Origin of the sequence: Curtobacterium sp. YC1, assembly GCF_016267665.1 — a bacterium.
Lineage (GTDB): Bacteria > Actinomycetota > Actinomycetes > Actinomycetales > Microbacteriaceae > Curtobacterium.
Map to the genome: position 1 here is coordinate 1,658,011 of NZ_CP066341.1, position 57,671 is coordinate 1,715,681.

Sequence of the window (57,671 nt, forward strand, 5' to 3'; positions counted from 1 at the left end):
CTTCCCCCCTGGGTGTCCGTGCCCTCGATCGTAGGCGACACCCGGTCGGCCACGGCGATCACCGGGTCGCGGCGAGCAGCGCGGCGGCGGTGATCCGGGCCTCCCGAGCCGGTAGACTGGAGCGGATTTTCGGCGAGACGCAAGGAGAACCGTGTCCGGGCATTCCAAATGGGCAACGACCAAGCACAAGAAGGCGGTCATCGACCAGCGCCGTGCCAAGTCGTTCGCCAAGCTCATCAAGAACATCGAGGTCGCCGCGAAGATGGGCGGCGCCGACCTGTCCGGCAACCCGACCCTGGTCGACGCCGTCCAGAAGGCCAAGAAGACCTCGGTCCCGAACGACAACATCGACCGCGCCATCAAGCGCGGCGCCGGTCTCACGGGCGAGACCATCGAGTACACGACGATCATGTACGAGGGCTACGGCCCGAACGGCGTCGCCATGCTCATCGAGTGCCTCACGGACAACAAGAACCGCGCCGCGGCCGAGGTCCGGACCGCGATGTCGCGCAACGGCGGCACCATGGCCGACCCGGGCAGTGTCGCCTACAACTTCTCGCGCAAGGGCGTCATCTCGGTCACGAAGACCGACGGTCTCGACGAGGACACCGTCATGACCGCCGTGCTCGACGCCGGCGTCGAGGACGTCGTCGACCAGGGCGGTGGCTTCGAGGTCATCACCGAGGCGTCCGACCTCGTCGCGGCCCGCACCGCGCTGCAGGAGGCCGGCATCGACTACGACTCGGCCGACGCCGAGTTCGTCCCCGGCCTCAAGGTTCCGGTCGACGCCGAGACCGCCCGCAAGGTGTTCCGCCTGATCGACGCGCTCGAGGACTCCGACGACGTGCAGAACGTCTACTCGAACTTCGACATCCCCGCGGACGTCCAGGCCGAGCTCGACGAGGACGAGGGCGAGTAGCCGTGCTCCGTGTGCTCGGGGTGGACCCCGGGCTCACCCGGTGCGGTGTCGGCGTCGTCGAGGTCGCACCGAACCGGCGCGCACGGCTCGTCCACGTGACAGTCGTGCGCACCCCGCCGGACATGCCGCTCGAGCAGCGGCTGCTCCGGATCGCCGACGGCATCGCCGCCGAGATCGACGAGCACCGCCCCCAGGCCGTGGCCGTCGAGCGGGTCTTCGCCCAGGCGAACGTCCGCACCGTGATGGGCACGGCGCAGGCCGCCGGCCTGGCGCTGCACGCCGCGGCGGCCCGCGGCCTGCCCGTCGGGCTGCACACGCCCTCCGAGGTCAAGGCCGCCGTGACCGGCTACGGCAACGCCGACAAGCGCCAGGTGCAGACCATGATCGCGCGCGTGCTCGGCCTCGACGAGGCCCCGAAGCCCGCCGACGCCGCCGACGCGCTCGCGTTGGCCGTGTGCCATGCCTGGAGGCTCGGATCACCCGACGCCGCCGGCGCACGTGCCACGAACCTCACCCCGGCACAGCGTGCCTGGCGGGACGCGCAGGGGGGCACCGTCGACTCGCCGCTCGCGCGGGCCGCCGCCGCGGCGGCGCGTCCGCAGCGTGGCAGGTCGGCGTCGTCGGCGGCCGGCCCTAGGCTCGGAGCATGATCGCGAGTCTCCGGGGCACCTGCATCGACATCGCCGGCTCGGCCGTGGTGATCGAGGTCGGGGGAGTGGGCTACGCCGTCACGGTCACGCCCGCCCACGCCCTGACGATGCGCCACGGGGCCGAGGTCTTCGTGCGCACCGCGATGATCGTGCGCGAGGACGAGCACCTGCTGTTCGGCTTCGAGTCCACCGACGCCCTGCAGGTGTTCGACCTGCTCCGAGGTGTGTCCGGGGTCGGGCCGAAGTCGGCGCTCGGGGTCCTGGCGCACATGGACCCGTCCCAGATCGCCAACGCCGTCGCGCACGAGGACGACGCCGCCTTCCGCAAGGTGTCCGGCATCGGCCCGAAGACCGCGAAGCTCATCATCGTCGCCCTGTCCGGCAAGCTCGTCGCCTTCGAGCAAGCTGCCGTGGTCGCCGCCGCCCGGGGGACCGCGCAGCACCCCGCCGCCGTCGACGTCGTCTCCGCGCTGGTCGGCCTCGGCTGGCGCGAGGACGCCGCGCAGACCGCCGTCGACGAGACCATCGCGAACGAGCCCGGGGCCGCGGCGATGGGCACGCAGGCCCTGCTCCGCGCGGCGCTCGGCGCCCTCCGACCCGCGGCTGCCGGCCGGTGAGCGGCATCACGGCGGCCGGTGCCGAGTCGCAGGAAGAGCTCGCCTTCGAGGGTGCGCTCCGCCCCAGGTCACTCGACGAGTTCGTCGGCCAGCGCAAGGTCCGGGGTCAGCTCGACCTGCTCCTCAAGGCCGCCGGGCTGCAGGAGCGCACGCCCGACCACATCCTCATGGCCGGACCGCCCGGCCTGGGCAAGACGACGCTCGCGATGATCGTCGCCCACGAGACCGGCCGACCCCTGCGCATGTCCAGCGGTCCGGCCATCCAGCACGCCGGCGACCTCGCCGCCGTGCTGTCGTCGCTCGTGCCGGGCGAGGTCCTGTTCATCGACGAGATCCACCGCATGGCGCGCTCGGCAGAAGAGATGCTCTACCTGGCGATGGAGGACTTCCGCATCGACGTCATGGTGGGCAAGGGGGCCGGTGCGACGAGCATCCCGCTCGACCTCGCGCCGTTCACCCTGGTCGGTGCCACCACCCGGGCCGGCCTGCTGCCGAACCCGCTCCGCGACCGTTTCGGCTTCACCGCGCACCTGGAGTTCTACGAGCGCGACGAACTCGAGCAGGTCCTCATCCGAGCGGCGCACCTGCTCGAGCTCGACATCGACCGGACGGCCCTGCGCGAGATCGCGGGCCGGTCCCGGGGCACCCCCCGCATCGCGAACCGCCTGCTCCGACGTGTGCGCGACTTTGCACTCGTGCACGGCACGACCGACGGCATGGCCGCGGTCCAGGGTGCCCTCGACCTGTACGACGTCGACGAGCTCGGACTCGACCGGCTGGACCGCGCGGTGGTCGAGACCATGCTGACCCGCTTCGACGGCGGCCCGGTCGGGCTCAACACGCTCGCGGTGTCGGTGGGCGAGGAGTCCGAGACCATCGAGTCGGTCGTCGAACCGTTCCTGGTCCGGGTCGGCCTGGTCACCCGGACCCCGCGGGGGCGCATCGCGACACCGACCGCCTGGCGGCACCTCGGCCTCACGCCCGGACAGGGCGCCGGCGGGCAACCCGGGCTCTTCGACGACCAGGACACCACCGCCTGACACCGTTCAGTCGAGTGACATGCCACGGACGGTGGCGTGCCCTAGACTGCTACGGCCCGAAACCGAGCAACCAGAGAAGGCATCGCCACCATGGACCAGTCAATCTTCCTCATCGTCATCATCGTGGCGTTCGCGGCCTTCATGTTCTACAGCAGCCGCAAGCGCAAGAAGCAGCAGGCCGAGATCGCCGACAAGATGGTGCCGGGCGCCCGCGTCATGCTGTCCTTCGGTCTGTACGGCACGCTGCTGTCGGTCAACGACGAGAAGGTCACGGCGGACGTCGAGATCGCTCCGGGGACCGTCGTCACCGTGCACCGTCAGACCCTGTCCCGCGTCGTCGACGACAACGAGTCCGACGTCGAGACCACCACGACCACCGAGGCCGAGGCGACGCCCGTCGCCGAACTCAACGGGGAGCCGGTCTACGGCGAGCGGGTCGACACCGACCGCGTGGACGAGACCGACGCCACGAAGCGCAAGTCCGACGACTGACGCCCCAGCCGCCGGGTCGACTGACCCGGCGGCTCCCTTCTGCCGTCGCACGGTGTGCCGACGGTCCTGAACAGAAAGACGAGACGACCGGTGGCACGATCGACACCCGTCAAGAAGGCGCTGCGCTCGCTCACCTGGTTGGTGATCCTGATCGCGATCCTCGCCGGTGTGAACACCACCGCGTCGATCCTGGCCGGCTCTTCGAAGGACGACACCGACGAGTGGTACCAGGGCGCGAGCTGGGTCCCGGAACTCGCACTGGACCTGCAGGGCGGCACGCAGCTGACCCTCGCCGCGCAGAACACCGAGGGCGGCTCGGTCACGCGTGAGCAGTTGAACCAGGCCGTCGAGATCATCCGTCAGCGCATCAACGCGACGGGTGTCTCGGAGTCGCAGATCAACACCCAGGGCACGAACAACATCGTCGTCTCGATCCCGGGCAAGCCGGACCAGGCCACGATCGACCGCATCGAGGCGGCCGCCAAGCTGACCTTCCGCCCGGTGCTCTTCACCGAGGCCGCCACGAACACCTCCGTCGGCGACGACGGGAAGGGCACCGCGTCGCCGACGCCGTACTCGCCGCCGGCCTCGCTCGAGGCCAGCCCGAGCGCGAAGCCGTCGAACGCGAGCGACCTGAACTGGGTGACGCCCAAGCTCCAGGACCTCTACACCAACTACAACTGCGCGGCTCCGGACGACACCACGACCGCGCCGGACGACGAGCCCCTGGTCACCTGCGACCAGAGCGGCACGGCCAAGTACATCCTCGGCCCCGTCGAGGTGCTGGGTGACGACATCAGCAACGCCACCTCAGGACTCGCCACCGACTCGCAGGGCACGTCGACGGGCCAGTGGGCCGTCAACCTGACCTTCAACGACGCGGGCTCGAAGGACTTCCGCTCCGTCACGAACCGACTCGTCTCGCTGCAGCAGCCGCAGAACCAGTTCGCCATCGTGCTCGACGGCACGGTCATCGAGGCCCCGCGGACGAACACGGCGATCACGAACGGCAAGGCGCAGATCAGCGGCAGCTTCACGGCGGAGTCGGCGAAGACCCTCGCCGACCAGCTGAAGTACGGCGCCCTGCCGATCAACTTCCAGGTGCAGTCGAACGAGAACATCTCCGCGACGCTCGGCACCGCCCAGCTCGTCGGCGGTCTCGTCGCGGGCCTGATCGGGCTCATCCTGGTGATCATCTACTCGGTCATCCAGTACCGGGCGCTCGCCTTCGTCACGGTGCTGTCCCTCGGGGTCGCCGCGATCCTGACCTACCTGGTGATCGCGATCATGTCGTGGCGCGTCGACTACCGCCTGTCGTTGGCGGGTGTCGCCGGCCTCATCGTGGCGATCGGCATCACCGCGGACTCGTTCATCGTGTACTTCGAACGCATCCGTGACGAGCTCCGGGACGGCCGTGGCCTGGAGAGCGCCGTCGAGTCCGGCTGGAAGCGTGCACTGCGCACCATCCTCGCCTCGGACTCGATCAACTTCCTCGCCGCGATCGTCCTCTACGTCCTCGCGGTGAGCGACGTGAAGGGCTTCGCGTTCACGCTGTTGCTCACGACCCTGATCGACGTCGTGGTCGTCGTGATGTTCACGCACCCGATGATGCAGCTCATCGCCCGCAGCCGGTTCTTCGGCGAGGGCCACCGGTTCAGCGGGCTCGACCCGGCAGCACTCGGTGCCGTGTACCGGGGACGCGCGCAGTTCCGTGCCCCCGTCGTCGACGGCAAGCGGCAGCGGAGCGCCGGCGAGGCGCAGCGCCGCCAGACGATCGCGGAGCGGAAGGCCCAGCAGGGCACCGCCGAGAACGGCACCACGCCGGACGGGAAGGACGACTGATGGCCAGCTTCAGCCAGTTCGGCAGCGACCTGTACACGGGCAAGCGCTCGTACGACATCGTCGGCCGCCGCAAGACCTGGTACCTCATCGCACTGATCGCCATCGTGGTCTCGCTCGCGGTGCCGTGGCTGCGCGGCGGGTACCAGCTCGGCATCGAGTTCACGGGTGGGTCCGAGTTCACGGTCTCGAACGCGAAGGACCTCGACCAGTCGCTGGCGACCCGGACCGTCGAGTCGATCGTCCCCGAGGGCATCCCGCGGGTGTCCCAGGTCGGCCAGAACGGCATCCGCGTGCAGACGGAGCAGCTGACCGACCGCGAGACCACCGAGGTGCAGGACGCCCTGGCCGAGGCGTACGACGTGACGCCGGACCAGGTGGCCTCCACCTACATCGGTGCGACCTGGGGCGCCGACGTGCTCGCCCAGGCGATCCGGGGTCTGCTGATCTTCCTGGCCCTGGCCGCGGTCGTCATGGCGCTGTACTTCCGCACCTGGAAGATGTCCGTCTCGGCGATGGCCGCGCTGCTGCACGACCTGCTCATCACCGCCGGTGTGTACGGCATCGTCGGGCTCGAGGTCACGCCGGCAGCCGTCATCGGCTTCCTGACGATCCTCGGCTACTCGCTCTACGACACCGTCGTGGTGTTCGACAAGGTGCGCGAGAACACGACGCAGGAGTCGCATCGCACCTTCGTGCAGTCGGTCAACCTCGCGGTGAACCAGACGCTCGTCCGGTCCATCAACACCTCGGTCGTGGCGCTGCTGCCGGTCGCGGCGATCCTGTTCATCGGGTCGTACGTGCTCGGTGCGGGGACGCTCCGCGACATCTCGCTCGCGCTGTTCATCGGCATCATCGTCGGCACGTACTCGACGATCTTCATCGCGTCGCCCATGTACGCCCACCTGCGCGAGAACGAGCCGAAGATCAAGGACGCCGACGCGAAGAAGACGCAGGCGGCCGAGAAGCGCCGGCACGAGGTCGACACCGCGGCGGCGGGCGCCTGATGCCGATCGAGATCCAGCACATCGACGTCGTCGAGGCGCAGCGTCGCCTGGCGTCCGGCGCCCGACTGTTCGACGTGCGGGAGCAGGGGGAGTGGGACGAGGTCCACGCTCCCCAGGCCACGCTCGTGCCGATGTCGGCCTTCGCGGACCGCTGGCAGGAGATCGACGGTGGCGACCAGCCGGCGATCGTCGTGTGCCACTCGGGCGCCCGCTCGGCGCGCATCGTCGCGGCCCTCGAGCAGTCCGGTGTACCGGCCGTCAACCTCACGGGCGGCATGGTCGCCTGGGAACAGTCGGGGGCTCCGGTACTTCGTGAACCAGGCGCTCCACCTCAGCTCCACGGCTGACAGAAACCGGTATCGAAGCGCGCCTCGGCGTGCACGAACGACGAGGCGGCACCCCTGGTTGGGGTGCCGCCTCGTCGTGTCTCTCTCAGACTCCGCTGGCCGAGAACGATCCACCACAGAGCGTCGACGTTGCGCACTTCGCGCGGAACTTCGCCTGTGCCGCGACGTTTCCCCACGGGACACTGGTTGAACCCGGCGTCCGGGAGTCAGCGACACCGAGGTTGTACCACTTCGACCACGTGCCGAACTCACTGCCGCTGTACCCGCGGTAGTACCCGAGGCCCTGACCCGCGTTGGTCTGGGCGGTCGACGACGCGACCGTGAATCGGTACTTGACCTTCACCCCGGCGTCGGCGCCGATGATGTTCGGTCCTGCGAACGCTCTCGACCAACTCGAGGCGCTCGAGGCGACGTAGGAGTAGTTCGAGGCAGCAGCAGCGCTCACACGCGCCGGGGCCGCCGATTCACGCTGCGCTGATTCCGGCAACGCTCGACGCTCTCCGTAGAGACTCGTGAGTTTCGCATCGGACAATCCGTTCGGAAGCGATCCATCCGGCTTGGAAATGACGACAACCGTGTTCGCGCTGATCTTCCCCGTTGGGAAGAACACCCCCTCGGCGGTCACCTGAGCGGCATCCGGATCGACGATCACGTAGCCGCCGTCCTTCGTGTCGTCAACGGTCGTCGCGTTCGCTGGCGCTGCCCCCATCGCAAGAAGGGCCGCCGCGACGGGCACCGAGAATATTGCAAGGGCTTTCTTCGTGTTCATTTTTTTCTCCCCAGAAAGGGCGTCATCATCGACGCCTCGAATTGGACGAACCCCTTTTCGTCCTGATTCGGAAGATATTGTCGCGGCTCAGCGAGTGTCAACATCGACTGATCGATTTCCACGACAGGCTGTGGGAGCCTTCAGAACATCAGGCGATCCGGAAGCGCCCTGTGCTGAGCGGACCCGCGCTCACCGCGAACGCTGGCGCGGAGCGGCCAACGACACGCGTAGGCTTGGCTGATCGACTTGGCCAGCCAGAGGAGGCGCAGCATGACGGACACCCGCGAAGACCCGTCCGCGCCGAGCCGCCCCGGGTCGGCCTCGCAGCCGACCAGTCCGATCGGTCCGAACACCACCGGCAACCTCGGCTCCCTCCGCTCCCTGCTGCCGCGTCTGTTCTCGCGCGCGCAGCCCGCCGGCGCGGTCGACACGCTCATCCGCACGCTGCGCTCGCACCACCCGAAGGCCGATATCACCCTGGTTGAGCGCGCCTACTCGGTGGCGGAGCGCGCGCACGACGGGCAGAAGCGGAAGTCCGGCGAGCCCTACATCACCCACCCGGTCGCGGTCGCACAGATCCTCGCCGACCTCGGCATCGGCACCATCACGATCGCGGCGGCGCTGCTGCACGACACCGTCGAGGACACCGACTACCAGCTCGACCAGCTGCGGGCCGACTTCGGCGACGAGATCGCCATGCTCGTCGACGGCGTCACGAAGCTCGACAAGGTCAAGTACGGCGACAGCGCGCAGGCCGAGACCGTCCGCAAGATGGTCATCGCGATGTCGAAGGACATCCGCGTCCTGGTCATCAAGCTCGCCGACCGTCTGCACAACGCGCGCACGTGGGGCTTCGTCGAGTCCGCCTCGGCCACGCGCAAGGCCAAGGAGACGCTCGAGATCTACGCGCCCCTGGCGCACCGGCTCGGCATCCAGATGATCAAGCTCGAGCTCGAGGACCTGTCGTTCGCGGTCCTGCACCCGAAGCTCTACGTCGAGATCGACAGCCTGGTCAAGGAGCGGCAGCCGAAGCGCGAGCAGTTCGTGCAGAACGTCATCGGCACGCTCAAGAAGGACCTGAAGTCCGCCAAGGTGCGCGGCGACGTCATGGGCCGCCCGAAGCAGTACTACTCGATCTACCAGAAGATGATCGTGCGCGGGCGCGAGTTCGACGAGATCTACGACCTGGTCGGCATCCGCGTGCTCGTCCCGACCGTGCGCGACTGCTACGCGATGCTCGGCTCGGTGCACGCGCGGTGGACGCCGCTGCCCGGGCGGTTCAAGGACTACATCGCCACCCCGAAGTTCAACCTGTACCAGTCGCTGCACACGACCGTGCTCGGTCCGCAGGGCCGCCCCGTCGAGATCCAGATCCGCACGCACGAGATGCACCAGCGGGCGGAGTTCGGCGTCGCCGCGCACTGGAAGTACAAGCAGCGTGCGGCGGGGCGCGACGTCGGCACCTCGTCGACCACGGACGACCAGGACATGGCCTGGCTCGCGCACATCACCGACTGGCAGGCCGAGACGAGCGACCCGGGGGAGTTCCTCGACTCGCTGCGCTACGAGATCGGCGCGAAGGAGACCTACGTCTTCACGCCGCAGGGCAAGGTCATCGGGCTGCCCGCCGGTGCGACCCCCGTCGACTTCGCGTACGCGGTGCACACCGAGATCGGCCACCGCACCATGGGCGCGAAGGTGAACGGTCGGCTCGTCCCGCTCGAGAGCCAGCTGTCCAGCGGCGACGTCGTCGAGATCTTCACGTCGAAGAACCCGGACTCCGGTCCGTCACAGGACTGGCTGCAGTTCGTGCGCAGCCCCCGGGCCCGCAACAAGATCAAGCAGTGGTTCACCAAGGAGCGCCGCGAAGAGGCGATCGAGCAGGGCCGCGACGCCATCGCCCGCGCGATGCGCAAGCAGAACCTGCCGCTCCAGCGGATCATGAGCCAGGACAGCATCGCCGAGGTGGCCTCGGCCATGCGCTACGAGGACGTCTCCGCCCTGTACGCCGCGGTCGGTGAGGGCCACGTCTCGACGCAGTCCGTCATCGAGAAGGTGCTCGCCGGCGTCCAGACCGAGACCGAGACGGACGAGCCCGAGCTCGCCTTCCCGCGCCAGGTGACCAGCCGACAGCTGCGCACGAGCGACAGCGGCGTGCTCGTCCGCGGGGCCCCGGACATCCTCGTGAAGCTCGCGAAGTGCTGCACCCCGGTGCCCGGCGACCAGATCGTCGGGTTCATCACCCGCGGGCAGGGCGTGTCGGTGCACCAGTCGTCGTGCACGAACGTGAAGTCCCTGATGAACGAGCCCGACCGGATGATCGAGGTCGAGTGGGCGCCGTCGTCCAAGTCGGTGTTCCTCGTGCAGATCCAGATCGAGGCGCTCGACCGGTCCGGACTGCTCAGCGACGTCACCCGCGTGCTCACCGACCACCACGTCAACATCCTGTCCGCGACCGTGTCGACCTCGTCCGACCGCCTGGCCCTCAGCCGGTTCGTGTTCGAGATGGGCGACACGATCCACCTGGACCGGGTGCTCAACGCCGTGCGTCGGATCGACGCCGTCTACGACGTCTACCGCGTCAGCGCGGGCTGACCCCGGGGACGGCTCCGGCCTGCACCGCGCGGAGCCGCCGCTCGGCCTGCCGAGCCATCGGCACCGTGCCGAGTGCGGCCAGGCGGTCCAGCACCTCGGTGACGGATGCCGCCCCGGTCGCGAGCAGTCCGTGCACGGCGGTGGCCTCGACCCCACCGAAGCCGCCCGCGACGGTGGCCGGGGTGCGGAGCAGGTCGACCACCGTGCGGCCTGGGGACGAGACACGGAGATCCGCCACACGGATCACGTCGACGTCCTCGATCCGCACCTCGCGCAGGCGCACCTCCGCACGCACCCGCACGCGGAGGCCGGCAGGCGTGCAGACCTCGAGCGGCTCCGGCGGGCGTGACACGGCGCCCCACACCCACGCCGCGGTCGCCGTGCACGCGATGAGCCGCGGGTCGCGCAGTGCCCAGGCGACCGCCGCCGCACGCAGGGCCACGGTCTGCGGCTCGGACGGCGACGCCCAGCACGGCCCGACGGCGACGAGCTCGCCGGCGAGCACCGCCGCGCGCAGCTCGGCCTCCGGCCAGTCGTCACCGGTGAGCAGTCGCGAGCGGGGCACCCGCACATCCTGCCGGATGCACAGCCCCGGACCGTACCCCTGTGGACAGCCCACGGGCGGACGGGAGGCGCGGGTCCGGCCCGACCCGCGCCTCCCGTCCGCCGCGCGGAGCGTCAGCGCCGCGCGGACCGTCAGCGCGAGACGGACCGTCAGCGCAGGACGGAACGTCAGCGCAGGACGTCGGCCCGGTGCACGAGTGCGGCGGCGCCGATGAGCGGACCGTCCTGCGAGAGCCCGGTCGGCACGATCCGCACCTTGGTGACGAAGCCGAACTCGACCCTCTCCGCCACGGCCTGGCGGGCGTACTCGAAGAGGTCCGGCGTGACGTGCGAGAAGCCTCCGCCGATCGCCACGACCTCCAGGTCGACGAGGCTCGTCGCGGCGGCGATGGCCTGCCCGAGCGCGCGCCCGCTGCGGCGGACGGCGGCGACGGCGATCTCGTCACCCGCGGCGTAGGCGGCGGAGAGCTCCTCGCCGGTCGTGCCCGCGAAGCCCTGCGCGCGCGCCCAGGCCACGGTCTTCGGGCCGCTCGCGATCGCCTCGAGGCACCCGGTGCCCCCGCAGGCGCAGGGGTCGTCGTACCCGCCACACTCGACGTGGCCGATGTGCCCGGCGTTGCCGGTCGGTCCGCTGACGGTGCGGCCGTGCAGGATGAGGCCACCGCCGACACCGGTCGAGACGATCATGCCCATCACGTGGTCGGATCCCTGCGCGGCGCCGACCCAGTGCTCGGCGAGCGTGATGGCCAGGCCGTCCATCCGCAGCGTCGCCCGCACGCCCTCGGGGAGCAGCGCCTGCACCCGGTCGCGCAGCGGGTGCCCACGCCACACCGGCATGTTGAGCGGCGACACCAGGCCGTGCTCCTCGTCGACCGGTCCGGCCGAGCCGATCCCCGCGCCGACCAGGACCGCGTCGGCGGGCAGGGCGCCCAGCGCGGCCGTCACGACCTCGTCGACCGCCGCCTGCAGCTCGTCCGAGGTGCGCTGCGGCCCGGTGGGGCTGCGGAAGCGCGAGGCGGGCAGGACGACGCCCTGGTCGGTCACCAGGGCCGCCTCGACCTTGGTGCCGCCCAGGTCGACTGCCAGGGCGAGGACGGGGGACTGGGGTGCGTTGCTGGACATGCGCGCTCCGATGCGGCGGTCTGGAGGCGCGGCGCCGGTCACGGACGCGTCGTCGCGTCCGGTGGGCGTCGGCCTGGTCGAGGTGGCGGGGGTGGGACTCAGTAGGACGAGGTGTCGTCGCCGAGCGACGCGGCGGAGCCGGTCTCGGCGCGGTGCGCGACGTCGTCGAGGATGCGGGCGGACGCACTCGTCCCGATGCGGTCGGCGCCGGCGTGGACCATCGCGAGCAGGGTGTCGAGGCCGCGGACGCCGCCGGACGCCTTCACGCCGCTGTCCGGGCCGACGGTGCGGCGCATCAGGGCGATGTGCTCCACGGTGGCGCCCCCGCCGGCGAACCCGGTCGACGTCTTCACGAACGCCGCACCGGCACGCTGTGCGGCGCTCGAGGCCGCGACGACCTCGTCGTCGGTCAGGAAGGCGGTCTCGAGGATGACCTTGACGACCGTCGACCCGGCGGCGTCGACGACGGCGCGGACGTCACGCTCGACCCGCTCCCAGTCGCCGGACTTCGCGGCGCCGATGTTCTGCACCATGTCGAGCTCGAAGGCGCCGTCGGCCAGGGCCTGCAGCGACTCGGCGACCTTGGCCTCGGTCGAGGTGGTGCCGTGCGGGAAGCCGATCACGGTGCCGACGCCGACGCCCGTGCCCTGCAGGCGTCCGACCGCGTGCGCGACGTCGCTCGGGCGGACGCACACGCTGAACACGCGGTAGGCGGCGGCCTCGTCGAGCTGGGCGTCGACGTCCGCACGGGTGAGTTCCGGCTTCAGGATCGCGTGGTCGATGAGGCCGCGGACGGCATCGGCGGTGACGGGGAAGGCTGCGTTGTCCACCGGGCAAGCCTACCCGTCAGGCGCGCCGCGTAGCGTTCGACGCATGCAGGTCCTCGTCACCGGCGCCACCGGCTACATCGGCGGTCGTCTCGTCCCTCGTCTCCTCGAAGCCGGCCACTCCGTCCGGGTCTTCGTGCGCAACCCCCGGAAGCTCCAGGACGTCCCGTGGAGCGGTGACGTCGACGTCGCCGAGGGCGACCTCCAGGACGCCGAGGCGGTGCGCACCGCGGTCGACGGCGTCGAGGCGGTCTACTACCTCGCCCACGCGATGGGCGCCGACGGCGACTTCGAGGCCGCCGAGCGCCAGGCCGCCGAGACCATGGCGCACGAAGCGAAGGCCGCCGGTGTGCGCCGCTTCGTGTACCTGGGCGGACTGCACCCCGACGGCGAGCTGTCGAAGCACCTCCGCAGTCGCAAGGAGGTCGGCGAGATCCTGCTCGGGTCGGGGGTGCCGACCATCGCGTACCAGGCCGGTGTCGTCATCGGGTCCGGCAGCACCTCGTTCGAGATGATCCGACACCTGACCGACGTGCTGCCGTGGATGCCCGCGCCGCGGTGGGTGCGCAACCGCATCCAGCCGATCGCCGTCCGTGACGTCCTGTACTACCTGGTCGCCGCACTCGACATCCCCGACGACGTCAACCGCACCTTCGACATCGGTGGCCCGGACGTGCTCCGCTACGGCCAGATGCTCAACGGGTACGCGGTCGAGGCGAAGCTGCCGCAGCGTCCGATCACGGTCCTGCCGGTGCTGACCCCGCGGCTCGCCGCCCACTGGTTCAACGTCGTCACGCCGATCCCGCGCAAGCTCGCGACCCCGATCATCGAGTCGCTGCAGTTCGAGTGCGTCCAGCGGGAGCACGACATCGACGACGTCGTGCCGCAGCCCGAGGGCGGGCTGACCTCGTACCGTCGCGCCGTCCGCCTGGCGCTCAACAAGATGCGGTCCGGCCAGGTCGAGACGAGCTGGCGCAGCGCGACGCTGTCGAGTGCGTCCGCCGACCCGATGCCGAGCGACCCCGACTGGGCCGGGCACACCGTCTACGTGGACGACCGGAAGCGGCACTCGAACGCCTCGGCCGCCGATGTCTGGCGCGTCGTCGAGTCGATCGGCGGCGAGAACGGCTGGTACTCGTTCCCGCTCGCCTGGGTCGCCCGCGGCTGGATGGACAAGATCGCCGGCGGTGTCGGGCTGAGCCGTGGTCGTCGCGACCAGCAGCGCCTGGAGCAGGGCGACGCGCTCGACTGGTGGCGCGTCGAACGGCTCGAGCGCGGCCGCTACCTGCGGCTCCGCGCGGAGTTCAAGTCGCCCGGCCGTGCCTGGCTCGAGATGACCGTGACACCGAGCGACGACGGCGGCAGCGACTACCACCAGCGGGCGATCTACTTCCCGCAGGGGCTCGCCGGGCGCCTGTACTGGTACGGCATCCTGCCGTTCCACGGCGTCATCTTCCCCGGTATGGTCGAGCGCATCACCGCCGCCGCCGAGCGGGAGTCCGACAACACCGAGTCGACGCAGCGCAACCGGACCCAGCACAATGAGGACCCTGAGCCGGCGCACGAGGAGGCAGCATGACCGACGACCGCAGCCCCGTCCTCTTCCTGGGGGACAGCATCACCGCACAGGGGGACTGGGAGACCTGGCTCCCCGACGAGCACACCCTGAACCAGGGCATCAGCGGCGACACGACCGACGGAGTGCTGACGCGCCTGGACGCCGTGGTCGCCGAGCAGCCCGAGGTGATCGTCCTGCTCATCGGCACGAACGACTTCGGCAACCACCGCAAGAGCGCCGAGCACGTCGTGCGCAACGTCGAGACGATCCTCGTCACGCTCCGTCGTGAGCTCCCCGGCGTCCGACTGTTGCTCGTGTCGATCCTGCCGCGGCAGGCCGAGTACGCCGCGAAGATCGAGGAGGCGAACCGGCACCTGCGGCAGTTCGTCGCCACCTGCCACGCGCAGTACCTCGACGCATGGCCCGCACTCGCCGACGGCGACCACCTGTCCGACCGCTTCACCGACGACGGCCTGCACCTGACGAGCGAGGGCTACCGCGCGTACGTCGACGAGCTCGTGCCGGCGCTCGAGCGCGTCCGCGGGCTCCCGCCGATGTCACGGTCGATCCAGGCGATCGACCTCGACGGCTCCGCGGACTGATGGCCGCACGCAAGGGACGGCCCCCGGTGGGGTCGTCCCAGCACGGCGTGCCCGCAGCACCCGCCCGTCCGGCCCCCGCCGCAGCGCGCCGCACCGCCGAGACGCCGGGCTTCACGCGACCCGCACTGGCGCCGTCGCTCATCGCGGCGATCGTGCTGCTGTCCTGCGTCGCGATCATCGACTCGTCCGGCTTCGTCTACGCCCGCTGGGGCGTCACGGTGCTGGCGCTCATCGTGCTCGTCTTCGCCGTGCGCGGGCGGACCTGGTGGGCGGCCGTGCTCATGGCGGCCGTGGCCGTCTGCTGGAACCCCGTCGTGACCGTCACGATCCCCGGGCAGGTCTGGGCCGGCCTGCAGCTGGTGGCCGCCGGCCTGTTCGTGGTGGTCGGCATCGTCGTGAAGGTGCCGCGCGAGGCGGACGCACCCCGGGCCTCCTGACCGGTCGGAGCGCGCCCGGCGGAGCGCACACGGGCACGGACACCGCGGATGCGGGTGGACCGGTAGGATCGCTGGGTCGGGTACACGACCCGGCCGCACGATCCGAAGGGCATGGATGAACGACGAGACCGAGCCGGTGACCGAGAGTCCTCTGCTGACCCCTCGACCGTCCTCCGGCGGTCTCGACCGATCCGACGTCGTCGTCCGCAAGGGCCGCCTCACGCTGCTCAACGGGCACTTGACGCCGCAGCAGTCGATGATCGAGGACCTGCTCTTCCTGGACGACGCGCTCACCTCGGCCGACGTCGACCACCTGCTCATCCGCGGCAACGACCAGCGGCCCGTGATCGCCGTCGACGAGCGCGACCGGCAGCGGGCCGAGAGCGCCGTGATGGCAGCAGCGGTCAACGAGCCGTTCTACGCCAAGCCTCCGGGCGAGCCGGCCGTGCTCGTGCAGGACGACGGACTCGGCTCCGTCGACGAACCGGTGCTCCGGGTGTTCCGCCCGCGGCTCGAGCCGCTCGGGCGCCTGCGCTACGGCGCCGAGACGAGCGTCCAGCTCGAGTTCTGGCGGGTCACCGACACCGAGGTCCTCGCGCCCGTCGAGAACGCCCTGATGCGTCGCAGCCTGCCGATCGAGGAGTTCGTCCTCGTCGACATCGAGCGCTACGGCCGCACCTGGCGCACCGTCGAGCACATGTTCGACGACCACGTGTCGGACATCCGGTTCCCGATCGACATCGTCTTCTCGTGGGTCGACGGCAACGCCATCGAGTACCAGCGCGCCCGCCAGGCGGCGCAGTCGAACGCGGTCCTGGGCGAGGGCGACGACGCCCCGGCCCGGTTCCGGCAGATCGACGAGCTGAAGTACGCTCTGCGCTCGGTGCACACCTTCGCGCCCTGGATCCGGCAGATCTACATCGCCACGGACTCCCCGGCGCCGCACTGGCTCGCGGAGCACCCGAAGGTCCGGATCGTGCGCAGCGAGGAGTTCTTCGCGGACCCCTCCGTGCTGCCGACGCACAACTCGCAGGCCGTCGAGTCGCAGCTGCACCACATCCCGGGCATCAGCGAGCACTTCATCTACTCGAACGACGACATGTTCTTCGGACGGCTCGTCGATCCGTCGGTGTTCTTCAGCCCGGGGTCGGTGACGAAGTTCATCCTCGCCTCGACCCGGATCGGGCTCGGCTCGAACAACCCGGCACGCAGCGGGTTCGAGAACTCCGCGCGCGTCAACCGTCGTCTGCTGCAGCAGCGGTTCGGCGCGGTCACCACGCGGCACCTCGAGCACGCTCCGACGCCGCTGCGGTCGTCGATCATGACCGAGATGGAGCACGAGTTCGCCGACGAGTTCGCGGCGACGGCGGCCTCGCGGTTCCGTGCCGCCGACAACATCTCGGTGACGAACTCGCTGTACCACTACTACTCGCTGCTGACCGGTCGTGCGATCGTGCAGGAGAACGCCGAGGTGCGGTACATCGACACCACGATGCAGTCCGGACTCCGTGCCCTCGACGACCTGCTGAAGAAGCGGAACGCCGACTTCTTCTGCCTGAACGACGGCAGTTTCCCCGAGGTCAGCGACGAGGAGCGCACGCAGCGCGTCACGGACTTCCTGGAGCGGTACTTCCCGTTCCCGGCGCCGTGGGAGCGAGCCGACGCGTAGGACGCGCCAGCGTCCTGCGAGCGGCGTCCTGCCGGGCGGCGTCCTGCCGGGCGGCGTCCTAGCGCGCCCGGCCGCCGCTTGCCGACCGGTCACGACCCGTCGGCGCCCGCGCCGCCGTACGACGGGCCCTGACCAGTCGACGCCACCCGCGCGGTGTGTCGTGACCGGTCGGCGGACGGGAGGCACGGCGCGCAGCCGCCACGGGCCTCCCGTCCGTAGGGCCCGCGGCCCTCAACGCATGGTGAGCAGAAGAGGTCGGGTCCGCACTGCGGACCCGACCTCTTCTGCTCACGGAGTACTGGCTACCGGTGCACGGGGGAGACCGGCACCGAGTCGAGGGTGAAGACGGGGATGCTCGACGTCACCGGCGCCGGCTCGACCGCCGGCGGGATCGTGACTCCGTGGGCCGCCAGGCGCGCTTCGGTGTCGACGGCGGAGACCGGTTGGCCGACCGTGGCGTAGTGGCCGATGGGGACGACCGAGTGCACGACGTTGCGGCCGTACACGTGCACCAGGTTGAACGACTGCGCGCCGTCCCGACCACGCGTGCCGCCCTGGTACTCGGTGAGGTCCTGCGTGTAGCAGGTGGCACTCGCGACCGAGACCGGGATGCCGGCGAACACCGCGCTCGTCGAGTAGTGCAGGTGCCCGGCGATGATCGCGAGCACATCGCTGCCCTCGACGACCTCGGCCAGGGCCTGCTGGTCGCGGAGCTCCACCAGGACCGTCAGGTCCTGCACGCTCGGCACGGGCGGGTGGTGCATCGCGAGGATGGTGCCGTGCGGCGCTGCCTCGGAGAGCACCTCGGCCAGCCAGTCGAGCTGCTCGGGAGAGACCTCGCCGTGGTGGTGGCCGGGGACGCTGGTGTCGAGCGTGATGACCCGGAGGCCGTTCACGTCGTAGACGAAGTCCACGGGACGGTCCGTCGGCTGCAGACCGAAGAGCTCCTGCCGGAACGCGCCGCGGTCGTCGTGGTTGCCCATCGCCCAGATGATCTGTGCACCGATGCGGCGCGCTGCAGGCTCCAGGATCTCGCGGACCCGGGCGTACGCACCGGGCTCGCCCTTGTCCGCGACGTCGCCGGTCACGACGATGGCCTCGGGGCGGGTCCCGGATGCTTCGATGTCCGCGACGATCTCCGTGAGCCGAGCGGCGGAGTCCACGTCGCCGTACAGGTCTCGATCGCCGGAGACGAGGTGGGTGTCACTGAGGTGGAGGAGGAAGTGGTTCGGCCTGGGGTGTTCGGCCGTCCGGCTGTCCATCGGGGTCTCATTCCGTTGGCGGATGCGTGGTGCAACACGTTGCCACACCGTCCTGGACGAGTCCAGCACGCGCCGGTGAACCAGCCGTGAACTGGGGGCGGCGTGTTGCCGCGCAACAGGGAAACCCCCCGCCCACGAGGTGGACGAGGGGTTTCCCTGTTGCTTGCCGAGGAGTGTCAGTGATCCCCGGGGCCGACCTGGGGAGCCTGGTGGCCACCCTCGAGGTCCGGGCCGTGGTGCGCTGCGTGCGCGGCCTCGAGCTCGGCCTTCGACACCGGCTCGATGCGGTCCTCGAAGAAGAACCGGGAGACGCCGGCGCGAGCCTTCTGCAGACCGGTGATCTTGCCCTTGGCGTTCGGGCGGATCATCAGCGGCTTGTAGTCGTTGAACTGCAGGAGCTTCCACCGCTCGTACTCGTCGAGCTGCTCGTGCACCTCGATGTACTCGCCGTGGGGGAGGCGGACGATGCGGCCCGACTCGTAGCCGTGCAGGACGATCTCGCGGTCCTTCTTCTGCAGGGCGAGGCACACGCGCTTCGTGATCCAGAAGGCGACGAACGGCCCGAGGACCGTCGTGGCCTGGATCACGTGGATCACGTGCTCGATCGACACCATGAAGTGCGTCGCGATGATGTCCGACGACGCGGCGAACATCAGGCTCAGGTAGAGCGTGATGCCGGCGGCGCCGATCGCGGTCCGGGTCGGCGCGTTGCGCGGGCGGTCGAGCAGGTGGTGCTCACGCTTGTCGCCCGTGACCCAGGCCTCGAGGAACGGGTACAGCAGGATCGCGAGGATCAGGCCGACCAGCACCGCGATGGGCACGAGGATGTTGAACGACACGGTGTAGCCGAACCACACGACCTCCCAGTGCGGCGGCACCAGACGGAGCGCACCGTCGGCGAAGCCGATGTACCAGTCGGGCTGGGTACCGGCGGACACCGGGGACGGGTCGTACGGGCCGTAGTTCCAGATCGGGTTGATCGTGAACAGCGACGCGATGAGCGCCAGGATGCCGGCGACGATGAAGAAGAACCCACCGGCCTTCGCGGCGAACGCCGGGAGGATCGGGACACCGACGACGTTCTCGTTCGTCTTGCCGGGGCCCGCGAACTGCGTGTGCTTGTTGATGACGACGAGCACGAGGTGGACACCGAGCACCGCGACGAGGATCGCCGGCAGCAGCAGGATGTGCAGCGTGTAGAGACGACCGACGATGTCGGTGCCCGGGAACTCGCCGCCGAAGAGCAGGTAGGCGATCCAGACGCCGATCACCGGGACGCCCTCGATCATGCCGACGATGATGCGCAGACCGTTGCCCGAGAGCAGGTCGTCGGGGAGCGAGTAGCCGGTGAAGCCCTCACCCATGGCGAGGACCCAGAGCAGGAAGCCGAAGACCCAGTTGAGCTCGCGCGGCTTGCGGAAGGCACCGGTGAAGAACACGCGGGCCATGTGCAGCATGATCGACGCCACGAACAGCAGGGCCGCCCAGTGGTGGACCTGGCGGACGAAGAGCCCGCCGCGGATGTCGAACGAGATGTCGAGCGTCGACTGCAGGGCGATCGACATCTCGACGCCCTTGAGCGGCACGTACGAGCCGTTGTAGACGACCTCGGCCATGGACGCCTGGTAGAAGAACGTCAGGAAGGTCCCGGAGAGCAGGACGACGACGAAGCTGTACAGCGCCACCTCGCCGAGCATGAAGCTCCAGTGGTCGGGGAAGATCTTGCGGCCGACCTCCTTGACGAGGCCCGAGATGCTGGTGCGCTCGTCGATGTAGTTGGCGGTGGCCCCGATGAGACGGGAACCGCGCTCCGGCGCCGGCTTGGTGGCCGATGCCGGTGCGGTCGTGGTGGTGGTGCTGGACATCAGCGTTCACGCTCCCAGAAGGACGGTCCGACCGGCTCGTGGAAGTCGCTCTGTGCGACCAGGTAGCCGTCGTCGTCGATCGCGATCGGAAGTTGGGGGAGGGGACGGGCGGCCGGGCCGAAGATGACCTCGCAGTTGTTCGCGACGTCGAAGGTCGACTGGTGGCACGGGCACAGCAGGTGGTGCGTCTGCTGCTCGTAGAGCGCGACCGGGCACCCGACGTGGGTGCAGATCTTGGAGTAGGCGACGATCCCGTCGTAGCCCCAGTTCTCCTGGCCCTTGGCGGGGTTGAGGTCCTTCGGGTCGAGACGCATGAGGAGGACGGAGGCCTTCGCCTTCTCCTCGAGCATGTGCTCCGACTCGAGCATCCCTTCGGGGATGACGTGGAAGACCGAACCGATGGTGATGTCCGACGCCTTGATCGGCAGACCCGTCGGGTCCTTCGTCAGGCGCAGGCCCTGCTTCCAGAACGTGTGGCGGAGCAGCTCGTTCGGGTCCTCGGCGGGGGCGAGGTCGCGGACGAGGACGATGCCGGGCAGCGGGAAGGCGGCCAGGGCACCGATCATCGAGTTGCGGATCAGCTTGCGACGGCTGAACCCGGACTCCTTGTCGGCGAGGCGGAAGGCCTCGACGGCCTTCGCACGGGTCTCGTCGGTGCCACGGGTGCCGTGGCGGAGCTCGGTGATCTCGCGGTCGACGACCAGCGACTTCGACCAGTAGACGGCGCCGAGGCCGAGGGCGAGGAGCGCGAGGGCGATCGACAGCCCGAGGAACAGGTTCGCGGTGCGGACCGTGCCGAAGTCGTCGGCGTCGATCGGGAAGGCGACGTACGCCGCGATCGACAGGACGCTGCCGACGATCGACAGGTAGAAGTACGCGGCGACCTGGCGCTCGGCCAGACGCTGCTTCTTCGGGTCGACGTCGGTGCGACGCGGGCGGTGCGGGGGCTCGCCCGGGTTCTCGAACGGGTCGGTCGGGAGGACCGCGATCCCGGGGGAGGTGGTCGTGCCGTGCTTCTCGACAGCCGAGGACGAGTTCAGCGTCTCGTCGTCGTGCTCTGCCATGGTGTTCCCTTCAGTGTCGTTCGACACGGACGATCAGTTGGACTTCGCGGTCAGCCAGACGGTCATCGCGACGACCGCGCCGAGTCCGAAGATCCAGATGAACAGGCCCTCGGCGACCGGCCCCAGGGAGCCGAGTGCGAAGCCGCCGGGGGACTTGTTGTCCTGCACGTACTTGAGGTACGTGATGATGTCGGCCTTCTGCTCCGGCGTCAGGTTCAGGTCGTTGAAGACCGGCATGTTCTGCGGGCCGGTGAGCATGGCCTCGTAGATGTGCTTGCCGGAGACCGTTTCGAGGTTCGGGGCGTACTTGCCCTCGGTCAGCGCGCCACCGGCACCGGCGACGTTGTGGCACATCGCGCAGTTGATGCGGAACAGCTCGGCACCCTCGGCCGCGTCGCCGTCCTCACCGCTGGTGAGCTCGGTGGACGGGACGGCCGGGCCGGGGCCCAGCGAGGCGACGTACTGGGAGAGCGCGTCGACCTGCTCGTCCGTGAACTGCGCGGGCTTCTCCTCGGCCTGCGGGCCCTGGGCAGCCATCGGCATGCGGCCCGTGCCGACCTGGAAGTCGACCGACGCGGCGCCGACACCGATGAGGGACGGGCCCTCGCTGGTGCCCTGGGCGGTCAGCCCGTGGCAGGTGGCGCAGTTCGACGCGAAGAGCTTCTCGCCCTCGTTGACCTGTGACTGGCTGGAGGCGGCGACGGTGCTCGCGCTGTCGTCGGCGTTCGCCGTCGAGCTGAACAGTGCGTACGCGCCACCCGTCGTCATGAGACCGACGACGATGAGCGAGACGGTCGCCATCGGGGAACGGCGGCCCTTCTTGGACTTGGTTCTGGTGAACATGTGCTGGGGGGTGTCCAGTTCCTACTTGATCAGGTAGATGACGGCGAAGAGGAAGATCCACACGACGTCGACGAAGTGCCAGTAGTACGACACGACGATCGCGGTGGTGGCTTCCTTGTGCCCGAAGTTCTTCGCGGCGAACCCGCGGCCGAGCGTGAGCAGGAAGGCGATCAGGCCACCGGTCACGTGCAGACCGTGGAACCCGGTGGTCATGTAGAACGCCGAACCGTAGGCGCTGGAGGAGAGCGTGACGCCCTCGTGCCACAGGTGGGCGTACTCGAAGATCTGACCGCAGACGAAGATCGCACCCATGGCGTAGGTGACGAAGAACCACTCCGTCATGCCCCAGTGGCGCGGGTTCCAGCTCGTGCGGTGCACCTGGAAGCGTTCGGCGGCGAACACCGCGAACTGGCAGGCGAAGCTCGACAGCACCAGGATGATCGTGTTCACCGACGCGTACGGGACGTCGAGCTTGGCGGTCTCTGTCGCCCAGAGCTCGGGGGACGTGCTGCGCAACGTGAAGTAGATCGCGAACAGGCCGGCGAAGAACATGACCTCGCTGCCCAGCCACACGATCGTCCCCACGGCCACGGCGTTCGGCCTGTTGAGGGCCGGCGCGCTGGCTGATCTGGAGAGAGAGGTGCTAGTCACGTCCTCCATTATGGCCGAAACCACTGACAGTGTTTTCGCAGCGGACTGGCGGGTCGCTCGAACTCACTACGATCGAGCCATGCCTGACGTACTCTCGTGGCCCCTGGTGATCAGCGCGCTCATGGCGCGCGAAGACCTGACGATCAGACAGTCCACATGGGCCATGGAGGAGATCGTGGGCGGGCGTGCCACCCCGGCGCAGATCGCCGCCTTCGCGGTGGCCCTGCGCGCCAAGGGCGAGACCGTCGACGAGGTCGTCGGCTTCCGCGACGCGATCCTCGACGCCGCCGTCCCGCTGGACGTCGACCCGATGGCCCTGGACATCGTGGGGACCGGCGGCGACGTCGTGGGCACCGTGAACGTGTCGACCATGGCGGCCATCGTGATCGCGGCGGCAGGCGTCCCCGTGGTGAAGCACGGCAACAAGGCCAGCTCGTCGAAGTCCGGATCGAGCGACGTGCTCGCCGCGCTCGGACTCGATCTCACGATGGACGCCGCGCGTGTCGCCGAGACGTTCCGGCGTGTCGGGCTGACCTTCGCCTTCGCCAACGCGTTCCACCCCGGTTTCGCCCACGCCGGAGCGGTCCGCCGCGAGATCGGTGTGCCCACCGTCTTCAACTTCCTGGGCCCGCTCGTGAACCCGGCCCGCTGCGAGGCGAACGCCGTCGGCGTCGCGCAACTCGACCTGGTGCCGATCATCACCGGCGTGTTCCGGACACGCGGAGCGACGGCGCTCGTGTTCCGTGGGGACGACGGTCTCGACGAGCTCACCACGACCGGTCACAGCCACATCTGGGAGGTCACCGGCGGCCGCATCACCGAGCACGACCTCGACCCGCGTGACCTCGGCATCGCCCGGGCGCAGACCTCGGACCTGCTCGGCGGCGACCCGGATCACAACGCCGCGGTCGTGCACCGTGTGCTCGCGGGGGAGACCGGTCCGGTTCGCGACATCGTGCTGCTCAACGCCGCAGCGGGCCTGGTGTCGTTCCGGCTCGCGCAGGACCCGGGGGAGTCCGACCGCCCGATCCTGCACCGGTTCCGCGAGCAGCTCGTGGTCGCGGCCGACGCGATCGACTCGGGCGCGGCGTCCCGCAAGCTCGCCGACTGGATCGGCGCCGCTCCCACCGCCTGACCTCGGGTCGCCGGATCGACCCCGGCTCGACCCTGACGGGCCGCCGGCAGGACGCCGGCGTGTTCGTCCGACGCCTCCGAGCCGCCGAGACGCCCCCCGGAATCGGCGGCGTCTCGCGATCATCGCGGCGCCTCACGACGACGCAGGCGTGTTCCGACGGACCCCGACGTGACCCTCGGACGACGCCGAGCCGCCCGGCAGGACGCCGGCGTCTCCGTGTCACGCGTCCGAGCCGCCGAAACACCCCCGGAACCGGCGGCGTCTCGTGCGCCCCGCGGCGTCTCACGATGACACCGGCGTGTGCGCACCACACCGGCGTGTGCGCACGACGCCGGCGTCCCGCGTCGACGCCAGCGCGTTGCGACCGACGTGCAGTGGCCGCAACCGACAGGAGGCCCGGTGCCGGTTCCAGGAACCGGCACCGGGCCTCCCGGCAGTGCGTCCAGTGCACGCGGTCAGCGTGCGCCGCTGTTGCTACTGGACGTCCTCGTCGACCCAGTCGAAGGTCTTCGTGACGGCCTTCTTCCACAGACGGAGCGTGCGCTCGCGCTCCGCGGCGTCGAGCTGCGGCTCCCAGCGCTGGTCCTCCTGCCAGTTGGCACGGAGCTCGTCGAGGTTGGCCCAGAAGCCGACCGCGAGACCGGCGGCGTAGGCCGCACCGAGCGCCGTGGTCTCGGCGACGACGGGGCGGACGACCGGCACGTTGAGGATGTCGGCCTGGAACTGCATGAGCTCGCTGTTCGCGGTCATGCCACCGTCGACCTTGAGCTCGGTCAGGTCCACACCGGAGTCGGCGTTGACCGCGTCGAGCACCTCGCGGGTCTGCAGCGCCGTCGCCTCGAGGGCCGCACGCGCGATGTGCCCCTTGTTGACGTAGCGGGTCAGGCCGACGATCGCACCGCGGGCGTCCGGACGCCAGTACGGCGCGAAGAGCCCCGAGAACGCCGGCACGAAGTAGACGCCACCGTTGTCCTCGACCGTCTTGGCCAGGGCCTCGACCTCCGGGGCGCTGCCGATGAGGCCGAGGTTGTCGCGGAGCCACTGGATGAGCGACCCCGTGACGGCGATCGACCCCTCGAGTGCGTAGTGCGTGTCCTGGTCGCCGAGCTTGTAGCCGACGGTGGTGAGCAGCCCGTTCTCGGAGCGGACGATGTCGGTACCGGTGTTGAAGATCAGGAAGTTGCCGGTGCCGTAGGTGTTCTTCGACTCGCCCTGGTCGAACGCGGCCTGGCCGAACGTCGCGGCCTGCTGGTCGCCGAGGATGCCCGCGATCGGGACCTCGCGCAGCAGGCTCGAGGACTCGACGTGGCCGTAGACCTCGGACGAGCTGACGATCTCGGGGAGCATCGACTTCGGCACCCCGAAGTCCGCCAGGATGTCGTCGCGCCACTGCAGCGTCTCGAGGTCCATGAACAGCGTGCGGGACGCGTTCGTGACGTCGGTCTTGTGCACGCCGCCGTCGACGCCACCGGTCAGGTTCCAGAGGACCCAGGTGTCGGTGGTGCCGAAGAGCAGGTCGCCCGCCTCGGCCTTCTCACGCGCGCCCTCGACGTTCTCGAGGATCCACATGATCTTGGTGCCCGCGAAGTACGTGGCGAGCGGCAGGCCGACGATGGCCTTGTACTTGTCGGTGTCGCCACCGGCGAGCTGGTCGACGAGCGCCTGCGTGCGGGTGTCCTGCCAGACGATCGCGTTGTAGACCGGCTTGCCGGTCGTCTTGTCCCAGACGACGGCGGTCTCACGCTGGTTCGTGATGCCGACGGCCGCGACGTCGTGCCGCGTGATGTCGGCACGCGACAGTGCCTGACCGATCACCTCGCGGGTGTTGTCCCAGATCTCGGACGGGTCGTGCTCGACCCAACCGGCGCGCGGGAAGATCTGCTCGTGCTCCTTCTGCCCGGTCGAGACGATCGAACCGGAGTGGTCGAAGACGATGGCTCGGGTGGAGGTCGTGCCCTGGTCGATGGCGACGATGTAGTCGGCCATTGGTGCTCCTTACGGGTGTTCGGTGCGGTGAGCGGCCGGCCGTGACCGGCCGCTCATCCCTGGGTTGGGTGTGCTCAGCTGACGACGGGCAGCAGGGCGTACGAGAGGCCGGCGGCGAGGGCGCCACCGACGAGGGGGCCGACGACCGGCACCCAGGCGTAGGCCCAGTCGCTCGAGCCCTTGCCCTTGATCGGGAGCAGGGCGTGCGCGATGCGCGGGCCGAGGTCACGTGCCGGGTTGATGGCGTAGCCGGTGGGGCCACCGAGGCTGACGCCGATCGCGATCACGAGGAAGGCGACGGGGATCGCGCCGAGCGATGCCGGCGTCTGGCCGTTGGTGAAGGCGATGACGACGAAGACCAGCACGAAGGTGCCGATGATCTCGGTGACGACGTTCCAGCCGTAGGAACGGATCGCGGGGCCGGTGGAGAAGACGCCGAGCTTGGCGGCGGAGTCGGGCTCCTCGTCGAAGTGCTGCTTGTACGCGAGCCAGACGATGACCGCACCGATGATCGCGCCGATGAGCTGGGCGACCCAGTACAGGAGCATCGCGCCGAAGGTGATGTTGCCGAGGATCGCCTGGGCGAGGCTCACCGCGGGGTTGAGCTGACCGCCGGACTTGTACGACACGGTGACGCCGGCGAAGACCGCGAAGCCCCACCCGATCGTGACCATGAGGAACCCGGCGCCGAAGCCCTTCGACTTCGTCAGGGAGACGGCGGCGACGACACCGCCACCCAGGATGATGAGCATCGCCGTGCCGACGAGCTCGGACAGGAACTTGACGCCGATGTCGTCCATCGGTGACCTCCAGTGCGTGAGGGTTGGGGGTCCGGTGGTGCTGCGCCGCACTCCCCGTTGAGTGATTGAGGCCGAGCATAGTGACGGGGTTCACGGCGGCGCGATCCATCCGCGCGGTGATCCGGTCAACGTGCACGAACGTGCACGGCTCGTGTGCCCCGCACGATCCGCGGCGGGTGACACGTCCTCGGTCCGGTGCACGAACGTGCAGTCCGACGGGACGCCCGCCCGTGCCGCCGATGTAGATTGGCCCCACTCCGGTCGACGACGGCGGTGTGACCGCCACGGCTCGACCCCGTCCCCGTGGAGGCACGCATGAAGAAGCTCATCAACGACCCGCAGGCCGTGGTCGACGAGACGGTCCGGGGCTTCGCCCGGGCCCACGCCGACCATGTCGTCCTGGTCGAGGACCCGATCCACCTGCACCGCGCCGACGCCCCGGTCGCCGGCAAGGTCGGCATCGTCAGCGGGGGCGGCAGCGGGCACGAGCCGCTGCACGCGGGGTTCGTCGGGTACGGCATGCTCGACGCCGCCGTCCCCGGTCCGGTGTTCACGAGCCCGACCCCCGACCCGATCGTCGCCGCCACCAAGGCCGTCGACGGCGGCGCCGGGGTGCTGCACATCGTGAAGAACTACACGGGCGACGTCCTGAACTTCGAGACCGCCGCCGAGCTCGCCGCGATGGACGACGTGCGTGTCGAATCGGTCGTGGTGGACGACGACGTCGCCGTGCAGGACTCCCTGTACACCGCCGGTCGGCGCGGGGTCGCCGGGACCGTCGTGGTGGAGAAGTGCGCCGGTGCCGCCGCCGAACGCGGGGACGACCTGGACGCGGTCGCCGCCGTGGCCCGGCACGTCAACGACGTCACCCGGTCGATGGGACTCGCACTCGCGTCGGGCACGGTCCCGCACGCGGGGGAGCCGTCCTTCGTGCTCGCCGACGACGAGGTCGAGCTCGGCATCGGCATCCACGGCGAACCCGGCCGCGAGCGGATCGCGATGGCACCGGCCGACGAGCTCGTCGATCGCGTGCTCGAACCGATCCTCACCGACCTCGACGCCCCGGCCGGGTCGCAGCTGCTGCTCCTGGTGAACGGCATGGGCGGCACGCCGCTGTCCGAGCTCTACATCGCCTACCGCCGCGCCGCCGAGGTGCTGACCGACCGCGGGTTCACCGTCGCGCGTAGCCTGGTCGGCGACTACGTCACGTCCCTCGAGATGCAGGGGTTCTCGCTCACCGTCACGGTGCTCGACGACGACCTCACCGCCCTCTGGGACGCCCCGGTGGAGACCCCGGCCCTGCGCTGGGGCCGCTGAACCACGGCAGGACCACCGGGGGACACCAGCACCACCACACCGCGCCCGCCGGGCCGGACACGCAGAAGGGAACCGCATTGGCGCTCGACACCGCATGGGCCATCGACTGGGTCCGTCGCACCGCCGCGACGATCGACGAACACCGGGCAGAGCTCGTCACGCTCGACCGCGAGATCGGTGACGGCGACCACGGCGAGAACCTCGACCGTGGCTTCCGTGCCGTGCTCGAAGCCGTCGACGGCGGGTCCTTCGACACGCCGGGAGCGGTCCTGAAGACCGTGGCGACCAAGCTCATCTCGACGGTGGGCGGTGCCGCCGGCCCGCTGTTCGGCACCGCGTACCTGAAGGCCGCCCAGGCCGCCGGCGACGCCACCGACCTCGACGCCGACACCCTGGTGGCCGTGCTGACCGCGGCTCGCGACGGCGTCGTGTCCCGCGGCAAGGCCGCCGTCGGCGACAAGACGATGGTCGACGCGTGGAGCCCGGCGGTCGACGCTGCGGCCACAGCTGCAGCCGCCGGCTCCGACCCGCGGGCCGTCCTGACCGCCGCGGCCGACGCCGCAGCGCAGGGCGCCGCCGACACCGAGCCGCTCGTCGCCCACAAGGGCCGTGCCAGCTACCTGGGCGACCGCGCGATCGGGTACCGGGACCCCGGTGCACAGTCGACGGCGTACATCCTGCGCGCCGCGGTGGACGCCGCGTGACCGTCGGCATCCTGGTCGTCTCGCACAGCGCGGCGATCGCGACGGGCACCGTCGAGCTCGCGCGGCAGATGGCCGCCGACGTCCCCCTCGTCGCGGCCGGTGGCACCGATGACGGCGGGATCGGCACCTCGTTCGAGGCCATCACGGCCGGCATCGAGGAACTCGCCGCCGCGGACGCCGTCGTCGTGCTCTGCGACCTCGGATCCGCCTACCTGACCACCGACACCGCGCTCGACTTCCTCGACGACGACCTCCGTGCCCGTGTGCACGTCTCGCAGGCCCCGCTGGTCGAGGGGACGGTGGCCGCGGCCGTGGCCGCGCAGACGGGTGGCGACGCGGAGGCGGTCCTCGCCGCTGCGGCGTCCGCCGCAGCCTCCGCGGACGACGCGAGCACCGCCTCCCGTCCGTCCGGTGACCAGCCGGGAGGCCCGGTGCCGGGTGCCGGGGCCGCCGGCGTCGACGACGTGGCCGCGTCGGAACGCGTCGAGCTCGTCAACGAGACCGGGCTGCACGCCCGCCCCGCGGCGGAGTTCGTCAAGACGGCCGCGAAGTACGACGCCGCGGTGCGCGTGAACGGCGTGGACGCGAAGAGCCTGCTCGCCATCATGGCCCTGGCGCTGCCGAAGGGCGCGACGGTGTCCATCGAGGCGACCGGAGCGGACGCGCAGGACGCGGTGGACGCGCTGGCCGAGCTCGTGCGCAGCGGTTTCGGCGAGTAGCCGACCCGGCTGCCCGTCCCCGACGGAGGAGGACCTGCCATGAGCATGGAAGGCGCGGCCTGGAGCTCGCTGTACAAGATCTCGACCGCCAGGGACGGCAAGCACGGGTTCTCCCGTGAGTCCCTGCGGCGGATCATGACGTTCGCGGTGCCCTACCGGTCGAAGCTGGTGGTCTTCATCGCCCTGTCGGTCGTGGGCGCGTTCCTCGCCGTCGCGACGCCGGTGCTCGCCGGCCGGGTGGTCGACGTCATCGTCGCCCGGGGTGCGGTGTCGACGGTCGTCTGGCTCGCGGTCGTCATCGCCCTCGTCGCCGTGGCCGACGCGGCGGTGTCGCTCCTGACCCGCTGGTTCTCCGCGCGGATCGGTGAGGGCGTGATCCTGGACCTGCGGACGGCGGTCTTCAACCACGTGCAGAAGATGCCGATCGCGTTCTTCACCCGCACGCGGACGGGCGCGCTCGTGAGCCGATTGAACAACGACGTGATCGGCGCCCAGCAGGCCTTCAGCGGCACGCTGTCCGGCGTGGTCACGAACCTCGTGGCGCTCGTCCTCACGCTGACCGTCATGCTGAGCACCTCGTGGCTCGTGACGGTGCTCGCGGTGGTCATGCTCCCCGTCTTCCTGGTGCCGGCACGCCGGATGGGCAGTCGCCTCGCCGCCCTGCGCCGCGAGGCCGCCGACCACAACTCCGCCATGAGCACGCAGATGACGGAGCGGTTCTCGGCACCGGGCGCCACGCTGGTCAAGCTGTTCGGCCGCCCGGACGACGAGGCCGAGGAGTTCCGCGTGCGCGCCGCCCGCGTGCGTGACATCGGGGTCCGCACCGCGATGCTGCAGTTCGTCTTCGTCACGGCGCTCATGCTCGTGTCGGCGCTCGCCCTCGCGCTCGTGTACGGTCTGGGCGGCTTCCTGGCCCTCGCCGGTCAGCTGGACACCGGAGCGGTCGTCACCCTGGCGCTCCTGCTGACCCGCCTGTACGCGCCGCTGACCAGCCTGGCGAACGCACGCGTGGAGATCATGAGCGCCGTGGTCAGCTTCGAGCGGGTGTTCGAGGTCCTGGACCTCCGCCCGCTCATCCAGGAGCAGCCCGACGCCGTGACGGTGCCCGAGGGGCCGGTGTCCGTCGAGTTCGACGACGTGCGGTTCGCCTACCCCTCCGCCGACAAGGTGTCCCTCGCCTCGCTCGAGGAGGTCTCCACGCTGGACACCCGGGGCGGCGAGGAGGTCCTGCACGGCGTGTCCTTCCGGATCGAGCCGGGGCAGACCGTGGCACTCGTCGGGTCCTCCGGGGCGGGGAAGTCCACGATCGCGCAGCTCCTGGCACGCCTGTACGACGTCGACAGCGGCGCCGTCCGCCTGGCCGGGACGGACGTCCGCGAGGTCACGTTCGCCTCGATGCGGCACACCATGGGCATGGTGACGCAGGACGGCCACCTGTTCCACGAGACCATCCGGTCGAACCTGCGGCTCGCGCGCCCCGAGGCGTCCGACGACGAGGTGTGGGACGCCGTCCGCCGCGCACGGCTCGAACCGCTCATCCGGTCCCTGCCGGACCAGCTCGACACCATGGTGGGGGAGCGCGGCTACCGACTGTCCGGCGGTGAGCGCCAGCGGATGACCATCGCGCGCCTCCTGCTCGCGCAGCCGCGGGTCGTCATCCTCGACGAGGCGACCGCGGCACTCGACTCGACGTCGGAGGCGGCGGTGCAGGCGGCACTCAGCGAGGCGCTCGAAGGACGGACCGCGATGGTGATCGCGCACCGCCTGTCGACCATCCGCAGTGCCGACCTGATCCTCGTGGTCGAGGACGGCTCGATCGTGCAGCGGGGGACGCACGAGCAGCTGCTGGCCGCGGGCGGACGGTACGAGGAGCTGCACCGGACACAGTTCGCGGTGCAGCAGGACGTCGCGGCGGACGCGGGAGCACCGAGCGGCGTGTCGTGAGCCGCGGCGTACCCGTTGCCCGGCGGCTGCCTTGCCCGTCGGGAGTTTCCCGTCGACTGTTCCCTGTCGAGTGAGCAGAAGACGTCGGGTCGCACGTGCCCACTCGACGTCTTCTGCTCACTCGGGGGGGGGGGGCGGCGGTGGGGGATGGGCGCGTCGGTGCGGGGGCGTTCGGCTTCTGCTTCTGCTTCTGAGCGCGTCTGCCAGGATGGCGGGATGCGCGCTGTCCAGTACGACCAGTTCAGCTCCGTCCCCGCGATCGTCGAGGTCGCCGAACCGGTGGCGCCGGCCCACGGCGTGGTCGTCTCCGTCGCCGCGACCGGGGTGTGCCGCAGCGACTGGCACGCCTGGAAGGGACACGACGAATCGGTCCGGCTGCCGCACGTGCCCGGGCACGAGTTCGCCGGGGTCGTCCGGGCCGTCGGGTCCGAGGTCCGTGGCTTCGCCGTCGGTGACCGCGTCACGGCGCCCTTCGTCTTCGCCTGCGGCAGCTGCCCGGAGTGCCTCGACGGCGCGACCCAGGTCTGCACCCGGCAGCAGCAGCCCGGGTTCGACCTGCAGGGCTCCTACGCCGAGGCGGTCGTCGTCCCGCACGCCGACGTCAACCTCGTCGCCCTGCCCGACTCCGTGGGCTTCGCCGTCGCGGCCGGGCTCGGCTGCCGGTTCGGCACGGCCTTCCACGCGCTGCACGCCCGAGGACGGGTCGCCGCAGGGGAGTGGGTCGCGGTCTACGGCTGCGGCGGCGTCGGGCTGTCGGCCGTCCTCGTGGCGATCGCCGCGGGCGCCCGGGTGGTGGCCGTCGACGTGTCGGCAGCCGCCCTCGAACGGGCTGCCGCGCTCGGCGCCGAGACCGTGCCGATGGACGACGACGCCGTGGCGGCGGTCCGCGCCCGCACCGACGGGGGAGCCCACCTGTCGATCGACGCCTACGGCAGCCGGGCGACGTCGGTGGCAGCGGTGGGTTCGCTCCGCCCGCGTGGCCGCCACGTGCAGGTCGGGCTGCTGCTCGACGACGAGGCCGCACCGGCGATCCCGATGGGACGCGTCATCGCCGACGAGCTCGAACTGCTCGGCAGCCACGGAGCGGCGGTCAGCGAGTACGGCGCGATGCTCGACGCGGTCGTCGCCGGCACGCTCCGACCCGAGGAGACGATCGGTCGCACCATCGGCTTCGCGGACCTGCCCGACGCGCTCGTGGCGATGGACCGCCCGGCGACCTCGTCGGGCATGACGGTCGCCGTGTTCTGACCAGCCGAGCCGACCGGGCCGCTTTCCTGGTCGCTGTTCCGTCCCACCCGTGAGGTGGATCGGCGAACCGTGGATACGGGCGATGCATCCGTGTAGGAACGTGTCGTGATCGATCGTCAGTCCCTTGCGACGTTCCTGCGTCGCCGTCGCACCGCCCTGCAACCCGAGGACGTCGGGCTGCCGCGTGGTCCCCGTCGACGGACGGAGGGACTCCGGCGTGAGGAGGTCGCGAGCCTGAGCAACATGTCGACCGACTACTACGCACGCCTCGAGCGGGGGACCGGCCCCGCTCCGTCCGCGCAGATGATCGCCGCCATGGCACAGGGGTTGCACCTGTCGGTCGACGAGCGTGACCACCTGTTCCGGCTCGCGGGCCACCAGCCACCGGCACGGGGGACCGTGAGCGAACACGTCGCACCCGGCATGCTGCGGATCCTGGACCGGCTGGTCGACACACCCGCAGAGGTCGTCACCGAACTCGGGGAGACGCTCCGTCAGACGCCGCTCGGGCGGGCGCTGACGGGTGACGCCGCTCGGCGCACCGGCAACGCGCGCAGTCTGGGCTACCGGTGGTTCACCGACCCCGCCGCACAGCAGGCGTACCCGCCCGCCGAGCGAGAGCACCTGTCGCGTGTGTACGCCGCCGGGTTGCGCGAACTCGTCGCCCTGCGCGGCCCGGAGTCGCGTGCCGCAGCGATGGTCGAGGCGCTCCAGGACAACGCCCGGTTCCGCGAGGCGTGGGAACGGCACGAGGTCGGCGTGCAGCTGCCCGACCGGAAACGGTTCCTGCACCCGATGGTGGGGCCGCTCGAACTGTCGTGCCAGACGCTCGTCGACCCGGAACAGTCGCACCGGATGCTCGTCTACACGGCGGAGCCGGGGAGCGTCAGCCACGAGCGTCTGCAACTGCTCGCGGTGGTGCATCCACAGGAGCTCAGCCACTGACCAGCAGGCCCTGGATGTCCCGGACGGCTGCCAGGAGCATGGGCACACGCCCACGCTTCACTGACCACGGAGGACCGACCATGCCGACCACACCCCGATTCGACGTCCCTGACCGCACCGGCACGCTCGCCGTCGTGACGGGCGCCAGCGACGGCATCGGTGCCGTCATCGCACGCCGGTTGGCTGCGGCGGGCGCCGAGGTCGTCATGCCCGTCCGGTCGACCGAGAAGGGTGAACGGGCCGCCGCGCACATTCGTTCCGTCGTGCCCGGGGCGACCGTCCGGGTCACCGCGCTCGACCTGGCACGGCTCGACTCCGTCGCGGCGTTCGTCGCTGCGCTGCGGGACGAGGGGAGACCCGTCCACCTGCTCGTCAACAACGCCGGCGTGATGCGCCCTCCGGTCCGACAGGAGACCGAGGACGGGTTCGAACTCCAGGTCGGGACGAACCACCTCGGGCACTTCGCCCTCACCCTCGGACTCCTCCCGCTGCTGCGCGCCGGACGCGGCCGGGTGACGCACCAGACGAGCGTCGCCGCCCGGCGTTCCCGCCTCGAACTGGACGACTTCGCACAGCAGCAGCAGCGGTACGACGTGATGCGCGCCTACAGTGCCTCGAAGGTCGCCATCGGCTTGTTCGCTCGAGAACTCGACGCGCGGAGCCGAGCCGAGGGCTGGGGGATCAGCAGCAACCTGGCGCACCCCGGCGTCTCGCCGACGAACCTCCTCGCCGCCCAGCCAGGGATGGGACGCGAGCGAGCGGGCGGCGAGCAGCGGATCGTCGAGGCCCTGTCCCGCGTCGGCGTGCTCGGTACGGTGGAACGCGCTGCGCTCCCGGCACTGCTCGCAGCGACCGGCCCCGACGCTCGCGGCGACGAGTTCTACGGACCCCGCCGCATCGTGGCGGGCGCTCCGGCACGGCTGCGGATGTGGCCCTCGTTCACCGACGATGTCGCGGCCCGGGAACTGTGGGACCTGTCGGCCGAGGTGACGGGGACGCGGGTCTGAGTGGTCACGAGGGGACCGTCAGGCACCGGCGGGAACCGCTGAGTTGACATAATATGCATTATCGGCGCGCGCTCAGATGCACGGGACAAGCGCTGAGTGAGCAGAAGAGGTCGGGTCCGACGAACGGACCCGACCTCTTCTGCTCACTGGATGACGACGGTGTCAGTCCGCCGGCTGGGTGGGGACGTCGTCGGCGTCGATCTCGAGCGCGGCCGGCTCGCCGCCCTGTTCCTCCAGGGTGTCCTGGTCGGTGTCGGGCTGCTCCGGCGTCTCGCTCTGGGTGGTCTCTTCGGCTGGGTCAGGCTGGCTGTAGCTCATGCGCCGCACGCTACGCCGATCGGCCTGAGGGTGACTCCTGGTCGCGGCTGCTCGGCTGACCGAACCGACCGAACCGATGGTGAGCAGAAATGGTCGAGTCCTCGGAAGGGACTCGACCATTCCTGCTCACGATGCGGGCCCGCGGACGGGCTCCTGCTCACATGTTCGTCAGGACGACCGCGGTGATGATGTAGCCGACGATGCCGATGACGATCGCGACGGCGGACAGGATGATGCCCGCGAGCACCATGCCGCGGCTGCCACCACGCTTGCGCGCGAGGATGCCGAACACCAGGCCGATGATGCCGGCGACGACGCCGACGATGGCCAGGAAGATGCCGCCGAACACGCCCACGATGCCGAGCACCAGGGAAACGATGGCGAAGGTGTTCGACTGCGCGGGTGCGTTGCCGGGATGGGACATGGTGGAGCTCCTTCTGGTCAGGACGCCGATCCAGGCCGGGTAGCCGATCGTGAGCGTCATTCGGAACGGTAGTCCTCGAACACGGCAAACGCCCAGATTCGCGCGCATCCCTGTTCTGCGGCTCAGGGACCGACGTACTCGGCCAGGTGCCCACCGGTGATCGTCGACCGCGCGGCGACGAGGTCGGCCGGCGTCCCCTCGAACACGACCCGCCCGCCGTCGTGACCGGCACCGGGACCGAGGTCGATGATCCAGTCGGCGTGCGCCATGACGGCCTGGTGGTGCTCGATCACGACGACCGTCCGACCGCCGTCCACGAGTCGGTCGAGCAGACCGAGCAGTTGCTCGACGTCGGCGAGGTGGAGCCCGGTCGTCGGTTCGTCGAGCACGACGACACCACCGCGGTCACCGAGGTGCGTGGCGAGCTTCAGCCGCTGCCGCTCTCCCCCGGACAACGTGGTGAGCGGCTGCCCGATCGTCAGGTACCCGAGCCCGACGTCGGCGAGCCGGGCGAGGACGGCGTGGGCGGCCGGCAGTGCCGACTCCCCTGCCGCGAAGAACGCCAGCGCCTCGGTGACGGACATGGCGAGCACCTCGCTGATGTCCTTGCCGCCCAGGTGGTAGCCGAGCACGGACTGGTCGAACCGCTTGCCGTCGCACTCGACGCACGGGCTCGCGACGCCCGCCATCATGCCGAGGTCCGTGTACACGACACCGGCGCCGTTGCACGCCGGGCAGGCGCCCTCCGAGTTGGCGCTGAAGAGTGCGGGCTTGACGCCGTTGGCCTTCGCGAACGCCTTGCGGATCGGCTCGAGCAGGCCCGTGTACGTCGCCGGGTTGCTCCGCCGCGAGCCGCGGATCCCGCTCTGGTCGATGGCGACGACGTCGTCGCGTCGGGCCAACGACCCGTGGACGAGCGTGCTCTTGCCGGATCCGGCCACTCCCGTCACCACGGTGAGCACCCCCGTCGGGACGTCCACGTCGACGTCGCGCAGGTTGTGGGCCGAGGCGCCGCGGATCGGGATCGCCCCGTCGGGCCGGCGCACCGCGGACTTCACGGAGACACGGTCGTCCAGGTGCCGACCGGTGACGGTCCCGCTCCCGCGCAGCCCGTCGACGGGCCCCTGGTAGCAGAGCGTCCCACCGCCGGAGCCGGCCCCGGGCCCGAGGTCGACGACGTGGTCGGCGATCGCGATGACCTCGGGCTTGTGCTCGACGACGAGGACGGTGTTGCCCTTGTCGCGCAACCGGACGAGCAGCCCGTTCATCCGTTCGATGTCGTGCGGGTGCAGCCCGGTGCTCGGTTCGTCGAACACGTAGGTGACGTCGCTGAGCGAGGAGCCGAGGTGCTTCACCATCTTCACGCGCTGCCCCTCTCCCCCGGACAGCGTGCCGGTCGGGCGGTCGAGTGACAGGTAGCCGAGCCCGATCTCGACGAACGACTCGAGCAGGTTCCGCAGCCCCTCGAGCAGCGGCGCGACCCCCGGGTCGTCCAGGCCCTGCAACCACGTGACCGCGTCGGTGATCTGCATCGCGCAGACGTCGGCGATGCTGCGGCCCCCGATCGTCGACGAGCGTGCGGTGTCGTTCAACCGGGTGCCGTCGCAGGCCGGGCACGTCGTGAAGGTCACCGCACGGTCGACGAAGGCCCGGACGTGCGGCTGCATCGCCTCGCGGTCCTTCTGCAGGAACGACCGGCGGACCCGGTGCACGAGCCCCTCGTAGGTCATGTTGATGCCGGCGATCTTCCGCTTCGTCGGCTCGCGGTACAGGAAGTCCTGCCGCTCCTGCTCGGAGAAGTCGCGGATCGGCGTGTCCCGGTCGAAGTAGCCCGACTCGGCGTACAGCCGCACGTTCCACCCGTCGGTGCCGTAGCCGGGGATGGTGAGCGCGCCGTCCCCGAGCGACTTCGTGTCGTCGAACAGCTGCGTCAGGTCGATGTCGTGCACCGACCCCCGCCCCTCGCAGTCGGCGCACATGCCGCCGAGCCGCGTGTACGAGACCTTCTGGGCCTTCGCGTCCGCGCCCTTCTGCACGGTGATCGCTCCCCCGGCCGTCACGGTCGCGAGGTTGAACGAGAACGCGTTCGGCCCCCCGATGTGCGGCTGGCCGAGCCGGCTGAACAGCACGCGCAGCATCGCGTTCGCGTCCGTGGCGGTCCCGACGGTGGACCGCGGGTCGGCGCCGATGCGCTCCTGGTCGACGACGATCGCGGTGGTCAGCCCGTCGAGCAGGTCGACGTCCGGCCGCGCCAGCGCGGGCATGAACCCCTGCACGAAGGCGCTGTACGTCTCGTTGATCATCCGCTGCGACTCGGCGGCGACGGTGCCGAACACGAGCGAGCTCTTCCCCGAGCCGGAGACCCCGGTGAACACCGTGAGCCGCCGCTTCGGCAGGTCCACGTCGACGTCGCGCAGGTTGTTCGCGCGGGCACCGCGCACCCGGATGCGGTCGTGCCGGTCGGCAGGGTGCGCGTCGGGACCGGTGGGGTCGTCGTCGACCGGATCGCTGTGCATGCGGGTCAGCGTACCGACGGGAGGCCCGTGGCGGGGTCGCCACGGGCCTCCCGTCCGGTCCGTGGTCGGCCCACGGGCCGTGGTGCGGCGCTCAGGCGCCGTGACGGCGCACCAGGTCCGGCAACTCGGCGGGTTCGAACGGCTCGTCGGTCGCGTCGAGTTCGTCGGCGGTCCACCAGCGCGAGGCGAGGATGTCCACCCGCTCGTCGTCGGTCCACTCGGCGTCGGACAGTTCGAAGCCCGGCGTGCGGACGACGTAGAACTCGGCGTGTCCGCGGTCGTGGTCGGCGAGGTCCCACTCGACGTCGAAGTCCCACGACCACACCGACTCCCCCGGCTCGTCGATGACGATGCCGGTCTCCTCGCGGAGCTCCCGGACGGCCGCGTCGCGGTGGGACTCCCCCGGGTCGACGCCGCCGCCGGGCGTGATCCAGCGGTGGGCGCCGTCGGACGACGGGGACTTCGTGTCCATCAGGAACACGCGTCCGTCGGGGTCGAGCAGCAGGATGCGGGAGGTACGGCGCAGGCCGGGCTTGGCGGTCACCGAGCCGACGCTAGCCGACGAAGCCGCTGACGTCGCCGACGAGCTTGGTGTGGTCGGCCGGGATCGGCTCGACGGCGGCGAGGGCGATCTCCGCCGCGAACTCGGACACGCTGTACAGCTTGCCGACCTCCTGCCGGCGGCCCTCGATCGCGCCGGGGTTCAGGCGGTTCAGCAGGGTGGCCGTGATCGTGCCCTCGATCATGTCGCCGGAGACGACGACGAACTCGATGCCGGCGGCCTCGAGCTGCGGGATGAGTTCGCGCAGCGCCAGCTCGCCGGCACGCTTGCTCTTCGCCACGGGGACGTACTCGTCCATCGTCTCGGCGGTCTCGACGAAGTGCGCCTGGTGGCTCGTGACGAAGACCACGCGGGAGCCGGCGGGCATGTGCGGCACGGCGGTCTGCAGCATGTCGACCTGGGCGTCGCGGTTCAGCCGGAGCGCGTAGTCCTCGCCGAGGCCGGACTCCATGCCGCCCGATGCGTTCAGGACGAGCAGGTCGATGCCGCCCCACTCCCGCACGACCGTGTCGACCATGGCCTGCACCGAGTCGTGGTCGGTGAGGTCGGCGCCGACGGCCAGTGCGGAACCGCCGTCCGCGACGATCTTCTCGGCGATCTGCTCCGCACGCCTGGCCTTGTTGCGGTAGTTCACGACCACCTTCGCGCCGGCCTCGGCCAGGTAGCCGACGGTGTCGGCGCCGATGCCGCGCGACGAGCCGGTGACGACGGCGCGCTTGTCGGTGAGGGATCCGGGGGCGAGGGGGTTGGTCACAGTCGTGTTCTCCAGGTCTGGTTCCGGCCGGTCGGGCGCACCGAGTCTACCGACGGGCCACGCCGCCGTCGGACGCTCCTGATATGTTGAACGGAGTTGTACCGGCCGTCGCGACGCAGCAGGCCGCCGCGCGTGACCGAGGGAGGGAGATCACGTGAACGGGATCGATTGGATCCAGACCACCGTCTGGATCGGACTGGTGTTGGTGCTCGGCGTGGTCGAGATCTTCACCCTCGACTTCATCTTCATCATGCTCGCGGCCGGCGCCGCCGGCGGGTTGATCGCGGCGTTGCTCGGCGCGCCGTGGTGGCTCTCCGCCGTCATCGCCGCCGTGCTCGCGCTCGTGCTGCTCTCGCTCGTCCGGCCCCGCCTGCTGGTGGCCCTCGGACGCAACGCCGACCCGCACCGCACCAACGTCGAGGGGCTCATCGGCCTCCCCGGCACGGTCGCGGTCGCCTGCACCGCTTCCGCTCCCGGCCAGGTCCGCCTGGCCAACGGCGAGACCTGGAGCGCACGGTTCGCCGTGGGTTCCGTCGACCGCACACCGCCACTCGGCACCCCCGTGGTCGTCGAGTCGATCGAGGGGTCGACCGCGGTCGTGCGCCTCGCAGAAAGGGCCACACCGTGACCATCTCCGCAGGGACGATCGCACTGATCGTCCTCGTCCTCGTCGTCGTCATCTTCGTGATCGTCGTCCTGGCGAAGGCCATCCGCATCGTCCCCCAGGCCACCGCCGGGATCGTCGAGCGCCTCGGCAAGTACCACAAGACCCTCAACCCGGGTCTGAACCTGCTCGTGCCGTTCATCGACCGTCTGCGTCCGCTCCTCGACATGCGCGAGCAGGTCGTGTCCTTCCCGCCGCAGCCCGTGATCACCGAGGACAACCTGGTGGTCTCGATCGACACCGTCGTCTACTTCCAGGTGACCGACGCCCGTGCTGCCACGTACGAGATCGCGAACTACCTCGGCGCCGTCGAGCAGCTCACCACCACCACGCTCCGCAACGTGGTCGGCGGGCTCAACCTCGAAGAGGCCCTGACGAGCCGCGACAACATCAACGGTCAGCTCCGCGTCGTGCTCGACGAGGCGACCGGCAAGTGGGGCATCCGCGTGGGCCGGGTCGAGCTGAAGGCCATCGAGCCGCCCGTGTCCATCCAGGACGCCATGGAGCAGCAGCTCCGCGCGGAGCGCAGCCGTCGTGCCGCGATCCTGCAGGCCGAGGGCACCAAGCAGTCCCAGATCCTCGAGGCGGAGGGCCAGCGGCAGGCCGCCATCCTCGCGGCCGAGGGTGACGCCAAGGCCCAGGTCCTGCGTGCCGAGGGCGAGGCCCAGGCCATCGCCACCGTGTTCGAGGCGATCCACACCGGTGACCCCGACGAGAAGCTGCTGTCCTACCAGTACCTGCAGACCCTGCCGAAGATCGCCGAGGGCACCGCGAACAAGCTCTGGATGATCCCGAGCGAGTTCACCGAGGCCCTGTCCGGCATCGCGAAGGGCTTCAGCGCCAGCCGTGGTGGCGGTGCCGGCCCGGTCGGCGGCGCCGCGGGTGGCACGGACTTCCTGTCGCGCATCTCCAAGCTCGCGAACGAGAGCCTGGCGAACACCTCGGCGGGCGCTGCGGCCGAGACGACCATGCCGCGCGCGGACGCCACCGCAGCCGACATCGTCCCCGAGTCGGACCTCGACGCCCGACTGGCCGAGTCGAACCGCAGTGTCGACGCGCACCTGGCGGCAGCCGACGACGCGACCGCCGAGCAGGTCGACGACGCCCCGACCACGCCGGGCGACGACGCGTCCGGGCACCGCTCGACCGACGGTTCCGGTCGGCGCTGACCCAGCAGCACCACGAACGACGACGCCCGCCCCGGGGAACCGGGGCGGGCGTCGTCGTTCGTCGTGTCAGGCGCCGCGTCGGGCGCGGAGGAACTGCAGGCGCTCCTCGAGGAGCTCCTCGAGTTCCTCGCGCGAGCGGCGCTCGAGCAGCATGTCCCAGTGGGTGCGGGGTGCCTTCACGTCCTCTTCGGCGACCTCGACGGGGATGCCGTCGTCGCCGAGCAACCGACCCTCACGACCGGAGCGGGGCTCCGACCAGATCTGTGGGACGTCCGCGTCGGCGGAGAAGACGATGTCGAACGTCTCCCCCGAATCGGTCTGGTAGACCGCGCGCTTGCGGTCCGAGAGCTCGACGCCCTCTTCGCTCTGGAGGCTCTGACTCCCGAGCCGCATGCCGCGGAGACTCCGATCAGCCATGTGTGTGCTCCTCTCGCTCGTCTGCCCTCCTCAACACTGTCCCACGCACGATGCATCCCGTCCCGGCGCATTCACAGTCCGTTCCCAGTGCAAGGCCCCGGGCTCACTCCGGCAGAACGGGCGCGCGCGGGCCGCGTCGTGCCCGGTCAGCGTCGGGAGCGACGACCCCAGGGTGCGCAGGCGAGCAGCACGAGCAGGCCGCCCAGCGAGACGAGCAGGGTGATCGCCCCGGACGCGATGGTCGCCGGCGTCGTGGAGGTGCCGAGTGGCACGTCGGTCACCATCGAGGTGGCGGTGTACTCGGGCACGCGGTCGATCGTGCGTCCGGCCGGGTCGATGACCTGCGACGCACCGACGGTCGAGATGTTGACGAGCGAACGCCCGGTCTCGATCGCCCGCATCCGCGCGATCTCCAGCTGCTGCAGGTTCTCGTCGGTGCCCGAGAAGTCGGCGTTGTTCGTCTGCGCGAGGATCACCTGCGCTCCCCCACGCGCCATGTCGGCGGTGAGCCCGTCGTCCACGATGTCGAAGCAGATCGAGATCCCGGCGCGGATGCCCGCCACGGAGAGCACGTTCGGCTTCGTCCCCGGCGTGTAGTCGCGCTGCAGCAGCCCGATCAACGACGGCGCCAGCTTCGAGTAGAACCAGCGGTCCGGCACGTACTCGCCGAACGGCACCGGTCGCTTCTTGTCGTACGACGACTGCCAGCCGTCCTCGGTCCAGACGAACGACGTGTTGTGCAGCACGCCCGACGGTGTCTGCGTGATCGCTCCCGCGACGATCGGTGCACCGGTCGACCCGACGACCGCGTCGAGCGCGGAGGCGATCGCGGGCTGCTGTCGCGGGTCGTACTCCGCTCCGGCCTCGGGCCAGACCACCAGGTCGACCCCCGTCGCGTCGACGTCCGTCGCCGCGACCTGCGCTGCCAGCACGTCGCCGGGCTGGGCACGGTCGAAGTACCCAGCCGGACCGTTGCCCTGCACCGACTCGATGCGGATCGTGCCGTCGGTCGCCGTCGGCCACGCCGGGACCGCCAGCACGGCTGCGACGAGCAGGCCCGCGGTCGCGATGCGTGCCGGGACCCGAGCGGTCGCACCCGGGGTGCGCGGGCTCACCAGGGCGAGCGACACGACCACGGCGACGCAGTAGACGACGATGAACGACAGACCGAGCACGCCGACGTAGGCCGCCAGGTGCGTGAAGGGTCCCTGCGACTGCGACAGGCCCACCCGGCCCCACGCGAAGCCGCCGTACGGCCAGCTGCCCGAGAACCACTCGCGTCCGGTCCACAGTGCGGCGACGACGGCCGGGAGGCCCCACACCCGTCCGGCGGTCGACCGCACCACCCGTGCGACCCAGCGGTACGCCAGGGCGATCGCCACGCTGCCGAGCGCGAAGAACGCGGCTTCCAGCAACGCGAGCGCGAACCACGGGACGGGTCCCAGGTAGCGTCCGGCCCAGGAGATCGCCGGGATCCAGAACGCGGCGCCGGCGATGTACCCCAGCCAGGCCGCGCGGCGGGCGCGCTGCCCCATCGCGGCGAGCAGCAGGCACGCCAGCGCCGGGTAGGCGAGGAACCACCAACCGGGCGACGGGAACGCGAGCGCGAACAGCAGTCCCCCGATGACGGCGAGCGGCAGGGCGGTGCCCAGCGGCAGGGCCGCGAACGGACCCGTCGCGACCGCACCGCGCCCGACGCGCGTCGGCTGCCCGGGCACACCGGTCTCGGGGATCCGCACCGTGCCTCCCGTCAGACCGTCGCGTAGGCGACGATGCCGCGGCGCACCGCGTCCGTCGCGCGCCGCGCGGTCTGGGCGAGGTCGTCGTCACCGGCGTTCCGGATCTGGTCGAGCAGGTCGATGACCTGCTTCGACCAGCGCACGAAGTCACCGGCCGGCAGGTCGAGCGTGCGCAGGACGTCGTCGAGGGCCGAGCCCGAGGCCCAGCGGAACATGCCGACCGCCATCGCCGGGGTGGGCGGCTGCGAGCCGGCCAGGCGCGCGGCGCGTTCGACGTCGTCGAGTCGCGACCAGATGGTCAGGGTCTCGTCGAGGGCGGGGCGGAAGGCGCCGCGGGGCAGCGCGTGCTCGGTGCCGGGGGCGTCCTCGCGTCGGGGCTGGTAGACGATCGTGGCAGCCATCGCGGCGAGCTGCGCCGGGGTGAGGTCCTTCCAGACCCCCGCCTCGAGGCACTCGGCGACGAGCAGGTCGCGGTCGCCGTAGATGCGCTGCAGGCGTCGCCCGCCCGCGGCGACCGTTGCCTCGCCGTTGCCCGCGTCGACGAGGTACCCGAGCTCGAGGAGTACTTCGGTCACCCGGTCGAACGTCGTCGCCACGGCGCCCGTGCGGGATCGGATCTGCTGGACGAGCTTGTCGTTGGCGCGCTTGAGCTTCCACCAGCGTTCCGACCAGCGCGCGTGCGCCTCGCGGTCCGGGCAGGCGTGGCAGGGGTGCCGCTGGAGCTGCCGACGGACCGCCGTGATCGCGGCCTGGCGCTCCTGCCGTGCGCCGTGCGAGGCCTCACGGCCGCCGGGCACGTTGGTGCGCTCGAGGTCGGACAGCTCGCGACGGAGCGAGGAGTACTCGGTGAAGTCACCGAGGTGGCACTCCATCGCCTGGCGGTAGCCGTCCAGCGACTCCTGCTGGGAACGGACCTTCCGCGCGAGGTCGACCACGGACCGGTCTGCCTGGAACTGCGCGAACGAGGTCTCGAGGACCTCGCGCGTGCGCTGCCGACCGAACTGTTCGATCAGGTTGACGGCCATGTTGTACGTCGGCCGGAACGACGAGTTGAGCGGGTACGTCCGGCGGCTCGCGAGCGAGGCGACGGCCTGCGGGTCGAGGCCGTCCGTCCACTGGATGACCGAGTGCCCCTCGACGTCGATGCCACGACGGCCGGCACGACCGGTGAGCTGCGTGTACTCCCCCGGCGTGATCGGCACGCGCGCTTCGCCGTTGAACTTCTCGAGCTTCTCGAGCACCACCGTGCGCGCCGGCATGTTGACGCCGAGCGCCAGGGTCTCGGTCGCGAACACGACCTTGAGCAGCTTGCGCTGGAAGAGGTTCTCGACGACCTCCTTGAACGCGGGCAGCAGACCGGCGTGGTGCGCGGCGACGCCACGCTCGAGCCCTTCGAGCCACTCCCAGTACCCGAGGACGGCGAGGTCCTCGTCGAGCAGCGTGCGGCAGTGGTACTCCGCCGTCTCGCGGATCTCGTTGCGCTCCTGCACGGTCGTGAGCGAGAGCCCGGAGCGCAGCACGTTGCGGACGCCCTGGTCGCACCCGTTCCGGCTGAACACGAAGAAGATCGCGGGCAGCAGCATCCGCTCGTCGAGCATGTGCGCGATCTGCTCGCGGTGCACCTTCTCGGTGCGCGGGCCACGACGTTCCGGGTAGCCCCCGCGTCCGCGACGGCCGCGGTGTCCGCCGCCGTGCCGTTCGCTGCGTGCACCGCCGCCGACCATGCGGAGCAGTTCCGGGTTCACGCGGTTCGTCGCCGCGGCGCCGCTCGAGTCGAACAGGTCGACCATCTTCGAGCCGACGAGCACGTGCTGCTCGAGCGGGACGGGGCGGTCCTCCGACACGATGACGTCGGTGTCGCCGCGGACGGTCTGCAGCCAGTCGCCGAACTCCTCGGCGTTGGACACCGTGGCGCTCAGCGAGACCAGGCGGACCTCGGTCGGCAGGTGCAGGATCACCTCTTCCCACACGGCCCCGCGGAACCGGTCGGCCAGGTAGTGCACCTCGTCGAGCACGACCCAGGCGAGGTCGTCGAGCAGGTCGGAGTCCGCGTAGATCATGTTGCGCAGGACCTCGGTCGTCATGACGACGACGCGTGCGCGGGGGTTGACGTTCGTGTCGCCCGTCAGCAGCCCGACCTCGGACTCCCCGTACACGTCGACCAGCTCGGCGTACTTCTGGTTGCTCAACGCCTTCATCGGCGTCGTGTAGAAGACCTTGGCGGTCGGCTGGCGCATCGCGAGCCAGATCGCGAACTCCGCGATGATCGTCTTGCCGGCACCCGTCGGGGCGGCGACGAGCACGCTGCGCCCCTGGTCGAGTGCGTCGCAGGCGGCGAACTGGAACGGGTCGAGGTCGAAGCGCAGGTCGGACCGGAACAGTTCGAGGTTGCGCGAACGGTTGCGGACCTTGGCCGCGGCGAACCGCTCGGCCGCACTGGCACCCGTCACAGGCCGTACTCCTCGTCGAGCTTGGCCTGGCGCTTGGCGACCCGGCGGTCGTGGATCCACGTCACGAGGCACGCGGCGAGGTAGAGCACCAGCATCGGGACCGCGAGCAGGAACATCGAGATGATGTCCGAGCTCGGCGTGACGATGGCGCAGAAGACCAGGATGCAGAGGATCGCGACGCGCCAGCTCTTGATGATCGAAGCGGCCGTCAGCACCCCGACGAAGTTGAGCAGGACGAGGAAGACCGGCAGGACGAACGCGATGCCGACCGCCACGATGAGCTTGATGACGAAGTCGTAGTACGCCTTCGCGTCGACGATCGAGGTGTCCTCGCTCGAGACGAAGCTACCGAGGATGCCGACCACGTGCGGCAGGATGAACCACCCGAAGTAGCAGCCGCCGAAGAACAGCGGGATCGCGGTGCCGAGGAAGCCCCAGACGTACTGCTTCTCGCGCCGGACCAGCGCGGGGACGATGAACGCCCAGATCTGGTAGAGCCAGACCGGGCTGGCGAGCACGATGCCGATCGTGATCGCGATCTGGAGCTTCAGGTCGAACGCCCCGGTGATCATCGGGAAGTTCAGCTCGGCGGTGTGGCCACCGACCTCGGCGAGCTGCGTCACCGGCGCACGGAGCGCGTCGAGCACGAACGGGGTCAGGAACCACCCGCCGATCGCTCCGACGACGATCGCGATGACTGCGCGGAACAGGCGGTTGCGCAGCTCGATGAGGTGCTGCCCGAGCGACATGCGGCCTTCGGCGTCGGTCTTCTGGCGCCCCTGCCGCTTCGCTCGCCCGCGCGCGGTCGTCGAAGCCATGTCGTCGATCTTACGGGGTCCGCACCGACAGTCCGCCGCGGGTCAGCCCGCGGCGAGGGCACCCGCGGCGAAGTCCCGCACCGCCGCCCGCGCGGCCGGCGGGTCGAGGACCACCGCCCGCCCCGGCAGCCCGGCGACGAGCCGCACCACCCCGTCGAACCCGTGCGATGCGGCGAGCCGGATGCGCACGCGCCCGTCGTCGTCCGGCGCGTCGGCGGTGTCGGCGAGGAAGTCGGCGACCAGCGGCAGGGACGTCGAGTCGAGCTCGACCGTGACGATGACGTCGTCGGCGGCCTGCTGGAAGAGGGTGTCCGGGATGACGACCTGGTCGATCGTCTTCTCGGCGGGACGCTCGTCCACGCACACCTCGGACATCCGGTCGAGCCGGAAGGTCCGGAGCGCCTGGCGGTCGAGGTCCCAGGCGCGGAGGTACCAGTCGGTGTCGATCGACTCGACGCGCAACGGGTCCACCCGGCGGGTGCCGCCCTGGGTGCGCGGTCCGGCGTACTCGAACGTCAGCCCACGGCCGTCGGACATCGCCCGCCGGATGGTGGCGAGTGCGACGTCGTGCAGGTCCTGCCCGACGGCGACGGTCGACGCCGCTCCCCCGGCCCCGCGCGACAGCTTCGCCATGAGCGCGCGGATGGCGTCACGGTCGGCGGCCTCGGGCAGGGCGGACAGGTACTGCAGCCCGGCGATGAGCGCCGAGGCCTCGCGAGCGGACAGCCGAGGCGAGTCGTCGATCGCCACCAGGTTGGTGAGCACGATCATGTCGTTCTGGTCGAAGTCGTCCCAGGCGATGTCGAACAGGTCACCGTGCTGGTACTGCATCGTCTCGCCCGGGACGCCCGACACGGCGATGAGCTCGACGGCGCGTCGGATGCGGGCCTCGGGCACACCGAAGTGCCGAGCGGCCTCGGCCACCGAGACGCGTTCACGGTCGATCAGGTAGGGCACCAGGGCGAGCAGGAACGCGAGCTTGTCCTGCGCCTGCAGGGGTTGGGCCTCAGCCACGGTCGGTGTCCTCTCCGGCATCGCTGTGGTCGCGCACGAGGGCGCGCAGCCGCTCCTCGACGCGGACGCGCAGGTCGTCTGGCTCGAGCACCCGGACCTCCGGTCCGAAGGCGGCGAGTTCCTCGGCCAGGATCTGCGGGTCGACGTGGTGGAGCACGAGGGCGCCGTCCGCGTCGGTCTCGGTGTCGCGACGGCGGGTGAGCCGGCGCTCGGCATCGGACCCGGGGGTCACGGCGATGCGCGCGGTGCGTGCGGCCCAGACGTGCTCGAGGCCGGCGAGCGTGCGCTCCCCCGCCCCCACGGGAGCCGTGTGCTGGCCAACCTCGTACTGGGTCACCGGCCCGACGATCCGGGACAGCAGGTAGTTCTTGTCGGAGTCGGTGGCGAACTCGTGGGCGGCGAGCATCCACCGGCCGCCGTGCTGCACGAGGGCGAGCGGCGCGACCGAACGTCGCCGGGCCTCGTGCTGCCCCGGGGTGATGTAGTCGAAGCGCACCGCGGCACCGCGGTCGAGCGCCGACCGGAGCGGCTCGAAGGACGCGTCACGGGCACGGAGCCGCGGCGCGTAGGCGTCGACGCCGAGCTGCAGCGCGCCGTCGTCGTCCTCGGCACCGGCGGAGCGCACCTTGAGGAGCCCCCGTCGGGAGTCGGCGGACAGGGCACCCTCGCGCCAGGCCATCGCGGCCAGGGACAGCAGTGCCGACTCGTCCGGGGTGAAGCGGACGTCGACGGGCAGGTCGTACTCGCCCTTCGGGATCCGGTACCGCAACGTCTGGTTGTTGCCGGCGGCACCGGGGGTCTCGATGGTCTCGAGCGGGATCCCGAGCTCGCGGACGTCGTCCTTGTCACGCTCGAACTGGCGCTCGAGCGAGGCGTTGTCGCCGCCCGGCGTGAACCGCTGGCGGTAGCCCTGCACGTTCGCCAGGATCTCGCCCTTGGTCAGCCCCGACTCCGTCGAGAGCAGCGCGAGCACGAGGCTGAACAGCCGCTCCTCGGCGGGCACACGGGGCACTCGGGTCGCTGGCACGAGCCGATCCTACGGCAGCGCGGGTGCACCGGAGTGCACCCGCGCCGCGGTCCGTGGAGGGTCGACCGGGGTCAGTTCGACATGGCTCCGAGCACGTCGATGACGTACGCGTACGCGGTGCCCTGCTGGTTCACGACGGCGAGGACCTGGTCGCCGACGCGGTGGCCGACGACGGCCTTCCGGACGCCCTCGTCGACCTGGCCCTCGGCGAGCGGGATCGTCTGCGCGCCCGAGCCGTCGGTCCAGCTCGAGCCGGCCACCGTGGGGTCGGCACTCCACGTGACCGCGGTGTACTTGATGACCGCGGTGTCCTCCGCGGTGAGCTTCCGACCGTCGCCCTTGCGGAGCAGGTGGGTCTCGTTGCCCTTCGGCGCCGTCCACGACGGGATCGTGATGCCGGGGGCCCCGGAGGGCGCGAGCACGACGGCCGGCATCCGGTCGCCGGCGAGCTGCGGCGTGCCGGTGGCACGGGCGTCGAACGCGCGCTTGACGTCGATGACGGCGATGACCGCGTCCTCGGTCTCGTCGGACGAACCGCTGCCGGCGGCGGCGCCGTCGGGCGTGCTGCTCAGGGCGCTCTTCGGCAGGGCCACCGCGAGGCGGTCGCCGACACGCGCGCACTGCAGCGAGTCGCCGAGCGCTCCGTAGTTGCTCGCGCCGGCCGTGATCGGGGCGGTCTGGCCGGAGTAGCCGCTCGTCTGGGCGACCTGTCCGGTGGTGCCGTCCACCAGGGTGTACTCCACCAGCACGGGCGTGCCGTCGTCGATCGTGCGCCCGCTGCCCTGCTGCAGCACGGACACCTGGGTGCCCTTCGTCGTCAGTCCCTTCGGCACGGTGACCTTCGGCTCCGAGCCGAACTTGCCGGTGGCGGTCACCGCTTCGGACGCGGCACCGGGGGCGGCACAGCTCGAGGGCGTGGTACCGGCACCGTTCGACGCGCAGGCGGTGAGCGACGCGGCGAGACCGATGGTGACCAGGAGTGCGGGGATGGTGCGCACGGACCCTCTTTCCGTTCGATGCAGGACGGGCACGCCGTCAGCCTACCGGTCGTCCTCGTCGGCCCCGGACGCGGCCGGAGCGGCGTCGGGCGCCGCCGGAGCAGCCCCGGACGCGGCCGCAGCAGCGTCCGATGCCGACGCCGCCTCGGCCGCCGCGACCTTGCGCGCCTGCGCCGCCGACTGCCGGGCGACCTTGCGGAGCTTCTTGTCGCTCGTGGCCCGCTCGCCGACGGCACCGGGGGTCCAGGCCTCGATGTCCTCGTCCGAGAACTCGACCTTGCCCGCGCGGCGCTTCAGGTTCGGCAGCACCGTGCCGTCGGCCAGGCGCCTCGCGGTGATCAGGAAGCCGGTGTGCCCGACCATGCGGTGGTCCGGGCGGACGGCCAGGCCCTCGACGTGCCAGGTGCGCACCAGGGTCTCGCTCGGCATCGGGTCGGTGAACCGGCCGGTGTCGCGCAGCGCCTCGGCCGTGCGGGACAGCTGGGTGACGGTCGCGACGTAGCAGACGATGAGTCCGCCGGGCACGAGGGCGTCGGCTGCGGCGTCCACGCACTCCCACGGCGCGAGCATGTCGAGCACCACGCGGTCGACGCTCTGCGGCTCGGTCGCCTCGGGCAGGGCCTCCACGAGGTCGCCGACGGTGACGGACCAGTTGTCCGGGACGGCCCCGAGGAACGTGCCGACGTTGCCCTTCGCGATGGCCGCGAACTCCTCGCGGCGCTCGAACGACTGCAGCTGACCGGTCGGGCCGATCGCGCGGAGCAGGAAGAGCGACAGCGCGCCCGAGCCGACGCCCGCCTCGACCACGCGGGCCCCCGGGAAGACGTCCGCGAAGGCCACGATCTGTGCGGCGTCCTTCGGGTAGACGATGGCCGCGCCGCGCGGCATCGACATGACGTAGTCGTTCAGGAGCGGTCGGAGCGCCAGGTACTCGTCGCCCGTGCTCGCCCGGATGACGGAACCGTCGGGCTGGCCGATGACGTCGTCGTGCCGGAGCACCCCGCGGTGCGTGTGGTACTCGCCGGCGGTCTCGAGCGACAGCGTCGTGAGCTTGCCCTTCGGACCGGTCAGCTGCACGCGGTCGCCGGCCCGGAACGGGCCGCGGGGCGGCGTGTGCGGTGCGCCGCCCGCGGTGTGCGGGAGCGCTGCGGTCGGGTCGGCGGTCGGACGGGAGGCGCGGCTCGCGTCCGCCTCGTCGCGTGCGTCGTCGTGGTTCATCGGGTGACCCCCTCGGTGTCCGCAGCGTGCGCCGGGTCCGGCACCGCGCCTCCCGGCTCTCCGGCTCGAGCAGCCAGGGCCGGCGTCGTCAACTCGACCAGACGGTCGACGTCGACGTCCGCCAGGGTGGTCAGGTGCACGTCCCCGCCGGCGATCTCGGACAGCGGGACGATGTGCTCGACGGCGACCGTGACGGCGCCGGAGGCGACGGCCGAGGCGACGCCGGTGGCGGAGTCCTCGATCGCGACGCAGGCGGTCGGCTCGACGCCGAGCTGCGCGGCGGCGGACAGGTAGGCGTCCGGGAAGGGCTTGGGACGGTCGACGTCGTCACCGGCCACCACGACGCGGAAGCCGTGCGCGCCCAGCGCCTCGGCGGCCACGAGCGCCATCCGGCGCCGGGACATCGTGACCAGGGCGGTCGGGATGCCGCGGTCGTGCAGCTCCTCGATCAGCTCGCGGGCGCCGGGCCGCCACGGCAGGTCACCGCTGCGCAGGCGCTCCATGACGTAGTCGGTCATCCACTCGACGATCTCGTCGACCTCCATGTCGACGCCCTTGGCGCGCAGGAGTTCGCCGGAGCGCTCGAGGCCGCTGCCCACGAGGGACAGGCCGTCCTGCTCCGTCCACTCGGCGCCGTACCGGGTCGTCAACTCGACCTGGGACCGCTGCCAGATCGGCTCGGTGTCGATGATCGTGCCGTCCATGTCCCACAGCACGGCTGCGGGCAGGACGAGGGCAGGAGGTTGCGCGGTCACGGGCGACGAGTCTACCGGGGCCGTTCCGCTGGGCGCGGACGCGCGCGTGCGGGGACACCCCCTGGGCCTACAGTGGATGCCTGAATCGTGTCCGGCCGGGGGCACCGCTCCCGCCCCGCTCCGCTCCACCACCAGGAGGTCCGCTCCGTGCCACAGCACACCCCCTTCAGCGACGGCCGGTTGCTCGTCGTCGCCTTCGAGGGTTGGAACGACGCCGGCGAGGCCGCCAGCGGACTCGCCCGCCGCATCGTCGACTCCCTCGGACTCGAGGAGCTGCGCGAGCTCGACGGTGAGCGGTACGTCGACTACCAGTTCAACCGGCCCACGGTCGGCACCGACGAGAACGGCGACCGGGGCGTGCAGTGGCCGCGGATCGTGCTGCACGGCCCCGGTGCCGAGGGCCGTCCGGTCATCGGCGCCACCGGTTCCTCCACCGACCGCGACGTCTACGTGCTCGTCGGTCCGGAGCCCTCGCGCACCTGGCGCGGCTTCTGCGCGGAGATCATCGACCTGGCGGACGTCTACTCCATCGACGCGGTCGTGTTCGTCGGGGCGATGCTCGCCGACGTCCCGCACACGCGCCCCATCTCGGTGTTCGTGTCGAGCGAGGACGCCGGCGTCCGGGCGGCCTTCGACGTCGACCGCTCGTCGTACGAGGGCCCGACCGGGATCCTCGGGGTCCTCGCCGACGCGATGGACAAGGCCGGGCTGACCACGCTGTCGCTCTGGGCCTCGGTGCCGCACTACGTGCACAACTCGCCCTCGCCGAAGGCCACGCTCTCGCTGCTCGACAAGATCGAGGAACTCGCCGACGTCACGGTGCCGCGGGGCTCGCTGCTCGACGACGCCACCGAGTGGGAGGAGGGCATCGACGCCCTCGCCGCCGACGACGAGGACATGGCGTCCTACATCGGGCAGCTCGAGCAGGCGCGTGACACGGTCGACTCCCCCGAGGCCTCGGGCGACGCCATCGCGCAGGAGTTCGAGCAGTACCTGCGCCGCCGGGAGCGCAAGGACGGCAAGGACGGCGGCACCGCCGGTGGCGAGGGGCCCTGGCGCCCCCAGCAGTAGGCCCAGCTGCGCTGAGGTCGCACTCTGGCTGGATCCCGGCGGCGCGATCCGGGCCGAAGTGCGATCTCACCGGTGCACGCGACGGGCACACGCGACAGCGACCGCCGAAGTGTCACCAACCGTCGCCCGGAGTGCCGTTGAGCGACACGTCACTCAACCCCGGCGACACGCATGCGGCGTGTCGTGACCGCTCGGCGAGCGGACGGTGGACGGGACGCGCGCGGCGGGGTTCGGCCCGGGGCTCCCGTCCGACGCCGATGCACGCGACAGGCACACACGACAGCAACCGCCGAAGTGTCACGAACCGTCGCCCGGAGCGCCGTCGAGCGTCACGTCGTGCGACCCCGGCGAGACGCATGCGGCGCGTCGTGACCGCTCGACGAAGACAGGCGGGTGCGCTGAGGTCGCACTTCGGCCCGACTCCGGCTGTGTGATCCGGGCCGAAGTGCGATCTCACCGGTGCCGTCAGGCCAGGCGGATGCCGAGCAGGGCGTCGATCAGGTCGACGAGCTCCGGTGTGCACGCCGTCCCGCCGGCGATGGCGGTGTCCACCGCAGCGACGGCACCCGGCGTGTCCAGGTCGTCCGACACCCGCGCACGGATCCGGAGCGCGACGTCCGGAGCATCGTCGGCGTGCCCGGCCGACGCGCCCGAGGCCCAGTCGACCCACCCAGACAGGCGGGTCGTGGCGCTCGTCAGTTCGCTGTCGAACCACTCCCAGTCGTCGGAGTACTTGTGCGACAGCAGCGCGAGCCGGACGGCCCGGGGGTCCGCACCACCGTCGAGCAGTCCGCGCACGGTGACGAGGTTGCCGAGCGACTTCGAGATCTTCGTGCCCTGGTACGCGATCATCCCGGTGTGCACGAACGCGTTGGCCAGGGGCTGGTGCGCCAGTGCCGCCGCGTGGCCGGCACTCATCTCGTGGTGCGGGAAGACCAGGTCGCTGCCGCCGCCCTGCACGCTGATGGGCAGACCGAGCTTGTCGCCGGCGATGACGCTGCACTCGATGTGCCAGCCGGGTCGGCCCGGTCCGAGCTCGGTGTCCCAGCTCGGTTCGCCGTCGCGGGCCGCACGCCAGAGCAGCGGATCGAGCGGGTCGCGCTTGCCCGGACGGTCGGGGTCGCCGCCGCGTTCGGCGGCCAGCGCGAGCATGGTGTCGCGGTCGAGGCCGCTCTCGTCGCCGAGCGTCCAACCGTCGGCGGGGTGGTTGACGTCGAAGTACAGGTCGTCGCCCTCGGCGTCCTCGGTGGGGACCTCGTAGGCGGAACCGGTCTCCTGCAGGAACGAGACGGCCTCGGCGACACGCTCGACCTCGTCGGTGACGGCCACGAAGTCGTCGGGCGGCAGGATGCGCAGGGCCTCCATGTCACGACGGAACAGGTCGACCTGAGACGCGGCGAGTTCGCGCCAGTCGACGCCGTCACGGGCGGCACGTTCGAGCAGCGGGTCGTCGACGTCGGTGACGTTCTGCGCGTACTCGACGTCGAGTCCGGCATCACGCCAGGCGCGGCCGAGCGTGTCGAACGCCAGGTACGTCGCCGCGTGCCCGAGGTGCGTGGCGTCGTAGGGCGTGATGCCGCACACGTACAGCGCGGCACGGTCCTCGTCGTGGGCGGGGTCGACCGGCTTGCCCGTGGCGGTGTCGTGCACGACCGGTCGGGGCGCGGAGCCGGGGACGTCGGGGACGGACGGGGCCTGCCAGGCCCTCACGGCTGGATCACTCCGAGCGACAACAACACGATGAGCACGATACCCAGTGCGATCCGGTAGACCACGAAGGGCATGAAGCTCCGCTTGCTGATGTAGTTCATGAACGCCGCGATCACGACGAAGCCGACGACGAACGCGACGGCCGTCGCGATGAGCGTGTCGGCGAGTCCGAACGGGGAGCCGTGGTCGCCCAGGCTCGTCGCGGCCTCGTAGAAGCCGGACAGGAACACCGCGGGGACGGCGAGCAGGAACGCGAAGCGCGCCGCCGCCGGACGGGTGTAGCCGAGGGCGAGCCCCATCGAGACCGTCGCCCCGGACCGGGAGACACCGGGGACCAGTGCGAGCATCTGCGCCAGCCCGATGAGCAGACCGCCCTTGAAGGTCATCTGCTCGATCCGGCGTTCCTTGCGCCCGACCCGGTCGAGCACCCCGAGCACCACGCCGAAGACGATGAGCACGATCGCGACGATCCACAGCGAACGGAACGTCGTCTCGATCGAGTCCTTGAGCAGGAGCCCGGCGATGCCGATCGGGATCGTGCCGAGGATCACGAGCCACCCGAGCCGGACGTCGGGGTCGCCCTTCGGCACGTCGCGCTTGACCACCGACCGGAACCACCGCCCGATGATCCGGGTGATGTCCTTCCAGAAGTAGATGAGCACGGCGGTCTCGGTGCCGAGCTGGGTCACCGCGGTGAACGCCGCACCCGGGTCCTTCGCGTCGGGCAGGAAGAGCCCGACGATGCGCAGGTGTGCGCTCGACGAGACCGGCAGGAACTCGGTGAGCCCCTGGACGAAGCCGAGGAAGATCGCCTCGAGGATGTGCATCGCACGGGCCTTTCGGGGGGAGGTCGGTCAGGGCACCGCCACGACGGCGACCATGCACAATATCAGTACGTGGCGAGGAGGTCGCCGAGGACACGTCGGCCGAACGCCAGGGCGTCGAGCGGCACCCGCTCGTCGACGCCGTGGAACATCGCCGGGAAGTCGACGCCCGCCGGCAACTGGAGCGGGACGAACCCGTAGCCCGCGATCCCGAGGGTCGACAGCGCCTTGTTGTCGGTACCACCCGACAGCAGGTACGGCAGCACCGGCGCGCCCGGGTCGTGGCGGCCGAGGACGTCGCGGACGGCGTCGACCAGCGGGCCGCCGAAGTCCTGCTCGAGCCCGATGTCGCGGAAGGACGTCACGACCTCGACGTCGTCGCCCGCGAGTTCCCGGACGCGCGCGAGCACGGTCTCCTCGTCGCCGGGCAGGCAGCGGATGTCCACCAGCGCCTCGGCCCGGTCCGGGATGACGTTGTGCTTGTAGCCCGCGGTCAGCACCGTCGGGTTCGAGGTGGTGTGCAACGCGGCGTGGATGAACCGTGACGCCGAACCGGTGGCCAGCGCGACCTCGTCCGGGCCGGTGACCGTCGGATCGACCCCGATGAACCGGGCGACCTCGGCGACCATCGCGTCCGTCGTGGCCGAGAGCCGGACGGGCCACTCCTCGCTGCCGATCCGGGCGACCGCCGCGGCGAGCTTCGTGACGGCGTTGTCGCGGATCACGTGCGAGCCGTGGGCTGCCGTGCCGCGAGCGATGAGCTTCACCCACATCAGCGCCTTCTCGCCGGTCTGCAGCAGGTAGGCGCGGCGATCACCGAGCGTGATCGAGTACCCGCCGACCTCGCTGATCGCCGCCGACGCCCCGGCGAAGACCTCGGGGTGCTGGTCGACCACGTGGTGCGAACCGAGCACGCCCCCCGCTTCCTCGTCGGCGAAGTACGCGATCACCAGGTCCCGCTCGGGTGCCCCGTGCTGGTCGATGACGTCCCGCAGTGACGTGAGCATCATCGCGTCCATGTTCTTCATGTCGACCGCGCCCCGACCCCACAGCGAGCCGTCCTTGACCACGCCGCCGAACGGGTCGACCGACCAGTTCGCCGGGTCGGCCGGCACGACGTCGAGGTGCCCGTGCACCACGAGCGCCGGCTTGTCGCGGTTGCGCCCGGGGACCCGTGCCACGACGCTCACCCGGTCCGGCTCGGACTCGAACAACTGCGGCTCGAGGCCCAGCGCCCGGAGCTCGTGCTCGACGTAGTGGGCGGCCTCGGCCTCACCGCGGGACTTCCCCTCGCCCCAGTTCGTCGTGTCGATGCGGATGAGGTCACGGGCGATCGCCGCGGTGGCCTCGAGCTCGGGCACGGTCGGCTCCGGGTTCGTCATGCGACCACGCTACCGGTCGGCACCGACGCCACCAGGGGCGGGACACCACCGGGACTCGCCCGGGATGCGTGACCGTGTTCATCGCGCGTTCAGACCCGTGCTAGTGTCTTCTCTCGGCAGGAACGCCGGGGAAAACCCGGGAAACAGACACCAGGCACCCTGTCCGGGTGGCGGAATTGGTAGACGCGCTAGCTTGAGGTGCTAGTGCCCGTATTAGGGCGTGGGGGTTCAAGTCCCCCCTCGGACACAGGAATGCATGCCCCCTGACCTTTCGGTCAGGGGGCATTTCTGTTGTGTTCTCCCGGCGAGTGCCGCCGTCGCTCCGCTCGGGGCGTCACCGCCTCGGCCAGCTCGCTTCGCTCGCGGCCCCCCTCCGGTCGGCTGGTTGGTCGCACTCCCTGCGGCTGACGGACCAGCTGGGTCGGACCCACTCCCAGGGGATGGCGACGGAAGCACGGGCGGACGGGAGGCGCGGGGCGGGGCCGACCCGCGCCTCCCGTCCGGCGGCGTCAGCGCGCGCGCAGGACGCGGCGCGCCACCAGGACCACCGCACCGACCGCCGCCAACCAGCCCCAGTTCGCGACGACCGGGTCGAGCAGCTGGTGCCGCCAGTCCGTCCGCCCCGACCCGAGGCGCGACGCGACCGGGTGCGTCCCGGCCTCGGCTCGGACGCCCGTCTCCCGGATCACCCGGTCCGGCCGACCGCGGAGCGCGGCCGTCACCCGGTGCCCGGCGACGTCGAGCCGGTCCCCCACCACCAGGAGCGCCCAGTGGGCCAGACGCCCCTCACTGAAACGCTGGTAGGCGAACCGACGGACCAGTCCGGGGAGCCCGCGGAGCGGCTGCGCCGTCCCGAACACGGGCGTGACGTGCGCGTGCTCGATCGAGCGTTCGCGGCCCTCGGCACCGGGCTGCTGCTCCGGCACGTCCCAGTGCGCGCCGGACGCGAACCCGGCCTCGCGGGACAGCTTCGGCACCGAGGGGCGGTCCTCGAGGTCGAGGTCGCTCCCCCACCCGGGGATGCGGGCGCGGAGTTCGTCGGCCGGCGGCACCCGTCGCGGCGGGTCGGCGATGTACGGGGTGTGGTCGGACACGGGGTGCTCCTTCACGGGACGATGACGGGCTTGATCATGCCGTCGAGCTTCGCCGAGAACAGGTGGTAGCCCTCGGCGATGTGCTCGAGCGGGATGCGGTGGGTGATGATGTCGCTCGGCTTCAGGTGCCCGGCCTGGATGTGCTCGAGCAGGCGGGGCCACTGTCGCTTCACGGGGGCCTGGTTCATGTGGATCGTGACGCC

The 57,671-nt window shown here is 70.8% G+C and carries 54 protein-coding genes and 1 tRNA gene (1 of these 55 running past the window's edge); 25 read left to right on the forward strand and 30 right to left on the reverse strand.

Going from position 1 to position 57,671, the window contains the following annotated elements; genetic code table 11:
- The first annotated feature begins 151 nt into the window (after positions 1-151).
- The 8 genes from I8920_RS07860 (at position 152) to I8920_RS07895 (ending at position 6,911) form a co-directional block, all read left to right on the forward strand.
- Positions 152-919 (forward strand): YebC/PmpR family DNA-binding transcriptional regulator, encoded by a 768-nt coding sequence (locus tag I8920_RS07860; RefSeq protein ID WP_198655856.1) that lies wholly within the window; start codon positions 152-154, stop codon positions 917-919.
- Positions 920-921: 2 nt separating this feature from the next.
- On the forward strand, positions 922-1,569 hold the full coding sequence (gene ruvC / locus I8920_RS07865; RefSeq protein WP_198655857.1) for a crossover junction endodeoxyribonuclease RuvC: 648 nt from the start codon (positions 922-924) through the stop codon (positions 1,567-1,569).
- The gene (gene ruvA / locus I8920_RS07870; protein WP_198655858.1) at positions 1,566-2,186 is read left to right on the forward strand and encodes a Holliday junction branch migration protein RuvA; all 621 of its coding nucleotides are present in this window, start codon (positions 1,566-1,568) and stop codon (positions 2,184-2,186) included. The genes ruvC and ruvA overlap by 4 nt, the downstream gene beginning before the upstream one ends.
- On the forward strand, positions 2,183-3,226 hold the full coding sequence (gene ruvB, locus I8920_RS07875; protein WP_198655859.1) for a Holliday junction branch migration DNA helicase RuvB: 1,044 nt from the start codon (positions 2,183-2,185) through the stop codon (positions 3,224-3,226). The genes ruvA and ruvB overlap by 4 nt, the downstream gene beginning before the upstream one ends.
- A gap of 90 nt (positions 3,227-3,316) precedes the next feature.
- Entirely contained in the window at positions 3,317-3,718 is a 402-nt protein-coding gene (locus I8920_RS07880) for a preprotein translocase subunit YajC (protein ID WP_198655860.1), read from the forward strand.
- A 90-nt stretch (positions 3,719-3,808) separates the two neighbouring features.
- Complete coding sequence (gene secD / locus I8920_RS07885; protein ID WP_198655861.1) at positions 3,809-5,560, forward strand: protein translocase subunit SecD; 1,752 nt, start codon at positions 3,809-3,811, stop codon at positions 5,558-5,560.
- Positions 5,560-6,564 carry a protein translocase subunit SecF gene (gene secF / locus I8920_RS07890; RefSeq protein ID WP_198655862.1) on the forward strand — a complete coding sequence of 335 codons (1,005 nt, stop codon included), beginning with the start codon at positions 5,560-5,562 and terminating at the stop codon, positions 6,562-6,564. Before secD ends, secF begins: the two co-directional genes overlap by 1 nt.
- Positions 6,564-6,911, forward strand: coding sequence for a rhodanese-like domain-containing protein (locus I8920_RS07895; protein ID WP_198655863.1), 348 nt, complete (start codon positions 6,564-6,566; stop codon positions 6,909-6,911). The genes secF and I8920_RS07895 overlap by 1 nt, the downstream gene beginning before the upstream one ends.
- 85 nt (positions 6,912-6,996) lie before the next feature.
- Here the strand turns inward: I8920_RS07895 and I8920_RS07900 are convergent, their stop codons facing one another.
- Positions 6,997-7,680 (reverse strand): hypothetical protein, encoded by a 684-nt coding sequence (locus tag I8920_RS07900; protein WP_198655864.1) that lies wholly within the window; start codon positions 7,678-7,680, stop codon positions 6,997-6,999.
- A 270-nt stretch (positions 7,681-7,950) separates the two neighbouring features.
- Between I8920_RS07900 and I8920_RS07905 the strand changes: the two genes are divergently transcribed.
- On the forward strand, positions 7,951-10,275 hold the full coding sequence (locus tag I8920_RS07905) for a RelA/SpoT family protein (protein ID WP_232832692.1): 2,325 nt from the start codon (positions 7,951-7,953) through the stop codon (positions 10,273-10,275).
- Here the strand turns inward: I8920_RS07905 and I8920_RS07910 are convergent.
- From I8920_RS07910 to deoC, 3 genes are all read right to left on the reverse strand, one after another.
- Positions 10,262-10,840: a type IV toxin-antitoxin system AbiEi family antitoxin gene (locus I8920_RS07910; protein WP_198655865.1), complete on the reverse strand. Its 579-nt coding sequence runs from the start codon at positions 10,838-10,840 to the stop codon at positions 10,262-10,264. The two genes, I8920_RS07905 and I8920_RS07910, sit on opposite strands and share 14 nt — an antisense overlap.
- Positions 10,841-11,007: 167 nt before the next feature.
- Entirely contained in the window at positions 11,008-11,961 is a 954-nt protein-coding gene (locus I8920_RS07915; protein ID WP_198655866.1) for an ROK family protein, read from the reverse strand.
- Positions 11,962-12,059: 98 nt separating this feature from the next.
- Complete coding sequence (gene deoC, locus I8920_RS07920; RefSeq protein WP_198655867.1) at positions 12,060-12,791, reverse strand: deoxyribose-phosphate aldolase; 732 nt, start codon at positions 12,789-12,791, stop codon at positions 12,060-12,062.
- A gap of 43 nt (positions 12,792-12,834) precedes the next feature.
- Here deoC and I8920_RS07925 point away from each other — a divergent pair, with 43 nt between their 5' ends.
- The 4 genes from I8920_RS07925 (at position 12,835) to I8920_RS07940 (ending at position 17,054) form a co-directional block, all read left to right on the forward strand.
- Positions 12,835-14,367 (forward strand): SDR family oxidoreductase, encoded by a 1,533-nt coding sequence (locus tag I8920_RS07925; RefSeq protein ID WP_198655868.1) that lies wholly within the window; start codon positions 12,835-12,837, stop codon positions 14,365-14,367.
- Complete coding sequence (locus tag I8920_RS07930; protein WP_198655869.1) at positions 14,364-14,948, forward strand: GDSL-type esterase/lipase family protein; 585 nt, start codon at positions 14,364-14,366, stop codon at positions 14,946-14,948. The genes I8920_RS07925 and I8920_RS07930 overlap by 4 nt, the downstream gene beginning before the upstream one ends.
- A gap of 47 nt (positions 14,949-14,995) precedes the next feature.
- A complete protein-coding gene (locus I8920_RS07935) occupies positions 14,996-15,385 on the forward strand; it encodes a DUF6804 family protein (protein ID WP_232832693.1) in 390 nt (129 codons plus the stop codon).
- Positions 15,386-15,500: 115 nt separating this feature from the next.
- A complete protein-coding gene (locus I8920_RS07940; protein WP_198655871.1) occupies positions 15,501-17,054 on the forward strand; it encodes a stealth conserved region 3 domain-containing protein in 1,554 nt (517 codons plus the stop codon).
- A gap of 302 nt (positions 17,055-17,356) precedes the next feature.
- Here I8920_RS07940 and I8920_RS07945 read toward each other — a convergent pair whose 3' ends face one another.
- The 5 genes from I8920_RS07945 to ctaE all read right to left on the reverse strand — a co-directional run bounded on the left by I8920_RS07945 (position 17,357) and on the right by ctaE (position 22,751).
- Positions 17,357-18,316: a phosphodiesterase gene (locus I8920_RS07945; RefSeq protein ID WP_198655872.1), complete on the reverse strand. Its 960-nt coding sequence runs from the start codon at positions 18,314-18,316 to the stop codon at positions 17,357-17,359.
- Positions 18,317-18,492: 176 nt separating this feature from the next.
- The gene (qcrB, locus tag I8920_RS07950) at positions 18,493-20,181 is read right to left on the reverse strand and encodes a cytochrome bc1 complex cytochrome b subunit (RefSeq protein ID WP_198655873.1); all 1,689 of its coding nucleotides are present in this window, start codon (positions 20,179-20,181) and stop codon (positions 18,493-18,495) included.
- Positions 20,181-21,245: a cytochrome bc1 complex Rieske iron-sulfur subunit gene (gene qcrA, locus I8920_RS07955; protein ID WP_198655874.1), complete on the reverse strand. Its 1,065-nt coding sequence runs from the start codon at positions 21,243-21,245 to the stop codon at positions 20,181-20,183. Before qcrA ends, qcrB begins: the two co-directional genes overlap by 1 nt.
- A 33-nt stretch (positions 21,246-21,278) precedes the next feature.
- Positions 21,279-22,088 (reverse strand): cytochrome bc1 complex diheme cytochrome c subunit, encoded by an 810-nt coding sequence (qcrC, locus tag I8920_RS07960; RefSeq protein WP_198655875.1) that lies wholly within the window; start codon positions 22,086-22,088, stop codon positions 21,279-21,281.
- A gap of 21 nt (positions 22,089-22,109) precedes the next feature.
- Positions 22,110-22,751, reverse strand: coding sequence for an aa3-type cytochrome oxidase subunit III (gene ctaE, locus I8920_RS07965; protein WP_269802240.1), 642 nt, complete (start codon positions 22,749-22,751; stop codon positions 22,110-22,112).
- Between the two features lie 67 nt (positions 22,752-22,818).
- Here ctaE and trpD point away from each other — a divergent pair, with 67 nt between their 5' ends.
- On the forward strand, positions 22,819-23,874 hold the full coding sequence (gene trpD, locus I8920_RS07970; RefSeq protein WP_198655877.1) for an anthranilate phosphoribosyltransferase: 1,056 nt from the start codon (positions 22,819-22,821) through the stop codon (positions 23,872-23,874).
- A 474-nt stretch (positions 23,875-24,348) separates the two neighbouring features.
- Here the strand turns inward: trpD and glpK are convergent, their stop codons facing one another.
- Positions 24,349-25,860: a glycerol kinase GlpK gene (gene glpK / locus I8920_RS07975; protein WP_198655878.1), complete on the reverse strand. Its 1,512-nt coding sequence runs from the start codon at positions 25,858-25,860 to the stop codon at positions 24,349-24,351.
- 74 nt (positions 25,861-25,934) lie between these two features.
- The gene (locus I8920_RS07980; protein ID WP_198655879.1) at positions 25,935-26,660 is read right to left on the reverse strand and encodes an MIP/aquaporin family protein; all 726 of its coding nucleotides are present in this window, start codon (positions 26,658-26,660) and stop codon (positions 25,935-25,937) included.
- 315 nt (positions 26,661-26,975) lie between these two features.
- Here I8920_RS07980 and dhaK point away from each other — a divergent pair, with 315 nt between their 5' ends.
- The 7 genes from dhaK (at position 26,976) to I8920_RS08015 (ending at position 34,544) form a co-directional block, all read left to right on the forward strand.
- Positions 26,976-27,977, forward strand: a complete 1,002-nt coding sequence (gene dhaK / locus I8920_RS07985; protein ID WP_198655880.1) for a dihydroxyacetone kinase subunit DhaK — start codon at positions 26,976-26,978, stop codon at positions 27,975-27,977.
- Between the two features lie 77 nt (positions 27,978-28,054).
- Positions 28,055-28,681 carry a dihydroxyacetone kinase subunit DhaL gene (gene dhaL / locus I8920_RS07990; protein WP_198655881.1) on the forward strand — a complete coding sequence of 209 codons (627 nt, stop codon included), beginning with the start codon at positions 28,055-28,057 and terminating at the stop codon, positions 28,679-28,681.
- Positions 28,678-29,400: a dihydroxyacetone kinase phosphoryl donor subunit DhaM gene (dhaM, locus tag I8920_RS07995; protein ID WP_198655882.1), complete on the forward strand. Its 723-nt coding sequence runs from the start codon at positions 28,678-28,680 to the stop codon at positions 29,398-29,400. Before dhaL ends, dhaM begins: the two co-directional genes overlap by 4 nt.
- Positions 29,401-29,439: 39 nt before the next feature.
- Positions 29,440-31,344, forward strand: coding sequence for an ABC transporter ATP-binding protein (locus I8920_RS08000; protein WP_198655883.1), 1,905 nt, complete (start codon positions 29,440-29,442; stop codon positions 31,342-31,344).
- Between the two features lie 216 nt (positions 31,345-31,560).
- Positions 31,561-32,592 carry an alcohol dehydrogenase catalytic domain-containing protein gene (locus I8920_RS08005; protein WP_198655884.1) on the forward strand — a complete coding sequence of 344 codons (1,032 nt, stop codon included), beginning with the start codon at positions 31,561-31,563 and terminating at the stop codon, positions 32,590-32,592.
- Between the two features lie 105 nt (positions 32,593-32,697).
- Complete coding sequence (locus tag I8920_RS08010; RefSeq protein ID WP_198655885.1) at positions 32,698-33,537, forward strand: helix-turn-helix transcriptional regulator; 840 nt, start codon at positions 32,698-32,700, stop codon at positions 33,535-33,537.
- Positions 33,538-33,617: 80 nt separating this feature from the next.
- Positions 33,618-34,544, forward strand: coding sequence for an SDR family oxidoreductase (locus I8920_RS08015; protein ID WP_198655886.1), 927 nt, complete (start codon positions 33,618-33,620; stop codon positions 34,542-34,544).
- A gap of 162 nt (positions 34,545-34,706) precedes the next feature.
- Here the strand turns inward: I8920_RS08015 and I8920_RS08020 are convergent, their stop codons facing one another.
- From I8920_RS08020 to I8920_RS08040, 5 genes are all read right to left on the reverse strand, one after another.
- Complete coding sequence (locus I8920_RS08020; protein WP_198655887.1) at positions 34,707-34,862, reverse strand: hypothetical protein; 156 nt, start codon at positions 34,860-34,862, stop codon at positions 34,707-34,709.
- A 157-nt stretch (positions 34,863-35,019) separates the two neighbouring features.
- Positions 35,020-35,346: a DUF4190 domain-containing protein gene (locus I8920_RS08025; protein ID WP_198655888.1), complete on the reverse strand. Its 327-nt coding sequence runs from the start codon at positions 35,344-35,346 to the stop codon at positions 35,020-35,022.
- Positions 35,347-35,408: 62 nt separating this feature from the next.
- Positions 35,409-37,802, reverse strand: coding sequence for an ATP-binding cassette domain-containing protein (locus I8920_RS08030; protein WP_198655889.1), 2,394 nt, complete (start codon positions 37,800-37,802; stop codon positions 35,409-35,411).
- A gap of 91 nt (positions 37,803-37,893) precedes the next feature.
- On the reverse strand, positions 37,894-38,346 hold the full coding sequence (locus tag I8920_RS08035) for an NUDIX hydrolase (RefSeq protein WP_198655890.1): 453 nt from the start codon (positions 38,344-38,346) through the stop codon (positions 37,894-37,896).
- A 10-nt stretch (positions 38,347-38,356) separates the two neighbouring features.
- Positions 38,357-39,118, reverse strand: coding sequence for an SDR family oxidoreductase (locus I8920_RS08040; protein ID WP_198655891.1), 762 nt, complete (start codon positions 39,116-39,118; stop codon positions 38,357-38,359).
- A gap of 154 nt (positions 39,119-39,272) precedes the next feature.
- On the opposite strand from I8920_RS08040, the gene I8920_RS08045 reads away from it, so the two are divergent.
- Both I8920_RS08045 and I8920_RS08050 read left to right on the forward strand, forming a co-directional pair.
- Positions 39,273-39,746 (forward strand): NfeD family protein, encoded by a 474-nt coding sequence (locus I8920_RS08045; protein ID WP_232832694.1) that lies wholly within the window; start codon positions 39,273-39,275, stop codon positions 39,744-39,746.
- On the forward strand, positions 39,743-40,951 hold the full coding sequence (locus tag I8920_RS08050) for an SPFH domain-containing protein (RefSeq protein WP_198655892.1): 1,209 nt from the start codon (positions 39,743-39,745) through the stop codon (positions 40,949-40,951). Before I8920_RS08045 ends, I8920_RS08050 begins: the two co-directional genes overlap by 4 nt.
- 66 nt (positions 40,952-41,017) lie before the next feature.
- On the opposite strand, the gene I8920_RS08055 is transcribed toward I8920_RS08050, so the two are convergent.
- The 9 genes from I8920_RS08055 to I8920_RS08095 form a co-directional block, all read right to left on the reverse strand.
- Positions 41,018-41,368, reverse strand: coding sequence for an RNA polymerase-binding protein RbpA (locus tag I8920_RS08055; RefSeq protein WP_198655893.1), 351 nt, complete (start codon positions 41,366-41,368; stop codon positions 41,018-41,020).
- A gap of 146 nt (positions 41,369-41,514) precedes the next feature.
- Positions 41,515-43,107 carry an apolipoprotein N-acyltransferase gene (gene lnt, locus I8920_RS08060; RefSeq protein ID WP_232832695.1) on the reverse strand — a complete coding sequence of 531 codons (1,593 nt, stop codon included), beginning with the start codon at positions 43,105-43,107 and terminating at the stop codon, positions 41,515-41,517.
- Positions 43,108-43,118: 11 nt separating this feature from the next.
- Positions 43,119-45,557, reverse strand: a complete 2,439-nt coding sequence (locus I8920_RS08065; RefSeq protein WP_198655894.1) for a DEAD/DEAH box helicase — start codon at positions 45,555-45,557, stop codon at positions 43,119-43,121.
- Positions 45,554-46,306, reverse strand: coding sequence for a twin-arginine translocase subunit TatC (gene tatC / locus I8920_RS08070; protein WP_198658673.1), 753 nt, complete (start codon positions 46,304-46,306; stop codon positions 45,554-45,556). The genes I8920_RS08065 and tatC overlap by 4 nt, the downstream gene beginning before the upstream one ends.
- A gap of 111 nt (positions 46,307-46,417) precedes the next feature.
- Positions 46,418-47,389, reverse strand: coding sequence for a helix-turn-helix transcriptional regulator (locus I8920_RS08075; RefSeq protein ID WP_198655895.1), 972 nt, complete (start codon positions 47,387-47,389; stop codon positions 46,418-46,420).
- Positions 47,382-48,416: a helix-turn-helix transcriptional regulator gene (locus I8920_RS08080; protein ID WP_198655896.1), complete on the reverse strand. Its 1,035-nt coding sequence runs from the start codon at positions 48,414-48,416 to the stop codon at positions 47,382-47,384. The genes I8920_RS08075 and I8920_RS08080 overlap by 8 nt, the downstream gene beginning before the upstream one ends.
- Positions 48,417-48,487: 71 nt before the next feature.
- Positions 48,488-49,414: an FKBP-type peptidyl-prolyl cis-trans isomerase gene (locus I8920_RS08085; protein ID WP_198655897.1), complete on the reverse strand. Its 927-nt coding sequence runs from the start codon at positions 49,412-49,414 to the stop codon at positions 48,488-48,490.
- Between the two features lie 42 nt (positions 49,415-49,456).
- Positions 49,457-50,632: a tRNA (adenine-N1)-methyltransferase gene (locus I8920_RS08090; RefSeq protein WP_198655898.1), complete on the reverse strand. Its 1,176-nt coding sequence runs from the start codon at positions 50,630-50,632 to the stop codon at positions 49,457-49,459.
- Positions 50,629-51,387: an HAD family hydrolase gene (locus tag I8920_RS08095; RefSeq protein ID WP_225557929.1), complete on the reverse strand. Its 759-nt coding sequence runs from the start codon at positions 51,385-51,387 to the stop codon at positions 50,629-50,631. The genes I8920_RS08090 and I8920_RS08095 overlap by 4 nt, the downstream gene beginning before the upstream one ends.
- A gap of 147 nt (positions 51,388-51,534) precedes the next feature.
- Between I8920_RS08095 and I8920_RS08100 the strand changes: the two genes are divergently transcribed.
- Positions 51,535-52,458: a proteasome assembly chaperone family protein gene (locus I8920_RS08100; protein ID WP_198655899.1), complete on the forward strand. Its 924-nt coding sequence runs from the start codon at positions 51,535-51,537 to the stop codon at positions 52,456-52,458.
- Between the two features lie 465 nt (positions 52,459-52,923).
- On the opposite strand, the gene mshC is transcribed toward I8920_RS08100, so the two are convergent.
- The 3 genes from mshC to I8920_RS08115 form a co-directional block, all read right to left on the reverse strand.
- The gene (mshC, locus tag I8920_RS08105; RefSeq protein ID WP_198655900.1) at positions 52,924-54,168 is read right to left on the reverse strand and encodes a cysteine--1-D-myo-inosityl 2-amino-2-deoxy-alpha-D-glucopyranoside ligase; all 1,245 of its coding nucleotides are present in this window, start codon (positions 54,166-54,168) and stop codon (positions 52,924-52,926) included.
- Positions 54,165-54,995, reverse strand: coding sequence for an undecaprenyl-diphosphate phosphatase (locus I8920_RS08110; RefSeq protein WP_198655901.1), 831 nt, complete (start codon positions 54,993-54,995; stop codon positions 54,165-54,167). Before I8920_RS08110 ends, mshC begins: the two co-directional genes overlap by 4 nt.
- A gap of 62 nt (positions 54,996-55,057) precedes the next feature.
- Positions 55,058-56,374 (reverse strand): M20/M25/M40 family metallo-hydrolase, encoded by a 1,317-nt coding sequence (locus tag I8920_RS08115; RefSeq protein WP_198655902.1) that lies wholly within the window; start codon positions 56,372-56,374, stop codon positions 55,058-55,060.
- Positions 56,375-56,535: 161 nt separating this feature from the next.
- Here I8920_RS08115 and I8920_RS08120 point away from each other — a divergent pair.
- Positions 56,536-56,621 (forward strand) — tRNA-Leu (locus I8920_RS08120).
- A gap of 262 nt (positions 56,622-56,883) precedes the next feature.
- On the opposite strand, the gene I8920_RS08125 is transcribed toward I8920_RS08120, so the two are convergent.
- Together I8920_RS08125 and I8920_RS08130 are read right to left on the reverse strand one after the other, a co-directional pair.
- Entirely contained in the window at positions 56,884-57,468 is a 585-nt protein-coding gene (locus I8920_RS08125; RefSeq protein ID WP_225557924.1) for a hypothetical protein, read from the reverse strand.
- A gap of 11 nt (positions 57,469-57,479) precedes the next feature.
- On the reverse strand, positions 57,480-57,671 hold the end of the coding sequence (locus I8920_RS08130) for a zinc-dependent alcohol dehydrogenase (protein WP_198655903.1). Its footprint extends 948 nt past the window's final position; only the last 192 of its 1,140 coding nucleotides appear in the window; its start codon lies off the right edge, out of view; its stop codon occupies positions 57,480-57,482.

Coding starts and splice junctions, on each gene's coding strand:
- ruvA (WP_198655858.1), top strand. CDS start 1,566: ATGATCGCGAGTCTCCGGGGCACCTGCATCGACATCGCCGGCTCGGCC.
- I8920_RS07880 (WP_198655860.1), top strand. CDS start 3,317: ATGGACCAGTCAATCTTCCTCATCGTCATCATCGTGGCGTTCGCGGCC.
- secF (WP_198655862.1), top strand. CDS start 5,560: ATGGCCAGCTTCAGCCAGTTCGGCAGCGACCTGTACACGGGCAAGCGC.
- I8920_RS07895 (WP_198655863.1), top strand. CDS start 6,564: ATGCCGATCGAGATCCAGCACATCGACGTCGTCGAGGCGCAGCGTCGC.
- I8920_RS07900 (WP_198655864.1), bottom strand. CDS start 7,680: ATGAACACGAAGAAAGCCCTTGCAATATTCTCGGTGCCCGTCGCGGCG.
- I8920_RS07905 (WP_232832692.1), top strand. CDS start 7,951: ATGACGGACACCCGCGAAGACCCGTCCGCGCCGAGCCGCCCCGGGTCG.
- I8920_RS07915 (WP_198655866.1), bottom strand. CDS start 11,961: ATGTCCAGCAACGCACCCCAGTCCCCCGTCCTCGCCCTGGCAGTCGAC.
- I8920_RS07925 (WP_198655868.1), top strand. CDS start 12,835: ATGCAGGTCCTCGTCACCGGCGCCACCGGCTACATCGGCGGTCGTCTC.
- I8920_RS07930 (WP_198655869.1), top strand. CDS start 14,364: ATGACCGACGACCGCAGCCCCGTCCTCTTCCTGGGGGACAGCATCACC.
- I8920_RS07940 (WP_198655871.1), top strand. CDS start 15,501: ATGAACGACGAGACCGAGCCGGTGACCGAGAGTCCTCTGCTGACCCCT.
- I8920_RS07945 (WP_198655872.1), bottom strand. CDS start 18,316: ATGGACAGCCGGACGGCCGAACACCCCAGGCCGAACCACTTCCTCCTC.
- qcrB (WP_198655873.1), bottom strand. CDS start 20,181: ATGTCCAGCACCACCACCACGACCGCACCGGCATCGGCCACCAAGCCG.
- qcrA (WP_198655874.1), bottom strand. CDS start 21,245: ATGGCAGAGCACGACGACGAGACGCTGAACTCGTCCTCGGCTGTCGAG.
- qcrC (WP_198655875.1), bottom strand. CDS start 22,088: ATGTTCACCAGAACCAAGTCCAAGAAGGGCCGCCGTTCCCCGATGGCG.
- trpD (WP_198655877.1), top strand. CDS start 22,819: ATGCCTGACGTACTCTCGTGGCCCCTGGTGATCAGCGCGCTCATGGCG.
- glpK (WP_198655878.1), bottom strand. CDS start 25,860: ATGGCCGACTACATCGTCGCCATCGACCAGGGCACGACCTCCACCCGA.
- I8920_RS07980 (WP_198655879.1), bottom strand. CDS start 26,660: ATGGACGACATCGGCGTCAAGTTCCTGTCCGAGCTCGTCGGCACGGCG.
- dhaK (WP_198655880.1), top strand. CDS start 26,976: ATGAAGAAGCTCATCAACGACCCGCAGGCCGTGGTCGACGAGACGGTC.
- I8920_RS08000 (WP_198655883.1), top strand. CDS start 29,440: ATGAGCATGGAAGGCGCGGCCTGGAGCTCGCTGTACAAGATCTCGACC.
- I8920_RS08005 (WP_198655884.1), top strand. CDS start 31,561: ATGCGCGCTGTCCAGTACGACCAGTTCAGCTCCGTCCCCGCGATCGTC.
- I8920_RS08015 (WP_198655886.1), top strand. CDS start 33,618: ATGCCGACCACACCCCGATTCGACGTCCCTGACCGCACCGGCACGCTC.
- I8920_RS08020 (WP_198655887.1), bottom strand. CDS start 34,862: ATGAGCTACAGCCAGCCTGACCCAGCCGAAGAGACCACCCAGAGCGAG.
- I8920_RS08025 (WP_198655888.1), bottom strand. CDS start 35,346: ATGACGCTCACGATCGGCTACCCGGCCTGGATCGGCGTCCTGACCAGA.
- I8920_RS08030 (WP_198655889.1), bottom strand. CDS start 37,802: ATGCACAGCGATCCGGTCGACGACGACCCCACCGGTCCCGACGCGCAC.
- I8920_RS08055 (WP_198655893.1), bottom strand. CDS start 41,368: ATGGCTGATCGGAGTCTCCGCGGCATGCGGCTCGGGAGTCAGAGCCTC.
- tatC (WP_198658673.1), bottom strand. CDS start 46,306: ATGTCGCTCGGGCAGCACCTCATCGAGCTGCGCAACCGCCTGTTCCGC.
- I8920_RS08090 (WP_198655898.1), bottom strand. CDS start 50,632: ATGAACCACGACGACGCACGCGACGAGGCGGACGCGAGCCGCGCCTCC.
- I8920_RS08110 (WP_198655901.1), bottom strand. CDS start 54,995: ATGCACATCCTCGAGGCGATCTTCCTCGGCTTCGTCCAGGGGCTCACC.
- I8920_RS08115 (WP_198655902.1), bottom strand. CDS start 56,374: ATGACGAACCCGGAGCCGACCGTGCCCGAGCTCGAGGCCACCGCGGCG.